The organism is Streptomyces sp. NPDC002734, assembly GCF_040295685.1.
Taxonomy (GTDB): Bacteria; Actinomycetota; Actinomycetes; order Streptomycetales; family Streptomycetaceae; genus Streptomyces.
This window is the reverse complement of record NZ_JBEOVU010000040.1, coordinates 1-57,275: the sequence shown is the minus strand read 5'-3', so window position 1 is coordinate 57,275 and position 57,275 is coordinate 1. Positions and strand designations below refer to the sequence as shown.

At 73.1% G+C, this 57,275-nt stretch carries 47 protein-coding genes; 34 read left to right on the top strand and 13 right to left on the bottom strand.

From position 1 onward, the window contains the following. Positions 1-153 precede the first annotated feature (153 nt). The 7 genes from ABT026_RS28120 (at position 154) to ABT026_RS28090 (ending at position 5,367) form a co-directional block, all read left to right on the top strand. Positions 154-987, top strand: coding sequence for a helix-turn-helix domain-containing protein (locus ABT026_RS28120; RefSeq protein WP_351117975.1), 834 nt, complete (start codon positions 154-156; stop codon positions 985-987). A 100-nt stretch (positions 988-1,087) separates the two neighbouring features. After that, on the top strand, positions 1,088-2,611 hold the full coding sequence (gene rimO / locus ABT026_RS28115; RefSeq protein WP_351117974.1) for a 30S ribosomal protein S12 methylthiotransferase RimO: 1,524 nt from the start codon (positions 1,088-1,090) through the stop codon (positions 2,609-2,611). Next, on the top strand, positions 2,608-3,342 hold the full coding sequence (gene pgsA / locus ABT026_RS28110) for a CDP-diacylglycerol--glycerol-3-phosphate 3-phosphatidyltransferase (protein WP_351117973.1): 735 nt from the start codon (positions 2,608-2,610) through the stop codon (positions 3,340-3,342). Before rimO ends, pgsA begins: the two co-directional genes overlap by 4 nt. After that, entirely contained in the window at positions 3,339-3,908 is a 570-nt protein-coding gene (locus ABT026_RS28105; RefSeq protein ID WP_351117972.1) for a CinA family protein, read from the top strand. The genes pgsA and ABT026_RS28105 overlap by 4 nt, the downstream gene beginning before the upstream one ends. A gap of 109 nt (positions 3,909-4,017) precedes the next feature. Then, positions 4,018-4,398: a helix-turn-helix domain-containing protein gene (locus ABT026_RS28100; protein ID WP_351117971.1), complete on the top strand. Its 381-nt coding sequence runs from the start codon at positions 4,018-4,020 to the stop codon at positions 4,396-4,398. Between the two features lie 151 nt (positions 4,399-4,549). After that, on the top strand, positions 4,550-5,020 hold the full coding sequence (locus ABT026_RS28095) for a Dps family protein (RefSeq protein WP_351117970.1): 471 nt from the start codon (positions 4,550-4,552) through the stop codon (positions 5,018-5,020). Between the two features lie 83 nt (positions 5,021-5,103). After that, the gene (locus ABT026_RS28090; RefSeq protein ID WP_351117969.1) at positions 5,104-5,367 is read left to right on the top strand and encodes a hypothetical protein; all 264 of its coding nucleotides are present in this window, start codon (positions 5,104-5,106) and stop codon (positions 5,365-5,367) included. A gap of 115 nt (positions 5,368-5,482) precedes the next feature. Here the strand turns inward: ABT026_RS28090 and ABT026_RS28085 are convergent, their stop codons facing one another. Together ABT026_RS28085 and ABT026_RS28080 are read right to left on the bottom strand one after the other, a co-directional pair. Then, positions 5,483-6,304 (bottom strand): Fpg/Nei family DNA glycosylase, encoded by an 822-nt coding sequence (locus ABT026_RS28085; RefSeq protein ID WP_351117968.1) that lies wholly within the window; start codon positions 6,302-6,304, stop codon positions 5,483-5,485. 208 nt (positions 6,305-6,512) lie between these two features. Next, positions 6,513-11,330 (bottom strand): ATP-dependent helicase, encoded by a 4,818-nt coding sequence (locus ABT026_RS28080; RefSeq protein ID WP_351117967.1) that lies wholly within the window; start codon positions 11,328-11,330, stop codon positions 6,513-6,515. A 133-nt stretch (positions 11,331-11,463) separates the two neighbouring features. On the opposite strand from ABT026_RS28080, the gene ABT026_RS28075 reads away from it, so the two are divergent. The 7 genes from ABT026_RS28075 (at position 11,464) to ABT026_RS28045 (ending at position 17,279) form a co-directional block, all read left to right on the top strand. Next, positions 11,464-12,336 (top strand): AzlC family ABC transporter permease, encoded by an 873-nt coding sequence (locus ABT026_RS28075; protein ID WP_351117966.1) that lies wholly within the window; start codon positions 11,464-11,466, stop codon positions 12,334-12,336. After that, positions 12,333-12,638 (top strand): AzlD domain-containing protein, encoded by a 306-nt coding sequence (locus tag ABT026_RS28070; RefSeq protein WP_351117965.1) that lies wholly within the window; start codon positions 12,333-12,335, stop codon positions 12,636-12,638. The genes ABT026_RS28075 and ABT026_RS28070 overlap by 4 nt, the downstream gene beginning before the upstream one ends. 24 nt (positions 12,639-12,662) lie before the next feature. Then, positions 12,663-12,857 (top strand): DUF3046 domain-containing protein, encoded by a 195-nt coding sequence (locus tag ABT026_RS28065; RefSeq protein ID WP_351117964.1) that lies wholly within the window; start codon positions 12,663-12,665, stop codon positions 12,855-12,857. 48 nt (positions 12,858-12,905) lie between these two features. Next, positions 12,906-14,258: an AI-2E family transporter gene (locus tag ABT026_RS28060; protein ID WP_502968070.1), complete on the top strand. Its 1,353-nt coding sequence runs from the start codon at positions 12,906-12,908 to the stop codon at positions 14,256-14,258. Between the two features lie 235 nt (positions 14,259-14,493). Next, on the top strand, positions 14,494-15,615 hold the full coding sequence (gene recA, locus ABT026_RS28055; protein WP_351117963.1) for a recombinase RecA: 1,122 nt from the start codon (positions 14,494-14,496) through the stop codon (positions 15,613-15,615). Positions 15,616-15,618: 3 nt separating this feature from the next. After that, positions 15,619-16,287, top strand: coding sequence for a recombination regulator RecX (gene recX, locus ABT026_RS28050; RefSeq protein ID WP_351117962.1), 669 nt, complete (start codon positions 15,619-15,621; stop codon positions 16,285-16,287). A gap of 212 nt (positions 16,288-16,499) precedes the next feature. Further along, on the top strand, positions 16,500-17,279 hold the full coding sequence (locus tag ABT026_RS28045; protein WP_351117961.1) for a hypothetical protein: 780 nt from the start codon (positions 16,500-16,502) through the stop codon (positions 17,277-17,279). 44 nt (positions 17,280-17,323) lie between these two features. Here ABT026_RS28045 and ABT026_RS28040 read toward each other — a convergent pair whose 3' ends face one another. The 5 genes from ABT026_RS28040 to ABT026_RS28020 form a co-directional block, all read right to left on the bottom strand. After that, positions 17,324-18,982: an FAD-dependent monooxygenase gene (locus ABT026_RS28040; RefSeq protein ID WP_351117960.1), complete on the bottom strand. Its 1,659-nt coding sequence runs from the start codon at positions 18,980-18,982 to the stop codon at positions 17,324-17,326. 169 nt (positions 18,983-19,151) lie between these two features. Next, positions 19,152-20,054 (bottom strand): amino acid ABC transporter permease, encoded by a 903-nt coding sequence (locus tag ABT026_RS28035; RefSeq protein WP_351117959.1) that lies wholly within the window; start codon positions 20,052-20,054, stop codon positions 19,152-19,154. Then, a complete protein-coding gene (locus tag ABT026_RS28030) occupies positions 20,051-20,719 on the bottom strand; it encodes an amino acid ABC transporter permease (RefSeq protein ID WP_351117958.1) in 669 nt (222 codons plus the stop codon). Before ABT026_RS28030 ends, ABT026_RS28035 begins: the two co-directional genes overlap by 4 nt. A gap of 102 nt (positions 20,720-20,821) precedes the next feature. Further along, positions 20,822-21,667 carry a glutamate ABC transporter substrate-binding protein gene (locus ABT026_RS28025; protein ID WP_351117957.1) on the bottom strand — a complete coding sequence of 282 codons (846 nt, stop codon included), beginning with the start codon at positions 21,665-21,667 and terminating at the stop codon, positions 20,822-20,824. Positions 21,668-21,780: 113 nt separating this feature from the next. Continuing rightward, the gene (locus ABT026_RS28020) at positions 21,781-22,557 is read right to left on the bottom strand and encodes an amino acid ABC transporter ATP-binding protein (RefSeq protein WP_351117956.1); all 777 of its coding nucleotides are present in this window, start codon (positions 22,555-22,557) and stop codon (positions 21,781-21,783) included. 259 nt (positions 22,558-22,816) lie between these two features. Between ABT026_RS28020 and ABT026_RS28015 the strand changes: the two genes are divergently transcribed. Further along, on the top strand, positions 22,817-23,506 hold the full coding sequence (locus tag ABT026_RS28015) for a response regulator transcription factor (RefSeq protein WP_351117955.1): 690 nt from the start codon (positions 22,817-22,819) through the stop codon (positions 23,504-23,506). A gap of 7 nt (positions 23,507-23,513) precedes the next feature. Then, positions 23,514-24,923 (top strand): sensor histidine kinase, encoded by a 1,410-nt coding sequence (locus ABT026_RS28010; RefSeq protein ID WP_351117954.1) that lies wholly within the window; start codon positions 23,514-23,516, stop codon positions 24,921-24,923. Here ABT026_RS28010 and ABT026_RS28005 read toward each other — a convergent pair. Then, positions 24,913-25,914: a TAXI family TRAP transporter solute-binding subunit gene (locus tag ABT026_RS28005; protein ID WP_351117953.1), complete on the bottom strand. Its 1,002-nt coding sequence runs from the start codon at positions 25,912-25,914 to the stop codon at positions 24,913-24,915. The two genes, ABT026_RS28010 and ABT026_RS28005, sit on opposite strands and share 11 nt — an antisense overlap. Before the next feature lie 174 nt (positions 25,915-26,088). Here ABT026_RS28005 and ABT026_RS28000 point away from each other — a divergent pair, with 174 nt between their 5' ends. The 3 genes from ABT026_RS28000 (at position 26,089) to ABT026_RS27990 (ending at position 29,541) form a co-directional block, all read left to right on the top strand. Next, positions 26,089-27,129, top strand: a complete 1,041-nt coding sequence (locus ABT026_RS28000) for a DUF2804 domain-containing protein (RefSeq protein WP_351117952.1) — start codon at positions 26,089-26,091, stop codon at positions 27,127-27,129. 58 nt (positions 27,130-27,187) lie between these two features. Continuing rightward, a complete protein-coding gene (miaB, locus tag ABT026_RS27995) occupies positions 27,188-28,741 on the top strand; it encodes a tRNA (N6-isopentenyl adenosine(37)-C2)-methylthiotransferase MiaB (protein WP_502968069.1) in 1,554 nt (517 codons plus the stop codon). Positions 28,742-28,818: 77 nt separating this feature from the next. Continuing rightward, the gene (locus ABT026_RS27990) at positions 28,819-29,541 is read left to right on the top strand and encodes a class III extradiol dioxygenase subunit B-like domain-containing protein (RefSeq protein ID WP_351117951.1); all 723 of its coding nucleotides are present in this window, start codon (positions 28,819-28,821) and stop codon (positions 29,539-29,541) included. A 44-nt stretch (positions 29,542-29,585) separates the two neighbouring features. On the opposite strand, the gene ABT026_RS27985 is transcribed toward ABT026_RS27990, so the two are convergent. Beyond that, positions 29,586-29,930 (bottom strand): antitoxin, encoded by a 345-nt coding sequence (locus ABT026_RS27985; protein ID WP_351117950.1) that lies wholly within the window; start codon positions 29,928-29,930, stop codon positions 29,586-29,588. A gap of 142 nt (positions 29,931-30,072) precedes the next feature. On the opposite strand from ABT026_RS27985, the gene miaA reads away from it, so the two are divergent. From miaA to ABT026_RS27965, 4 genes are all read left to right on the top strand, one after another. Further along, a complete protein-coding gene (gene miaA / locus ABT026_RS27980) occupies positions 30,073-31,011 on the top strand; it encodes a tRNA (adenosine(37)-N6)-dimethylallyltransferase MiaA (protein WP_351117949.1) in 939 nt (312 codons plus the stop codon). 101 nt (positions 31,012-31,112) lie between these two features. Continuing rightward, complete coding sequence (locus ABT026_RS27975; RefSeq protein ID WP_502968068.1) at positions 31,113-31,712, top strand: hypothetical protein; 600 nt, start codon at positions 31,113-31,115, stop codon at positions 31,710-31,712. An 83-nt stretch (positions 31,713-31,795) separates the two neighbouring features. Then, positions 31,796-32,692, top strand: a complete 897-nt coding sequence (gene dapF, locus ABT026_RS27970; protein WP_351117948.1) for a diaminopimelate epimerase — start codon at positions 31,796-31,798, stop codon at positions 32,690-32,692. A gap of 249 nt (positions 32,693-32,941) precedes the next feature. Continuing rightward, the gene (locus ABT026_RS27965) at positions 32,942-35,134 is read left to right on the top strand and encodes a RelA/SpoT family protein (protein WP_351117947.1); all 2,193 of its coding nucleotides are present in this window, start codon (positions 32,942-32,944) and stop codon (positions 35,132-35,134) included. A gap of 193 nt (positions 35,135-35,327) precedes the next feature. Here the strand turns inward: ABT026_RS27965 and ABT026_RS27960 are convergent, their stop codons facing one another. Beyond that, entirely contained in the window at positions 35,328-36,131 is an 804-nt protein-coding gene (locus ABT026_RS27960) for a HEAT repeat domain-containing protein (RefSeq protein ID WP_351117946.1), read from the bottom strand. A 209-nt stretch (positions 36,132-36,340) separates the two neighbouring features. Here ABT026_RS27960 and ABT026_RS27955 point away from each other — a divergent pair, with 209 nt between their 5' ends. Further along, positions 36,341-37,948 (top strand): M1 family metallopeptidase, encoded by a 1,608-nt coding sequence (locus ABT026_RS27955; RefSeq protein WP_351117945.1) that lies wholly within the window; start codon positions 36,341-36,343, stop codon positions 37,946-37,948. Between the two features lie 311 nt (positions 37,949-38,259). Further along, entirely contained in the window at positions 38,260-39,738 is a 1,479-nt protein-coding gene (hflX, locus tag ABT026_RS27950) for a GTPase HflX (RefSeq protein ID WP_351117944.1), read from the top strand. 119 nt (positions 39,739-39,857) lie between these two features. Here the strand turns inward: hflX and ABT026_RS27945 are convergent, their stop codons facing one another. Then, positions 39,858-41,084, bottom strand: a complete 1,227-nt coding sequence (locus tag ABT026_RS27945; RefSeq protein WP_351117943.1) for a trypsin-like serine peptidase — start codon at positions 41,082-41,084, stop codon at positions 39,858-39,860. A gap of 230 nt (positions 41,085-41,314) precedes the next feature. On the opposite strand from ABT026_RS27945, the gene ABT026_RS27940 reads away from it, so the two are divergent. The 4 genes from ABT026_RS27940 to ABT026_RS27925 all read left to right on the top strand — a co-directional run bounded on the left by ABT026_RS27940 (position 41,315) and on the right by ABT026_RS27925 (position 47,654). Further along, entirely contained in the window at positions 41,315-42,595 is a 1,281-nt protein-coding gene (locus ABT026_RS27940) for an aminotransferase class III-fold pyridoxal phosphate-dependent enzyme (RefSeq protein ID WP_502968067.1), read from the top strand. 346 nt (positions 42,596-42,941) lie between these two features. Then, positions 42,942-45,014 (top strand): IucA/IucC family protein, encoded by a 2,073-nt coding sequence (locus ABT026_RS27935; RefSeq protein WP_502968071.1) that lies wholly within the window; start codon positions 42,942-42,944, stop codon positions 45,012-45,014. Next, positions 45,011-45,667 carry a GNAT family N-acetyltransferase gene (locus ABT026_RS27930; RefSeq protein WP_351117941.1) on the top strand — a complete coding sequence of 219 codons (657 nt, stop codon included), beginning with the start codon at positions 45,011-45,013 and terminating at the stop codon, positions 45,665-45,667. The genes ABT026_RS27935 and ABT026_RS27930 overlap by 4 nt, the downstream gene beginning before the upstream one ends. 13 nt (positions 45,668-45,680) lie before the next feature. Further along, positions 45,681-47,654 (top strand): ATP-dependent DNA helicase, encoded by a 1,974-nt coding sequence (locus ABT026_RS27925; protein WP_351117940.1) that lies wholly within the window; start codon positions 45,681-45,683, stop codon positions 47,652-47,654. Between the two features lie 376 nt (positions 47,655-48,030). Here the strand turns inward: ABT026_RS27925 and lexA are convergent, their stop codons facing one another. Beyond that, complete coding sequence (gene lexA, locus ABT026_RS27920) at positions 48,031-48,837, bottom strand: transcriptional repressor LexA (protein ID WP_351117939.1); 807 nt, start codon at positions 48,835-48,837, stop codon at positions 48,031-48,033. A 605-nt stretch (positions 48,838-49,442) separates the two neighbouring features. Here lexA and nrdR point away from each other — a divergent pair. Then, positions 49,443-50,030: a transcriptional regulator NrdR gene (gene nrdR, locus ABT026_RS27915; RefSeq protein WP_351117938.1), complete on the top strand. Its 588-nt coding sequence runs from the start codon at positions 49,443-49,445 to the stop codon at positions 50,028-50,030. A 169-nt stretch (positions 50,031-50,199) separates the two neighbouring features. Next, positions 50,200-53,079: a vitamin B12-dependent ribonucleotide reductase gene (locus ABT026_RS27910; protein WP_351117937.1), complete on the top strand. Its 2,880-nt coding sequence runs from the start codon at positions 50,200-50,202 to the stop codon at positions 53,077-53,079. Positions 53,080-53,374: 295 nt separating this feature from the next. On the opposite strand, the gene ABT026_RS27905 is transcribed toward ABT026_RS27910, so the two are convergent. Next, positions 53,375-53,914 carry a TerD family protein gene (locus tag ABT026_RS27905; protein ID WP_351117936.1) on the bottom strand — a complete coding sequence of 180 codons (540 nt, stop codon included), beginning with the start codon at positions 53,912-53,914 and terminating at the stop codon, positions 53,375-53,377. 200 nt (positions 53,915-54,114) lie between these two features. On the opposite strand from ABT026_RS27905, the gene ABT026_RS27900 reads away from it, so the two are divergent. The 3 genes from ABT026_RS27900 to ABT026_RS27890 are packed head-to-tail and all read left to right on the top strand — an operon-like array spanning position 54,115 to position 56,430. Continuing rightward, entirely contained in the window at positions 54,115-54,738 is a 624-nt protein-coding gene (locus ABT026_RS27900) for a YdbC family protein (protein ID WP_351117935.1), read from the top strand. Between the two features lie 50 nt (positions 54,739-54,788). Beyond that, positions 54,789-55,493 (top strand): histidine phosphatase family protein, encoded by a 705-nt coding sequence (locus tag ABT026_RS27895; RefSeq protein ID WP_351117934.1) that lies wholly within the window; start codon positions 54,789-54,791, stop codon positions 55,491-55,493. Beyond that, the gene (locus ABT026_RS27890) at positions 55,474-56,430 is read left to right on the top strand and encodes an ADP-ribosylglycohydrolase family protein (RefSeq protein WP_351117933.1); all 957 of its coding nucleotides are present in this window, start codon (positions 55,474-55,476) and stop codon (positions 56,428-56,430) included. The genes ABT026_RS27895 and ABT026_RS27890 overlap by 20 nt, the downstream gene beginning before the upstream one ends. Positions 56,431-57,275 lie beyond the last annotated feature (845 nt).

Here is a 57,275-nt window from a genome sequence, read left to right as displayed (position 1 = left end):
GGCAACCGTTCCCCGCTCACGCACGTCAAACCGGTCACAGGCGGGAGCCCACCGGCGGCCTACAAACCGTCGTCGCCCGCTTGCCCCACTCTTCGGCACCCCCCCTAGACTGAACCTCCAGCACAGGTGGCCACACCCTCGAAAGGCGCCCCCGTGTCCCTCGGCAACCCCCCAGAAGAAGAGCGTCCGTTCGAGGACGACACCGACAAGGACCGCCACGACCTGCCGTCGATCGGCGACGCCCTCCAGCGGGCGCGCACGGCGGCCGGACTGTCGGTCGAAGACGTCAGCAACGCCACCCGGGTGCGCGTCGGCATCGTGCGGGCCATCGAGGAGGACGACTTCGGCCCCTGCGGCGGCGACGTGTACGCCCGCGGCCATCTCCGCACCCTGGCCCGCGCGGTCGGGCTGGACCCGGAGCCGCTGATCGCCGCCTACGGCAGGAAGCACGGCGGCCGCCCCGCGCCCACACCGGCGGCGCCGGTCTTCGAGGCGGAGCGCATCCGCCCCGAGCGGCGCGGCCCGAACTGGACGGCGGCCATGGTCGCCGCCATCGTCGCCGTGATCGGCTTCGTCGGGTTCACCGCCTTCGGCGGGGACGGCGACGGCGCCGACCGCGCCCAGGTCGCCGAGGGCCCCGAGCCCAGCGTCTCGGTGACCGAGAAGCCCACCCGTGAGCCCGCCGCGCCCGAGCCCACCGAGAGCGCCATCGCCGCCGCGCCGCGCGACAAGGTCGTGGTGAAGGTGAGCGCTCCCGACGGCCGCAGCTGGATCTCCGCGAAGGACCACAACGGGCGCGTCCTGTGGGACGGCGTCCTGGAGCAGGGCGCCTCGCGCACCTTCCAGGACGACACCCGCGTCGACCTGGTCCTCGGCAACGCCGGAGCTCTCGAGCTCCACGTCAACGGCGAGAAGATCGAGGACGACTTCCGGAACGGCCAGGTGGAACGCCTGTCCTACACCAAGGGAGACCCCGCCGCCGGATAGCCGCCGCGCGGAGGACCGAGGGAGTGCGCAGACGGGGTTGGTCCGGCCGGGCCAACCCCGTCGGCGTGGGACGCCGACGGAACGAAGTAGTCTTGAGCCCATGCCTGAACGCCGTACCGTCGCACTCGTCACCCTTGGCTGCGCCCGTAACGAGGTGGACTCGGAGGAGCTCGCAGGCCGCTTGGAGGCGGACGGCTGGGCCCTCGTGGAGAACGCCGAGGACGCGGACGTCGCCGTCGTCAACACCTGCGGTTTCGTGGAAGCCGCCAAGAAGGACTCCGTCGACGCCCTCCTCGAGGCCAACGATCTCAAGGGCCACGGCCGGACCCAGGCGGTCGTCGCCGTGGGCTGCATGGCCGAGCGGTACGGCAAGGAGCTCGCCGAGGCGCTCCCCGAGGCCGACGGCGTCCTCGGCTTCGACGACTACGCCGACATCTCCGACCGGCTGCAGACCATCCTCTCCGGCGGCGTCCACGCCGCCCACACGCCGCGCGACCGGCGCAAGCTGCTGCCGGTCAGCCCCGCCGAGCGCCAGGCGGCCACCGACGTCGCCCTGCCCGGGCACGGCGCGGCCGCCGACGCCGAGCCGGCCCCGGCCGACCTCCCCGAGGGACTGGCCCCGGCTTCCGGCCCCCGCGCCCCGCTGCGCCGACGGCTGGACGGCGCGCCGGTGGCGTCCGTGAAGCTGGCCTCCGGCTGCGACCGGCGCTGCTCCTTCTGCGCCATCCCCTCCTTCCGCGGCTCCTTCATCTCCCGCCGCCCCGGCGACGTCCTGAACGAGACGCGCTGGCTGGCCGAGCAGGGCGTCAAGGAGGTCATGCTGGTCTCCGAGAACAACACCTCCTACGGCAAGGACCTGGGCGACATCCGCCTGCTGGAGACCCTGCTGCTGGAGCTCGCCGAGGTCGAGGGCATCGAGCGGGTGCGCGTCAGCTACCTGCAGCCCGCCGAGATGCGCCCCGGCCTGATCGACGTGCTGACCTCCACCCCGGGCGTCGTGCCGTACTTCGACCTCTCCTTCCAGCACTCGGCGCCCGCCGTGCTGCGCGCCATGCGCCGCTTCGGCGACACCGACCGCTTCCTGGAGCTGCTCGACACCATCCGCGCCAAGGCCCCCGAGGCCGGCGTGCGGTCCAACTTCATCGTGGGCTTCCCCGGCGAGAGCGAGGCGGACCTCGCCGAGCTGGAGCGTTTCCTCACCCACGCCCGGCTCGACGCGATCGGCGTTTTCGGGTACTCGGACGAGGAGGGCACCGAGGCCGCCGGCTACGAGGGCAAGCTCGACGAGGACGTCGTCGCCGAGCGACTCGCCCGGGTCTCCCGGCTGGCCGAGGAACTCGTCTCGCAGCGCGCCGAGGAGCGCGTGGGCGAGACGGTCCGGGTGCTGGTTGAGTCCGTCGACGAGGAGGACGGTGTGTACGGGCGTGCCGCGCATCAGGCGCCGGAGACCGACGGCCAGGTCCGCCTCACCGAGGCCGGCGGCCTGCGGGTCGGAGAGTTCGTCGAGGCGAAGGTGATCGCCACCGAGGGCGCCGACCTGGTCGCCGAGCCGGTGGGCGGCGCGCTACTGGCCGCCGGAGCCTTCCCCGGCGGCCGGGCGGAGCGCGCGGAGGCGACCGGATGAGCGGCGTACCGGCGTCAGCGGCGGGCGCCTCGCCCGAGACAAAGGCCCCGCCCGAGACGGAGGTCCTGATGGACGAGCCCGTCGAGCCCCTGGGCGCCCGGCCGGCCGCCAAGGGCGGCAAGATCGCGGCGGCCGCCGTGAACCAGGCCAGCCTGTGGAACGTGGCCAACCTGCTCACCATGTTCCGGCTGGTGCTGGTGCCCGGGTTCGTGATGCTGATGCTGGCCCACGGCGGGTACGACCCGGCGTGGCGCTCCTTCGCGTGGGCGGCCTTCGCGGTGGCCATGTTCACCGACCTGTTCGACGGCCATCTGGCCCGCACCTACAACCTGGTCACGGACTTCGGCAAGATCGCCGACCCGATCGCCGACAAGGCGATCATGGGTGCGGCGCTGGTCTGCCTGTCCTGGCTGGACGAGCTGCCCTGGTGGGTGACGGCGGTCATCCTGGGCCGGGAGCTCGGCGTCACGGTGATCCGGTTCCTGGTCATCCGGTACGGGGTGATCCCCGCCAGCCGGGGCGGCAAGCTCAAGACGCTCGCCCAGGGCATCGCGGTGGGCATGTACATCCTGGCGCTGACCGGGTGGCTGGCCACCCTGCGCTGGTGGGTGATGGCGGTGGCGGTCGCGCTGACCGTCGTCACCGGTCTGGACTACGTCCGTCAGGCGATCGTGCTGCGCCGGCAGGGAATGGCCGAGCGCAAGGCCGCGTTGAGGGGGAGCAAGGCATGACCTCCGCGGCCGCCGAAGCCGTCCTGATGCTCACCTACCACGGGGAGACCGTCGCTGTCGCCGAGTCCCTCACCGGAGGGCTGGTAGCGGCCGAGCTGACGGAGGTTCCGGGGGCCTCGAAGGCGGTCCTGGGCTCGGTGACGGCGTACGCCACCGAGATCAAGCACCGCATCCTCGGGGTCGACGAGCAGCTGCTCGCCGAGCACGGGGCGGTCGACGCACGGGTCGCGGAGCAGATGGCGCGGGGCGTGCGGAAGGCGCTGCGCGCCGACTGGGGCATCGCCACCACCGGGGTGGCAGGACCCGAGCCCCAGGACGGGCAGCCCGTCGGCACCGTCTACGTCGCTGTCGTGGGCGGTCCGGCCGGCGACGGGGATGCGTCCGCGGGCGGGAAAGTGCGCGCTCTGCGGTTGAACGGCACACGGGCGGAAATTCGTATGGAGAGTGTACGGAGCGTTCTCGCGCTGCTTGTGGAAGAGCTCCTCGAAGCCAAGAGGGCCGAGCAGGCGGGCCAACGGCAAGGAAATGAGCGGACACAGGATACGGAACGGAACGGGGGGATCTGATGTTTGCAGCCCTGAGTGAACACGACATCGCTCCCCGCACGGCCGCGGCGCGAGGCGGTACGGTGGGGCGAGAAGGATGCGGCTACGCGGTCCGAGGAGGGAGCCACCGATGATTCTGCTCCGTCGCCTGCTGGGTGACGTGCTGCGTCGGCAGCGGCAGCGCCAGGGCCGTACTCTGCGCGAGGTCTCTTCTTCCGCCCGGGTCTCGCTCGGTTACCTCTCCGAGGTGGAGCGCGGGCAGAAGGAAGCGTCCTCCGAACTGCTCAGTGCGATCTGCGATGCGCTGGACGTGCGCATGTCCGAACTGATGCGTGAGGTGAGCGACGAGCTCGCTCTCGCCGAACTGGCCCGGTCCGCGGCCGCAACCGACTCCTCCGCCGTACCGGCCCCGGTGCGCCCGATGCTGGGCTCCGTCTCGGTGACGGGCGTCGCCCCGGAGCGGGTCACCATCAAGGCCCCCGCGGAGGCCGTCGACGTGGTCGCGGCCTGAGCCTGGCCCGAGTATGAGCCCGGCCCGAGTCTGAGCCTGGCCCGAGTCACCGGACGGGGCGTACACGCACAAGGTGCGTGTACGCCCCGTTTGCCGTGTCGGCGGGGTGCGGTCATCGTGGAGTGACACGTCGGCTGACGAGGAGCTGCGCATGTATGTCGTGAAGAGCCCTTTGCCGGACGAGGACCTCAAGGTGGTCGGGAGCGCGCTGCAGGGCGCGCTGGTCGACCTGGTGGACCTGTCGCTGGTCGCCAAGCAGGTCCACTGGAACGTCGTGGGCCCCCGCTTCCGTTCGCTGCACCTGCAACTCGACGACGTGGTGACCAGCGCCCGCGCCCACTCCGACTCGGTGGCCGAGCGGGCCTCGGCGCTCGGGGTCTCCCCGGACGGCCGTGCGGCCACGGTGGCCTCCGGGTCGGGCATCTCGACGGTCACGGACGGCTGGATCAAGGACGGCGACGCGGTGCGCGCCCTGGTGGACGCGCTGGGCGCCGTCATCGGGCGCATGCGCTCACGGGTCCAGGAGACGGAGCAGCCCGACCCGATCACGCAGGACCTGCTGATCGGCATCACCGCGGACCTCGAGAAGCACCACTGGATGTTCCAGGCGGAGAACGGGTAGGCCTCCGGTCCGGGCGGCCACGGGGCAGCGGGATCGCCGTGTCGGGGCGTGAGCCGCCGTCCGGGCGGAGCGGGAGGTACCGCATGGGCGTGGCGGTGAGGGTGACGCTGGGGCTGGTGTGGTGGTGGGCCGCCCTGCGGCTGGCCCTCGTCCCGCGGGCCTCCGGAGCGGTGGAGGCGGGCGTGGTGCTGGGCGGGTGGACCGTCAGCCTGCTGCCGGTGCACTGCGTCGCCAAGGAGCGGGCCACGGGTGTGGTCGTCGCCACGGGACGGTGGCTGCGGGCCTGGCGCGGGCGGGCGGCGGGGGAGGGCGACGGCCGGCCGGGGGCGGGCGACGCGGGAGGGTGACGTCGCCGGGGATCGGGGCCGGGAGTCCGGGGCGTCACAGGTCGCGGGCCACGGGCCACGGGCCACGGGCCACGGGCCACGGCTTTGGCCGTGGGCTGAGGCGGTGGGCCTACGGCTACGGTGTCGGGCCGGACTGGCAGCGGGGGCACCAGTAGGTGGGGCGGTCGTCCTGGTCCGCGAGCCGGATCGGCGTGCCGCAGCGCAGGCAGGGGCGCGGTGCGCGGCCGTAGACGTAGAGGTTCTGCCCCGTCTGCCGCCCGGTGGCGGGGACGGCGGAGCGCGACGGCGGCGTCGTGCGCCTCTGGTGACGGTTCCGGTTGGCGACCAGCAGCCGCCGCGCCATCTCCGGCAGCGCCGCCGCTCGGTCGGTCGGCAGCATCCCGTACGGCAGCCACGGCGTCACCCCGAGCAGGAAGCACAGCTCGCACTTGTACACGTTGCCGATGCCGGCGAGGTTGCGCTGGTCCAGCAGCGCCTCGCCCAGCGGGCGGTCCGGCTCACGGGCCAGGTTGGCTAGGGCGACGTCGGGGTCCCAGTCCGGGCCCAGCAGGTCGGGCCCCAGATGGCCGACGACCGTGTCCTCCTCGGTGGTGCGCAACAGCTCCAGCACCGGCAGCCGGTAGCCGACGGCGGTGTTCTCGGCCGTGCCCAGCACCGCCCGGATCTGGTGGTACGGCCCGGGCAGCCGCAGCCGGGGGCCCGCCCCGGGGAGGACCTTCCAGGAACCGTCCATCCGCAGGTGCGAGTGGAGTGTGAGGTCGCCCTCCAGCCGGGTCATCAGGTGCTTGCCGCGGGCGACGACCTCCAGCACGGTCCGCCCGGTCAGGTCCGACGTGGCGAAACGGGGCACCCGCAGGTCGCTGCGGAGCAGCACCCGGCCCGCGAGGGCGTCGTGCAGGTGCTTCGCGGTGAGCCATACGGTGTCGCCTTCGGGCATGCCTCAAGGGTGCCCCAGCGGAGGCCGGTCAAGGGGGCCGACGGGGGCGGAGCGCGGACCGCCCGCGCGCAGCCCGCCTGCGGCGCCTGCGGCCCGTGGTTGCCCCCGGGGGAGACTGCCAGGCCCACGTCCGCGCCCAGGGAACGGTCAGGCCGTGTCCGCTGCCGGGGAAGAGGCAGGCCCGTCTACTCCGCGCCCCCGGACACGGTCAGGCCCGTATCCGCAGGCCCCGGGGCGTGGCGACGAAGCCGGCGCCCTCCAGGACCGTGCCGGGCGGTGCGCTCAGCGCGGGCTCGCCGTTGACGCGCTCCACCGTGACGGTGCCCAGGGAGCCCGCGCGGGCGGCCTCGGCGAGCGCCTCGGCGGCCTCGCGCAGCCGGGTGTCGCGGTCGGCGGGGAGGTCCGGCTCGGCGGGCCAGGCGAGCAGGCTCTTGCCGCCCCGCTCCATGTAGAGCACCAGGTCGCCGTCGACCAGGACCACCAGGGAACCGGCCTTGCGGCCGGGCTTGTGACCCGCGCCGCCCGGCGGCTCGGGCCAGCCGAGGGCGGCGCCGTAGGCGTTGGCGGGGTCGGCGGCGGCCAGCACCACGGCGCGGGAGCCGCCCGCGTCGCGGCGGCCGCCCGGACGGCCGGCGAACCTGCCGGGGCCGCCGGAGGGGTCGGCGATCGGCGCGGGCCCCCACGGCTGCGGGAACCCGTCGTCGCCGCCCCCGTCACCGCCGCCGTCCGTGCCGCCGGGCGCCGTGCCGCCCCACGGGTCGGCGGGCGGGGATGCCTCGCCGCGCTCACGGGCGTTGGCCGTGGCGCGCAGCCGGTCGACGGCGCCCTCCATGGCGAACTGGGCGGCGCCCAGCCCTTCCACCACGTAGCCGCGGCGGGCCTGTCCCACCTCCTCCAGGGCCGCCAGCACCCGGTAGACGGCCGAGAAGCCGCCCTCGACGCCCTCCGCGCCGACCGCGCCCCGCGTCACCACGCCGTGCCGGTCCAGCAACGTGCGGGCGAGGGCCGTGGAGCGGACGGTGGCGTCGCCCTCCCGCTCGGGCAGCAGCGACCAGCGGCCGGCCACCGTGGGCGGACCGGTGCGGGAGGCCGGGCGGTGGGCCGCTGCGGCGAGCGAGCCGTACCGCCCGCGGGGCACCGACCGCCTGGCGCGATGGGCGGTCGACCCGGCCGTTCGCCCCGAGCCCAGCAACGCCCGCATGGGGGCGAGAGTGTCGTTGGTGAGCCGGCCCGACCAGGCGAGGTCCCACAGGGCGTCCGCCAGCTGCGGGTCCGTGACGTCGGGGTGGGTGGTGGCGCGGACATGGTCGCCGATCTGCCGGAAGAACAGGCCGTAGCCGCCGGACAGCGCCGTCAGCACCGACTCGTGAAGGGCGGTCAGCTCCAGCGGATGGGCCGGCGGGAGGAGCAGGGGCGCGGTGTCGGCGAGGTAGAGGGAGACCCAGCCGTCCTTGCCGGGCAGTGAGCCGGCGCCCGCCCAGACCAGCTCGCCGGCCGAGGTCAGCTCGTCGAGCAGCGCCGGGGTGTATCCCGTGACGCGGGAGGGCAGGACCAGCTTCTCCAGCGCGGAGGCGGGGACGGAGGCCCCCTGGAGCTGCTCGACCGCCCGGACCAGGCCGTCGATCCCGCGCAGCGTGTGGCCCCTGCCGATGTGCTGCCACTGGGGGAGGAACTGGGCGAGGGCGGCGGGCGGGGCCGGCTCGAGCTCCTCACGCAGCGCGGCGAGCGAGCGGCGCCGCAGCCGCCGCAGCACCGTGGCGTCGCACCACTCCTGGCCGATGCCCGCCGGATGGAACTCGCCCTCGACGACCCGGCCGCTCGCCGCCAGGCGGCGCAGGGCGCCCTCGGTGACCGCGACGCCCAGCCCGAACCGGGCGGCGGCCGAGGCCGAGGTGAACGGGCCGTGGGTGCGGGCGTAGCGGGCCAGCAGGTCGCCCAGCGGGTCCTTGACCGGTTCGGTGAACGCCTCGGGGACGCCGACCGGCAGGGCGGTGCCCAGGGCGTCGCGCAGCCGGCCCGCGTCCTCCACGGCGGCCCAGTGGTCGGTGCCGGCGATCCGGACCCGGATGGCGCGGCGGGCCGCGGCCAGCTCCTCGGCCCAGCCCGGCTCGGCGCCCCGCTCGGCCAGCTCGGCGGGGGTGAGCGGGCCGAGCAGCCGCAGCAGGTCGGCGACGCCCTCGCCGTCCTTCACCCGCCGGTCCTCGGTGAGCCACTGCAGCTCCCGCTCCAGCTCGGCGAGCACCTCGGCGTCGAGCAGTTCGCGCAGCTCGGCCTGACCGAGGAGCTCGGCCAGCAGCCGCGAGTCCAGGGAGAGCGCTGCGGCCCGCCGCTCGGCGAGCGGCGAGTCGCCCTCGTAGAGGAACTGGGCGACGTAGCCGAAGAGCAGCGAGCGGGCGAACGGCGAGGGCTCGGGGGTGGTGACCTCCACCAGGCGGACCTTGCGGGACTCGATGTCGCCCATCAGCTCGGTCAGGCCGGGCACGTCGAACACGTCCTGCAAGCACTCCCGGATCGCCTCCAGGACGATCGGGAAGGAGCCGAACTCGCTCGCCACCGCGAGCAGCTGGGAGGCCCGCTGACGCTGCTGCCACAGCGGTGTCCGCTTGCCGGGATTGCGGCGGGGCAGCAGCAGGGCGCGGGCCGCGCACTCGCGGAAACGGGAGGCGAACAGGGCGGAGCCGCCGACCTGGTCGGTGACCAGCTGGGAGACGTCGCCCTTGTCGAAGGCGACGTCGGCCGCGCCCACCGGGGCCTTCTCGCCGTCGTACTCCGTGCCCGCCCGCGAAGGCTCCTGGTCCAGGAGGTCCAGGCCCATCAGGTCGGCGTCCGGCAGGCGCAGCACGATGCCGTCGTCGGCGTGCATCACCTGGGCGTCCATCCCGTACCGCTCCGACAGCCGCGCGGACAGGGCCAGTGCCCAGGGGGCGTGGACCTGCGCGCCGAACGGGGAGTGGACGACGACCCGCCAGTCGCCGAGCTCGTCGCGGAAGCGCTCGACCACGATGGTGCGGTCGTCGGGCACGTGGCCGCAGGCCTGACGCTGTTCGGTGAGGTAGGCGATGATGTTGTCGGCCGCCCACGCGTCCAGGCCCGCCGCCAGCAGCCGCAGCCGGGCGTCCTCCTCGGACAGCGCGCCGACCTCGCGCAGGAACGCGCCGACGGCACGCCCGAGCTCCAGCGGGCGGCCGAGCTGGTCGCCCTTCCAGAACGGCAGCCGGCCGGGCACGCCGGGCGCGGGGGAGACCAGCACCCGGTCCCGGGTGATGTCCTCGATGCGCCAGGAACTGGTGCCCAGCGTGAACACGTCGCCCACCCGCGACTCGTAGACCATCTCCTCGTCGAGCTCGCCGACCCGGCCGCCGCCCTTCTTCGGGTCGGAGCCGGCGAGGAACACGCCGAACAGGCCGCGGTCCGGGATGGTGCCGCCCGAGGTGACGGCGAGCCGCTGGGCGCCGGGGCGGCCGGTGACCGTGCCGGTCACCCGGTCCCAGACCAGGCGGGGCCGCAGCTCGGCGAAGGCGTCCGAGGGGTAGCGCCCGGCCAGCATGTCGAGGACGCCGGTGAACGCGGACTCGGGCAGCGAGGCGAACGGCGCGGCCCGGCGGGCCAGGGCCAGCAGGTCGTCGACCTGCCAGCTGTCCACCGAGGTCATCGCGACGATCTGCTGGGCCAGCACGTCCAGCGGATTGGCCGGGACGCGCAGCGACTCGATGGCCCCCGTGCGCATCCGCTCCGTCACCACGGCGGCCTGCACCAGGTCGCCGCGGTACTTGGGGAACACCACGCCGGTGGAGACCGCGCCCACCTGGTGGCCCGCGCGGCCCACGCGCTGCAGGCCGGAGGCGACCGACGGGGGCGACTCGACCTGGACGACCAGGTCGACGGCGCCCATGTCGATGCCCAGCTCCAGGCTGGAGGTGGCGACCACCGCGGGCAGCCGCCCGGCCTTCAGGTCCTCCTCCACCTGGGCGCGCTGCTCCTTGGAGACCGAACCGTGGTGCGCCCGCGCGATCACCGTGGGGGCGCCCTGCGCGGCGCCCGAACCGCCCATCAGCTCGGCGGGGGCGTGCTGCTCCGGGAGCGGCTCGCCGGTGGCGCGCTCGTAGGCGATCTCGTTGAGCCGGTTGCACAGCCGCTCCGCCAGACGGCGGGAGTTGGCGAAGACGATGGTCGAGCGGTGCGACTGGACCAGATCGGCGATGCGCTCCTCCACGGAGGGCCAGATCGACGGCCGCTCGCCGTCCTTGCCGGCGTCCGAGGCCGGGGAGCCGCCCAGCTCGCCCATGTCCTCCACGGGGACGACCACCGAGAGGTCGAACTCCTTGCCGGACGGCGGCTGGACGATCTCCACCCGGCGCTGCGGGGAGAGGTAGCGGGCGACCTCGTCGACCGGGCGGACGGTGGCCGACAGGCCGATCCGCCGGGCCGGGCGCGGCAGCAGCTCGTCCAGCCGCTCCAGGGAGAGCGCCAGGTGGGCGCCGCGCTTGGTGCCGGCCACCGCGTGCACCTCGTCGAGGATCACCGTCTCGACGCCGGTCAGCGCCTCCCGGGTGGCGGAGGTCAGCATGAGGAAGAGGGACTCGGGGGTGGTGATCAGGATGTCCGGCGGCCGGTTGGCCAGCGAGCGGCGCTCGGCGGGCGGGGTGTCGCCGGAGCGGATGCCGACCCGGACCTCGGGCTCGGGCAGACCGAGGCGCACCGCCTCCTGCCGGATGCCGGTCAGCGGACTGCGCAGGTTGCGCTCCACGTCCACCGCGAGGGCCTTCAGCGGGGAGACGTACAGCACCCGGCAGCGCTTCTTCGGCTCGGCCGGCGGCGGGGTGGACGTCAGCTGGTCCAGGGCGGCGAGGAAGGCGGCCAGCGTCTTGCCGGAACCGGTGGGCGCCACCACCAGCACGTCCGACCCCTCGTCGATGGCCTGCCAGGCGCCGGCCTGGGCGGAGGTGGGCGCGGTGAAGGCGCCCGTGAACCAGCCGCGGGTCGCGGGGGAGAAGCCTGCCAGAGCGGGGTGGGGGGTGCCGGCCATGGATCCATCCTGCACCCCGGCACCGACAGTCGCCGCCCGCCTGCCCGGACGACCGCCGGGGTCTACCGTCGGACGCCTGCCCGAATATCGAACACATCAGCCCGCTCGGGGCCCACCTGCCTAGGCTGCGTGCGTGGCACACGAGACAGCACACACGGAACGTCCCGAGCCCGGGGACACCGGCGGCGGCAAGGCCGACGCGGCGGTGGTCCGGGACGCGCTCGGGGTCGGCGTCGCCGTGGGGCTGTCCGGCTTCGCCTTCGGAGTGACCTCCGCGGGCGCCGGACTGACCCTGATGCAGACGTGCATGACGAGCCTGCTCATCTTCACCGGCGCGTCGCAGTTCGCCCTGGTGGGGGCGCTGGCGGCAGGGGGCAACCCCTTCACGGCGGCGGCCGGGGCCTTCTTCCTGGGCGTGCGCAACGCCTTCTACGGGCTGCGCCTGTCGCAGTTGCTGGCGCTGCGGAGGCCGCTGCGGCCCGTCGCGGCCCAGTGGGTGATCGACGAGACGACCGCGGTGGCGCTGGCGCAGCCCGACCGGCGGTCGGCCCGGCTCGGCTTCACGGTCACCGGCGCCACCCTCTACCTGCTGTGGAACGCGACGACGCTGCTCGGCGCGCTGGGCGCGGAGGCCATCGGGGACACCGACGCCTGGGGCCTGGACGCCGCCGGCCCCGCGGTCTTCCTGGCCCTGCTGGCGCCGATGCTGCGCGGCACGGTGGAGCGGGCGGTGGCCGTGGTCGCGGTGGTGCTCGGGCTCGGCCTCCTGCCGGTGCTGCCGGCCGGGGTGCCGGTGCTGGTGGCGGGGCTGGCCGCGCCGCTGGTGCTGTTCGTCCAGGGGCGACGGGGCTCCCGGGACGCGAGGGCCGACGAGGCCGAACGGGCCGACGGGGCCGACGGGGCCGTCGCCGGTACCGCCGACGACTTCGCGGATGCGGATGCGGACGGGGATGCGGGCGCGGATGCGGGCGCGGACGGGCCGGGGCATGGGGAGGAGCGGGAGTGAACGTCTGGATCGCGATCGGGCTGACGGCGGTGGGCTGCTACGCCGTGAAGCTGGCCGGGCTGCTGGTGCCGGCCGCCGTGCTGGAGCGACCGCTGGTGCGTCGCCTCGCGGCGCTGCTCCCGGTGGCCCTGCTGGCGGCGCTCACGGCACAGCAGACGTTCGGCGACGGACGGGAGCTGGTGCTCGACGCCAGGGTGCTGGGTGTGGGCGCGGCGGGCGTGGCGCTGATGCTCCGGGCGCCGTTCCTCGTGGTGGTGGGCGTCGCGGTGGCCGTCACGGCGGGGGTGCGGGCGCTGACGTGACCCCTGGGGGCGGATACTGGAGGCATGCGGTTGACGGTCTTCTGGCAGCGGATGGCGGATCACTTCGGTCCGGGGTACGCCGACTCCTTCGCGCGCGACCATGTGATGGCGGAGCTGGGCGGGCGCACCGTCCACCAGGCTCTGGACGCCGGCTGGGAGGCCAAGGACGTGTGGCGGGCGGTGTGCGCCACGATGGGTGTCCCGCCGGAAAAGCGCTGAATCGCCGAGAAGTGTTCCAACCGCTGCGGGGTGGGCGAGACTTGGGGCGTGACAGGGCCTGAGGGGACGCGGAGCAGCAGGGAGGCGGACGTGACGGCGGCCGCCACGGACGCCGGAGTGCCGCCCCAGCGGCCCGAGGTGCCACCGCCCCCCGCCGCCGACGTGCCGACCGGCGCTGCCCCTGTCGCCGCTCCCCCGGCGCCCTCCCCGGACGCCGCGTCGCCGCCCGCCGGTGAAGATCCGCGTGCGGCGGACGGCACGCGTGCCGCCCGGATGCCCCGGTGGCTGCCGCGGGCCATGGTGCTCGCGCTGTCCCTGGTCGCCGTCTTCCAGCTGGGCAGCTGGGCCTTCCACCGGCTGACCGGCCTGCTGATCAACGTGCTGATCGCCTTCTTCCTTGCGCTCGCCATCGAGCCCGCGGTCAGCTGGATGGCCTCCCGCGGGATCCGGCGGGGCGTGGCGGCCTGCCTGGTCTTCCTCGGCGTGCTGGCCGGTACCGCCGGCTTCGTCACCCTGATGAGCACGATGCTCGCCGACCAGGTCATCCGGATCATCGAGGACTTCCCCGGCTACCTGGACTCGGTGATCAACTGGATCAACGTCCACTTCGACACCGAACTGCGCCGGGTCGACGTCCAGGAGAGCCTGCTCAGCTCGGACCGGCTGCGCAAGTACGTCGAGGACAGCGCCAGTGGGGTGCTGGACGTGTCCGCGCAGGTCCTCGGCGGCCTGTTCCAGCTGCTGACCGTCACCCTCTTCTCCTTCTACTTCGCCGCCGACGGCCCCCGTCTGCGGCGCGCGCTGTGCTCCGTGCTGCCCCCCGCCAAGCAGGCCGAGGTACTGCGCGCCTGGGAGATCGCCGTCGACAAGACCGGCGGCTACATCTACTCGCGGGGCCTGATGGCGCTGATCTCCGGCCTGGCCCACTACGTCCTGCTACAGGCCCTGGAGGTCCCCTACGCGCCGGTGCTGGCGGTGTGGGTGGGGCTGGTGTCGCAGTTCATCCCCACCATCGGCACCTACCTCGCGGGCGCGCTGCCGATGCTGATCGCCTTCACCGTGAACCCCTGGTACGCCCTGTGGGTGCTGGCCTTCGTGGTGGTGTACCAGCAGTTCGAGAACTACCTGCTCCAGCCGAAGCTGACCGCGAGGACCGTGGACATCCACCCGGCGGTCGCCTTCGGGTCGGTGATCGCCGGCACCGCGCTGCTCGGCGCGGTCGGCGCGCTGATCGCGATCCCGGCGGTGGCCACCCTGCAGGCGTTCCTGGGCGCCTACGTGAAGCGGTACGACGTGACGGACGACCCGCGGGTGCGCGACCGTCCGCGCGGCGCGGAGGACGAGGGCCCCCGCGGGCTGTTCCGCCGGGCCCGGGGGCTCCGGCGCGGTTCCCGGGTGTGAAGCCGGCGGGGCCGGGCACGTCCTCGGCATGATTTGACACAAAATTCGAACAGGCATTCTTATGGCACTGCCGGTGGTCCTCGGGCATCCGTCTCGCAACGGTACTTCTGTACGGTTTGAGGTGAGATGTGCCCGAGTTTTCCACAGGGTGGACGGGCGTCGGGGCGCGTTGTCAGTGGCAGGCGTTAGCGTCTTTGACGTGAAGCGATCGACTCAAGCAAACCGGGTGGAACCCATGGCAGGAACCGACCGCGAGAAGGCGCTGGAAACAGCCCTCGCGCAGATTGAACGGCAATTCGGCAAGGGCGCGGTCATGCGTATGGGCGACCGCACCCAGGAGCCCATCGAGGTCATCCCGACCGGCTCGACCGCCCTGGACGTGGCGCTCGGCGTCGGCGGCCTGCCGCGCGGCCGAGTGGTGGAGATCTACGGCCCCGAGTCCTCCGGCAAGACCACGCTGACCCTCCACGCCGTGGCGAACGCGCAGAAGGCCGGCGGCCAGGTGGCGTTCGTCGACGCGGAGCACGCGCTCGACCCCGAGTACGCCCGCAAGCTCGGCGTGGACGTCGACAACCTCATCCTCTCGCAGCCCGACAACGGCGAGCAGGCGCTGGAGATCGTGGACATGCTGGTCCGCTCCGGCGCCCTCGACCTGATCGTCATCGACTCCGTCGCGGCGCTGGTCCCGCGTGCGGAGATCGAGGGCGAGATGGGCGACAGCCACGTGGGTCTGCAGGCCCGTCTGATGAGCCAGGCGCTGCGGAAGATCACCAGCGCGCTCAACCAGTCCAAGACCACGGCGATCTTCATCAACCAGCTCCGCGAGAAGATCGGCGTCATGTTCGGCTCCCCGGAGACCACGACCGGTGGCCGGGCGCTGAAGTTCTACGCCTCGGTGCGTATCGACATCCGCCGCATCGAGACCCTGAAGGACGGCACGGACGCGGTCGGCAACCGCACCCGCTGCAAGGTGGTCAAGAACAAGGTGGCTCCGCCGTTCAAGCAGGCCGAGTTCGACATCCTCTACGGCCAGGGCATCAGCCGCGAGGGCGGCCTGATCGACATGGGCGTCGAGCACGGCTTCGTCCGCAAGGCCGGCGCCTGGTACACGTACGAGGGCGACCAGCTCGGCCAGGGCAAGGAGAACGCCCGCAACTTCCTCAAGGACAACCCCGCCCTGGCGGAGGAGATCGAGCGGAAGATCAAGACCAAGCTCGGCGTCATCAAGCCGACCGAGGAGGAGGCCGCCGCGGCTGCCACCGAGCCGGCCGCCGAGGAGGGTGCGGACGCAGCCAAGGCTGTTCCGGCTCCCGCCACCCGGGCCACCAAGGCCAAGGCCGCGGCGGCCAAGGGCTGATCCGTGACGCGCCGAACCGAATGGGCCGGAGAGACCGGCCCCGACGACGAGGCCGGCCGGTCCGGTCCGGCCCGTCGTCCCGGTCGCGGCAGTCGCAAGGGCCGCGGGACACGCGGCGAGCAGGTCGATCGCATCGCTCACGACGGTGACCGTGGGGATCCGGCCGAGCGGGCGCGGGGCATCTGCCTGCGCCTGCTCACCGGGTCCCCGCGGACCCGCAAGCAGCTCGCCGACGCCCTGCGCAAGCGGGAGATCCCCGACGACGTCGCCGAGGAGGTGCTCACCCGGTTCGAGGAGGTGGGCCTGATCGACGACGGCGCCTTCGCCGGCGCGTGGGTGGAGTCCCGGCACCACGGCCGGGGCCTGGCCCGACGCGCCCTCGCCCGCGAGCTGCGGACCAAGGGCGTGGACTCCTCGCTGATCGACGAGGCGGTCTCCCAGCTCGACAGCGAGCAGGAGGAGGCCACCGCCCGCGACCTCGTCGCCCGGAAGCTGCGCTCCACCCGAGGGCTCGACCGCGACAAGCGGATACGCCGCCTCGCCGGGATGCTCGCCCGCAAGGGCTACCCCGAGGGCCTGGCCCTGCGCGTGGTCCGCGAGGCCCTGGAGGCCGAGGGGGAGGAGCTGGAACCCGACGCGTACTCCGGGATGTCGGGGGACGACGCCTACTGAGCGGGCACCCGACGCCGGCCGAGCCGACGCGAGCCGACTCGGCACCGACCCCGATCCGTTCAGGTCGGCGCCGTCCGGAAGCGGGGAGCGGGGAGTCCGGCTGCCCGGCACCGTCCAGCCGGCCGAGTCGCCGTCGAGCCCGAGTATCCGTGCACGTCGTGTGAGTACGCGTACTCACGCGGGGCGGGAGCGCCCGTCCGCAAACTGTGCGCATGACAAAGATCGCGGGCCTCGCCGAGACCGCTCCCTCCGCCGCCTACGCCTCGACATCCGCCTCCGATTCCACGGCAGCGACCGTCGGTGCCGGCGACACCGGCACCCGGCGCAGGCGCACGAGTGCCATCGGCCGCACGGGCCGACTGCTCACGGCCACGGTCCTCGCCTCCCTGCTCCTCTCCGCCTGTGGCACCGGGCACGGCAGCAACGGCTCACGGCCGGCCGACGGGAGTGCGGCCGACAGGCCTCAGCAGGCCGCTGCCGCAGCGGCCGGTCAGTCCGCCGCCGCGCCGCCCGCCGCGTTCACCCGGATGCTGGACGACGTCGCTCGGGGCTGTCCCTCGGACCCCGCCTCGCGCAAGGGCTCGCTGAAGGACCACGCGCCCGAGCCCGAGGAGACGGTGACCCCGCTGCCCGAGGGCTTCGTCGAGCCTCGTGACGACAGCGGCCAGCCCGGCATCGAGCTGAGCCCGTACGAGTGGTGCGCCGGCCACCGCCACGTCCAGCGTGTCTTCCAGGAGGTGGCGGCGATCGAGGAACCCACTCCGGAGCTGGTCCGGACCGCCCTGAACGACCTCGGCTACGTCGACGAGCGGATCGTCGGCCTCGAGCGGTCCGGCGGGAGAACCCACTTCCTCCTCGACCTGCGCGTCGACGGCGGCGAGCTCTGCCTGTGGGGCGAGACCGGCGGCGCGGAACCGTACGTCGAGCTGTTCGCGGAGACCGACGCCGAGCCGTCGTTCAGCCCGGACCCGCAGTGGGCCCCACAGGACTGACCCGGTCGGGTCCGGTCAGGCCGCACCGGCCCCGCGCCCGCGGCCTAGCGGGCCCCTGCCTGTTCCGTCTCCGGCTCCGGCGTGGCCGGGCCCGGAACCGTCAGGTTCACGCCCGTCGCCGCCTCGGCCGCCGCGCGCAGCTGCTGAGGGCGGACGCCCGACAGCGCGGTGACCAGACGGCCGTCCGGCCGCACCAGCAGGACGGTGTGCGCCGGGGCCCCCGGATACGCCTCGGTGACCAGCAGTTCCGCGGGTGCCGGCAGGGTCCGCACCGCCTCGGCGAGGGCGGGCATGATCCCCGCGCCCGCCCAGTGCCGCCGCTCCCACACTCCGGTACCGGGCGCGACCAGCACCACCGACAGCGTGCCGCGGTCCAGCCGCTCCCACAGCCCGGTGGTGGAGCCGTCCTCCGCGGTGACCCGTGCGTCATGCACCAGTTCGCCGGGCGCCGTGTCCACCACCACGTCCGCGTCCGTCGGCGTGGGCAGCAGCGGTGACGACCCGTAGCGTCCCGGCCCGCCGAGGGCGCCGCGTCCGAGATGACCGTCGACCAGCAGGGCGTCCTGGGCGCGCGCCGTCCCCGGCACGTAGCTGCGCAGCCCGCCGCCGCGCAGTATCGGCAGTGCCTGGTCGGCGGCGCGCAGCCGGGCGGACACCGCCGCCCGCCGCTCGGCCTGGTAGGTGTCCAGCAGTGCCTCGGGCGCCTTGCCCTGCCGCACGAGGGCCAGCTTCCAGGCGAGGTTCTCCGCGTCCCGCAGACCCTCCTCGAGGCCCTGGCCGCCCAGTGAGCCGAGCAGGTGGGCGGCGTCGCCCGCCAGGAAGGCCCGGCCCCGCCGCCACCGCCGGGCGAGCCGGTGGTGGACCGTGTGCACCCCGGTGTCCAGCAGTTCGTAGGGCGGCGGCAGGTCGGAGTCGTCCCAGCCGGCCAGCGTCTCGCGCACCAGCGCCACCAGCACGTCGGCCGTGACCAGGTCGGCTGCCGGGTCCCGGGGCGGCGGCATCAGCCAGTCCAGTCGCCACGCCCCGTCCGGCAGCGGGCGCCCCACCACCTCGCCGGCGAACGGCGCCGAGGACCGCCACGGCGGGGTGCGGTGCAGGATCGCCGTGCCCGGCAGGGGCAGGTCGACACGCAGCGTCGCCACCGCGTGCCGCTCCACCGCGGTACGGCCGGGAAAGCGGATGTCGAGCAGCTTGCGCACCGTGGACCGGGCGCCGTCGCAGCCGACCAGGTGCGTGCCCTGCCACCAGGCGCCGTGCGCCGAGCGGGCCCGGGCGCGGACCCCCGCGGCGTCCTGTTCCATGGCGTCGAGCCGGCTTTCCGGGACCAGGGTGACCAGCGGTTCCCGCACGGCCGCCGCCCGCAGCGCGCCGGTCAGCGCGTGCTGGGGAAGGTGCAGCGGGGCGCCGTCGCCGGGCCGTGCGCCGCCGTCGGCCGTCCCGTGAGGTGCGCCGAAGCTGGTCTCGAAGGCGGTCCGGCGGCCGCGCAGCGCGCGCCAGCCGCTCCAGCGCAGCCCCAGCCGGTCGAGTCCTCCGCCGGTGATACGGGTGATCAGCGCCGCGGTGTCCGGATGCAGCACCACCGTGCGGGCCGGACGCGGCATCGCGCCGCCCTGTCCCTCGTCGAGGACCACCGAGGGGACCCCCTGGCGCGCGAGCGCGAGCGCGAGGGTGAGCCCCACCGGTCCCGCGCCCACGACGAGCACAGGGGCGGAGGGGGGTGGAGCAGAGTGCGCGATCACATGGTTATGCAACCCATTGCGGGTGTCCGCGTCAAGCGACGGAGGCAGTGGCGGGTCCGCCACTGCCTCCGTCGGATGCTTCCCGTGCCACCTGGGCACTTACGGGACTGACGTTGTGTCAGTCCGGCCGCCGTCAGGTGGTCTTCTTCACGTCCTCGTGGCCGCCGGGCGTCGACAGGTCGGCCACCGCGCCGACCGCGACGACCGCGCCGGTGGACTTCTTGCCACGCCGCAGACGCCTCTCCAGCCAGCCGGCGAATGAGGTGAGGGCGAAGTTGACCAGGATGAAGATGATCGCCGCCACCGTGAGGCAGGGAATGATGTTCGCGCCGTAGTAGGAGCTCGCCGTGGTCGCGTTGGACAGCAGCTCCGGGAAGGCCATCATGTAGCCGCCGAGCGCGGTGTCCTTCACGATGACGACGAGCTGGCTGACGATGGCGGGCAGCATCGCGGTGACCGCCTGCGGCAGCAGCACCGTCCGCATGACCTGGTTCTTGCGCAGGCCGATCGCCATGGCGGCCTCGGACTGCCCCTTGGGCAGGGAGAGGATGCCGGCGCGCACGATCTCCGCGAGCACGGAGGCGTTGTAGAGAACCAGACCGGTGACCACCGCGTACATCGGCCGCGAGTCGCTGCTGACCCCTGTGTACAGGTAGTAGAACTGCAGGCAGAAGACCATCAGGATCAGTACCGGGATGGCGCGGAAGAACTCCACGACCACCGTGGCCGGCACTCGCATCCAGGCGTGCTCGGACAGCCGCGCGATGCCGAGCACGGCACCGAGCGGCAGGGCTATCAGCAGGGCCAGTGCTGCGGCCAGCAGAGTGTTCTTCAGGCCTGGCAGAAGGTAGGTCGTCCACGCCTCGGTCCCGAAGAGCGGGGACCACAGGGCCCAATCGAGCTGGCCCTTCTCCTTCAGTGCGCCGTAGACCCACCACAGCAGCAACGCGGCGGCGACCAGGAAGACGGCCGTGTAGACGATGTTGCGGGCCTTGGCACGGGGGCCCTGGGCTTCGTAGAGAACCGACGCGCTCATCGCTTCACCGCCACCTTCTTGCCCAGCAGGCCCATCAGCAGGCCGGTGGGCAGCGTGAGGCACACGAAACCGAACGCGAAGACCGCGCCGATCAGCACCAACTGCGCCTCGTTCTCGATCATTTCCTTCATCCGTAGCGAAGCTTCGGCCACGCCGATGACCGCTGCCACCGTCGTGTTCTTCGTCAGCGCGATCAGTACGTTGGCCAGAGGGCCGACCGCCGAGCGGAAGGCCTGCGGCAGCACGATCGACCGCAGCACCTGGCCGAAGTTCAGGCCCAGCGCCCGTGCCGCCTCCGCCTGTCCGAGCGGCACGGTGTTGATGCCGGAGCGGATGGCCTCGCAGACGAACGCCGAGGTGTAGACGATCAGACCGAGCACCGCCAGGCGGAAGGTGAAGACGGCTACGATCCCGTCGCCTCCGAGTTCCACCCCCAGCGTGTCGTGCAGGCCCAGCGAGCTGAAGAGGATGATCACGGTGAGCGGGATGTTGCGCACGAAGTTCACGTACGCGGTGCCAAAGGCGCGCATCAGCGGCACCGGGCCGACTCGCATGCCGGCCAGCAGGGTTCCCCATATCAGGGAGCCGATCGCCGAGTAGACGGTGAGTTGCACCGTTACCCAGAAGGCCCCCAGCAGGTCGTAACCTTCAAGAAAGTCGAACACGATCTCCCGCGCTTCCGCGTGTCGGTTGGCTCAAGGGCGGCGGCCCCTGTCCGCCCGGCCGGGGGCCGGGCGGACAGGACGCCGTGACGAGGCCGCTGGACGTTACTTCTTGATATCGCCGATCGCCGGCGCGGGCTCGTTCTTGTAGTTGGCCGGGCCGAAGTGGGTGTCGACCGCCTTCTGCCACGACTGGTCGGAGACCATCTTCTCGAGAGCCTTGTTGATCTTCGCCTTGAGGTCGCTGCCCTCCTTGACGCCGATGCCGTAGTTCTCGTTCGACAGCTTCAGGCCGGCGAGCTTGAACTTGCCCTTGTGGGCGTCCTGCGCGGCGTAACCGGCGAGGATCGAGTCGTCCGTGGTCAGCGCGTCTACGGCGCCGTTCTGCAGACCCGTGAGGCAGGCGGAGTAGGTCGGGTACTCCTGCAGCTGGGCCTTCGGGGCCAGCTTCTGCTTCACGTTCTGCGCGGAGGTCGAACCGGTCACCGAGCACAGCTTCTTGCTGTTCAGGTCCTTGGCCGACTTGATGGAGTCGTCGTCGGCGCGGACCAGCAGGTCCTGGTGGGCCAGCAGGTACGGGCCGGCGAAGTCGACCTTCTGCTCACGCTCGTCGTTGATCGAGTAGGTGGCGGCGATGAAGTCGACGTCGCCGCGGTCCAGCATGTTCTCGCGGTCGGCGCTCTTCGACTCCTTCCACTCGATCTGGTTCTCGGAGTAGCCGAGCTCCTTGGCGACGTACTTCGCGACGTCCACGTCGAAACCGGCGTAGCCCTGCGGCGTCTTCTGGCCGAGACCGGGCTGGTCGAACTTGATGCCGATCGTGATCTTGCCCTTGCCGCCCTCACCGCCGCCCTTGCCGTCCTTCTCGGCGGCGCCCTCGCCGCAGGCGGTGGCGGTCAGGGCCAGGGCGACGACGGCCGCGGAAGCGGCGGTGATCTTGCGAAGCTGCATGGTGAACATCCTTTGCGTGATGAGGAGATACGACCCGTCCCCGGACGTGTCCGGCGGCGGGAGGGGGCGCGGGCGCCTCGAAGTCTTCCCGGCGGTGACGCCGGCGGGTGGTCTCAGTGATGCAGGATCTTGGACAGGAAGTCCTTGGCCCGGTCGCTGCGGGGGTTGCTGAAGAACTGGTCCGGAGTCGCCTCTTCGACGATCCGGCCGTCCGCCATGAACACGACCCGGTTCGCGGCCGAGCGGGCGAAGCCCATCTCGTGCGTGACGACGATCATGGTCATGCCGTCGCGGGCGAGCTGCTGCATGACCTCCAGCACCTCGTTGATCATCTCCGGGTCCAGCGCCGAGGTGGGCTCGTCGAAGAGCATCACCTTCGGCTCCATGGCGAGCGCCCGCGCGATGGCGACGCGCTGCTGCTGGCCGCCGGAGAGCTGGGCCGGGAACTTGTCCGCCTGCGCGCCGACGCCGACCCGGTCGAGCAGGGCCCGCGCCTTCTCCTCGGCCACCTTCTTGTCGGTCTTGCGGACCTTGACCTGACCCAGCATGACGTTCTCGAGGATCGTCTTGTGGGCGAACAGGTTGAACGACTGGAAGACCATGCCGACGTCGGCGCGCAGCCGTGCCAGCTCCTTGCCCTCCGCAGGCAGGGGCCGGCCGTCGATCGTGATCTCGCCGGAGTCGATGGTCTCCAGGCGGTTGATGGTGCGGCACAGAGTGGACTTGCCGGACCCGGAGGGTCCGATGACCACGACAACCTCACCGCGGGCGATGGTCAGATCGATGTCCTGGAGCACGTGCAGAGCGCCGAAGTGCTTGTTGACGTTCTTCAGGACCACGAGATCGCCGACCGGGGCCGCATCTTCCTTGGCCACCGTTACATCGGTCATCGTTTGCTGGCTCCGTCCTCCTCGGTTTCGGAGGACCTTAATAACCCGGTCCTACCAGCGCATTACTTCTGAGCGGAAATTGAGCATCACGATCGGATAGCAATCGGACACAAGCCGTAGTTGGGACGTCCTGCTCCGTACCGGGTGGGTAACGAAACCCTTCGCGGCGCTCCTAAACCTGTCGGCGGGGTGGTACCCGGTAGGAGTTCCGGTCGCGAAGCGGCGCCGGACAGGACGGCCGAAGGGAGGGCCGGACATCATGAGACTGCTCCTTGTCGAGGACGACAACCACGTGGCGGCGGCCCTGACCGCGGTGCTCGCCCGGCACGGGTTCAGCGTCACCCATGCCCGCAACGGCGAGGAGGCGCTGCGCGCGCTGGTGCCCGGCGGTCCCGCCTTCGCCGTCGTCCTCCTCGACCTCGGCCTTCCCGACCAGGACGGCTTCGAGGTCTGCGGACGCATACGCAAGCGGACCAGCACCCCGGTGATCATGGTCACCGCGCGGGCCGACGTCCGCTCCCGCATCCACGGCCTGAACCTGGGGGCCGACGACTACGTCGTGAAGCCGTACGACACCGGTGAGCTGCTCGCCCGCATCCACGCGGTCGCCCGCCGTCACGCCCCCGAGGACACCACCGGCGGCGCCGACGCCACCGTGCTCGACCTGGGAACCGTGCGGATCGAGCTGTCCACCCGGCAGGTCACCGTCGACGGCGCGCAGGTGGCACTCACCCGCAAGGAGTTCGACCTGCTCGCGCTGCTCGCGCAGAGACCGGGCGTGGTCTTCCGGCGCGAGCAGATCATCAGCGAGGTCTGGCGCACCAGCTGGGAGGGCACCGGGCGTACTCTCGAGGTGCACGTCGCCTCGCTCCGCTCCAAGTTGCGCCGGCCGACGCTGATAGAGACCGTTCGCGGCGTCGGGTACCGACTCGTCGCCCCGGCCGCCTAGGGGACGGGTGCGCACCAGGCTTCTTCCGCTGCTGATCGTTCTGATGGCGGCCGTGCTGCTCGCGCTGGGCGTGCCCCTGGCCGTGAGCGTGGCGGCCGCCGAACAGCAGCGCGTCGTGGTCGACCGGATCGACGACACCGCCCGCTTCGCCGCCCTGGCCCAGTTCGTCCGCGCCCTGGCCCCCGGTGACGTGAAGGACGGGGCGGCCGGCGAGCGCGCCGAGAGCCTCACCCGCGAGCTGCGGACCTACCACGACGTCTACGGCATCCGGGCCGGCGTCTTCAAGCGCAGCGGCGACCTGCTGACCTCCGCCCCCGACGACTGGAAGCTGCCGCGCGGAAGCGAGGTGCGCACCGCGTTCGAGGAGGCGCGGCTGAGCCGTCGCAGCCACGACCCGGCGCAGGTGTGGCCCTGGCAGAACCGGCGGCTGGTCGTCGCCTCCCCGGTGATCCGCGACGGCGACGTGGTCGCGGTGGTGGTCACCGACTCGCCCACCGACGGCATGCGTGACCGCACCCTGCGCGGCTGGCTGCTGATCGCCGCCGGGGAACTGGCGGCGATGCTGGTCGCCGTCGGCGCCGCGCTGCGCCTCACCCACTGGGTGCTCAGGCCGGTCCGGGTGCTGGACGCCACCACCCACGACATCGCCACCGGCCGCCTCAAGTCCCGGGTCGCCGCGGCCGGCGGGCCGCCCGAGCTGCAGCGGCTGGCGGACTCGTTCAACGAGATGGCGGACCACGTGGAGCAGGTGCTCGAGCAGCAGCGGGCGTTCGTGGCCGACGCCTCGCACCAGCTGCGCAACCCGCTGTCCGCCCTGCTGCTGCGGATCGAGCTGCTGGCGCTGGAACTTCCCGAGGACAACGAGGAGATCGCCTCGGTGCGCGTCGAGGGCAAGCGGCTCACGCAGGTCCTCGACGACCTGCTGGACCTGGCGCTCGCCGAGCACGCCGAACCCGAACTGGGCCTCGCCGACATCGGCGCCCTCGCCGACGAACGCGTCGCCGCCTGGGCGCCGGCCGCCGAGGCCAAGGGCGTCACCCTGACCGGCAGCTGTCCCCCCACCACCGCCTGGGCCGACCCGGTCACCCTCTCCAGCGCGCTGGACGCCGTGATCGACAACGCGGTGAAGTTCACCCCCGAGGGCGGCGAGGTGCACGTCTCGGTGGCCGCGAACGGCCTCACCGCGAGGGTGGTCGTGGTCGACGAGGGGCCGGGCCTCACCGACGAGGAACTCCAGCGCGTGGGGGACCGGTTCTGGCGCAGCGGCCGCCACCAGAACGTCAACGGGTCCGGGCTGGGCCTGTCGATCTCCAAGGCCCTGCTGGCCGCGGCGGGCGGCTCGCTGGAGTTCGGGCACCACGCGCCGCACGGCCTCAGGGCGACGGTGACGCTGCCCCGCACCGGGCCTAGGGCTTGACCGAGCGGTAGTAGTTCAGCGCGCCCTCGTGGAGCGGCAGCGGGTGGGTGTCGACCGCGGTGCGCACGTCCACCACCTGGGCGGCGTGGACCTCCTTGCCGATGTCGTCCCGGCTGCGGATCACCGTGCGGGTGAACCATTCGATGAGCTCCGGGTCCACGTCCTTGCGCGTGATCAGCAGGTTGGACACGGCCAGGGTCTCCACCGGCTCGCCGTTCATCGCCCGCGGATACGCGGACTCCGGCATGGTGGCGGGGCGGTAGTGGTGCCCGACCATGTCGTCCTGCCGGTGCAGGGCGGTGACCAGGTGGCTCTCGATGGGCACGAAGCGGAAGTCGAACCTCTCGGAGAGGTCCACCAGCCCGCGGGTGGGCAGGCCGCCCGACCAGAAGAAGGCGTCGATCTCGCCCCGCTCCAGCTTGCCCGGCCCGGTGTCGATGCCGTCGCGGTGCGGCACCACGTCCTCGGCCGGGTCCAGCCCCGCGGCCCGCAGGACGCCGTTGGCGATCAGCTGCACGCCGGAGTGGTCCGGGCCGATCCCCACCCGCAGCCCCTTCAGGTCGTCGACGTGCTGGACCTTCGAGCCGACGGGCACGATCAGCTGGAGGTAGTCGTCGTACAGCCGCGCCACACCGCGCAGGTCCCGCGCCCCCGGCTTCCCGTCGTTGCGGTAGTTCTCCACGGCGTCCGCGGCGGCGATGGCGAACTGTGCGTCCCCCAGGGCCACCATCGCCACGTTCTGCTGGGAGCCCAGCGAGGTCTTCAGCTCCACCGACAGGTCCGGCATGTCCACCGCCAGCTCGCCGCGCAGCTTCTCGCCGTACAGCTGGTACACGCCCGCCTTGGTGCCGGTGCCGAAGACCACCTCCCCGCTCGGCGGGGTCCTGCTGAAGGGCTGCAGCCACCACACCAGGACGGCCAGCACGACGAGCGCGACGGCCGACCCGGTCAGGGCCCGCCGTCTGCCGATTCGGGTCGCAGCCGGGAACATGCCTGCGATCCTGCCAGCGGTCGTGGCCCGCCGGTAGGCCGGAGGTCACCTCGGCGCCCGCCCTCCGTGTGCGACGCGTCACCGTCGTGCGCCGCGTCCCGCGCCGCCGTCCCGCGCCGCCCGGGGAGCGCGGACCGTTGACCGGCCCCCGAGGGGATGGTTGGCTCCGGCCTTGTGCCCGCCTCTCACCAGCCTGCCGCCGCCGAACTCCCCCTCCTGGTCGAGGGCGGTGTCCGCCGCTACGGCCGGCTTCCCTCGCGCCCGGCCCGCGTCAATCCGCTCGACGAGTTCACCGGGGTCCCCCGCCTGATGCGGCGGCCCCGGCTGAAGGAATGGGCCGGGTTCACGCTGCTCCACCCGGACGTCTGGTCGTCCCTGATCGTCCAGGACGCCCAGTACCTGGCCTCCTGCGAGATGTACGCCCACGACCGGCGCACCGGCGTCCTCCACCAGCACGCGGCCAACGCCCGTGGCCGCTCCGCCGTGCTGCCCGCCACCCTGCTGGACGGCGGGCACTGCTCCTTCGACCGGCCGGGCCACCGGATCGTCTACGACTTCGACGCCACAGCCGGACGCCACACGATCCACGTCGACATCGCCGCCACCGAGGCCGCACCGGCCTTCGGCGCCGAACTGACCCTGCACGCCCGCGCGGCGAGCGCGCCCCTGTCGGTGAGCTCCCGGCTGCCGGGCGGCGGCCGGATGTACACCCACAAGGCCGCCTTCCCCGTGGAGGGCGTACTCCGGGCCGGCTCCGCCGAGTACGTCTTCGACGCCGGACGCGACCTCGCCGTCCTGGACGAGCACCGCTCCTTCCTGGCCTACCGCACCCGCTGGCTGTGGGGCACCTTCGCGCTGCCCACCGCCGACGGGGTGATCGGCGCCAACTTCGCCGACCGCCCCGAGCTGCCGGGCGAGCCCGAGGAGTCGGCGATCTGGGGCCCGGGCGTCTGCGAGCCGCTGGGTGAGATCTCCTTCACCCCCGAGCGCCCGGACGACCCCGCGGCGCCCTGGCGGATTGCCTCCCGGGACGGGCGGCTGGACGTCGTCTTCGAGCCGGAGGGCCGCAAGGAGGTCCGCCACCAGCTCGGACTCCTCGCCATCGACTACTTCCAGATGTACGGCCGTTACCGGGGGGTGCTCGCCGCGGGCGGCGCCGAGCACCGGATCGACGGGGTGCACGGCGTCTGCGAGTCGATGCGCGCCCGCCTGTGACCGCGGGTCCCCGGGACGCGTGCGGGGCGGGTCCGGCGCCCCCTTACCCTTGTGTCCTATGAGCAGCATGGACCGGAGCGACGCGGTGAGCGGGGCAGTGGACGAGGCCGTCGTGGACACGGCGGTGGGTCTCAAGACCTACGAGGTACGCACCTACGGGTGCCAGATGAACGTCCACGACTCCGAGCGGCTCTCCGGGCTGCTGGAGGGCGCCGGCTACGTCCGCGCCCCCGAGGGGTCCGACGGCGACGCGGACGTCGTCGTCTTCAACACCTGCGCCGTCCGTGAGAACGCCGACAACCGCCTCTACGGCAACCTCGGCCGCCTCGCCCCCCGGAAGGCCTCGCGCCCCGGCATGCAGATCGCCGTCGGCGGCTGCCTCGCCCAGAAGGACCGCGACACCATCGTCAAGAAGGCGCCCTGGGTGGACGTCGTCTTCGGCACGCACAACATCGGCAAGCTGCCCGTCCTGCTGGAGCGCGCCCGCGTCCAGGAGGAGGCGCAGGTCGAGATCGCCGAGTCGCTCGAGGCGTTCCCCTCCACGCTGCCGACCCGCCGCGAGAGCGCCTACGCGGCCTGGGTGTCGATCTCCGTCGGCTGCAACAACACCTGCACCTTCTGCATCGTCCCCGCGCTGCGCGGCAAGGAGAAGGACCGCCGCACCGGCGACATCCTCGCCGAGATCGAGGCGCTGGTCGCCGAGGGCGTCTCCGAGATCACCCTGCTCGGCCAGAACGTCAACGCCTACGGCTCCGACATCGGCGACCGCGAGGCGTTCAGCAAGCTGCTGCGCGCCTGCGGGAAGATCGAGGGCCTGGAGCGGGTCCGCTTCACCTCGCCGCACCCGCGGGACTTCACCGACGACGTGATCGCCGCGATGGCCGAGACGCCGAACGTGATGCCGCAGCTGCACATGCCGCTGCAGTCCGGCTCCGACACCGTCCTCAAGGCCATGCGCCGCTCCTACCGGCAGGAGCGGTACCTGGGGATCATCGAGAAGGTGCGGGCCGCCATCCCGCACGCGGCGATCACCACCGACATCATCGTGGGCTTCCCCGGCGAGACCGAGGAGGACTTCGAGCAGACCTTGCACGTGGTCCGCGAGGCGCGCTTCGCGCAGGCCTTCACCTTCCAGTACTCCAAGCGCCCCGGCACCCCCGCGGCCACCATGGAGGACCAGATCCCCAAGGAGGTCGTCCAGGCGCGCTACGAGCGGCTGGTCGCCCTCCAGGAGGAGATCTCCTGGGACGAGAACAAGAAGCAGGTCGGCCGGACGCTGGAGCTCATGGTCGCCGAGGGCGAGGGCCGCAAGGACGGCGCGACGCGGCGGCTGTCCGGCCGCGCGCCCGACAACCGGCTCGTCCACTTCACCAAGCCCGACCAGGAGGTGCGGCCGGGTGACGTGGTGACCGTCGAGGTCACGTACGCGGCGCCGCACCACCTGCTGGCCGAGGGACCCGTGCTGGAGGTCCGCCGGACGCGGGCGGGCGACGCGTGGGAGAAGCGGAACGCGGCCGAGGCCGCGAAGCCGGCGGGCGTCATGCTCGGCCTCCCCGGCATCGGCGCCCCGGCCCCCAGCCCGGCCCCGGCGTCCGCCTGCGGCTGCGACTGACCCCCTGCGGCCACGAGCGACCCGTGGGGTGCGGGGAGGCCGCGGCGCGGGCCGAGGGCGGCGGTTACGCTGCGATCATGCTTGTCGCCGCCGCCGTGTGCCCCTGCCCCCCGCTGCTCGTGCCCGAGGTCGCCCAGGGCGCCGCGCCCGAACTGGAGCCGCTGCGCGCCGCCTGCGACGAGGCGGTGCGCGCGCTGGCCGAGGCGAAGCCCGACCTGGTCGTCGTGGTGGGCCCCGGTGAGCGCGACGCCGTGCACGAGGCCGGCGCCACCGGCTCCTTCCGCGGTCACGGCGTCCCGCTGGACGTCACGCTGGGGGAGCCGGACCCGCGGGGCGGTGGGGCGCACACCTCGCTGCCGCTGTCACTCGCCGTCGGCGCCTGGCTGCTGGCCCGTTCCCCCTGGGGCGGCCCCGTCCGCGCGTTCGAGGCCGCCACGACGGGCGACTCCGCGACCCGCCGCGCCCACGGCGCGGAGGTCGCCGGCTGGGCCGACCGCGTCGCCCTGCTGGTCATGGGCGACGGCAGCGCGCGCCGGGACCTCAAGGCCCCCGGCTACCTGGACGAGCGCGCCGCGCCGCTGGACGCCCGGATCTCCGCCGCGCTGGCCTCGGGCGACAGGGAGGGCTTCCTCGCCGGGCTCGACGAGGAGACCGCCCGCGACCTGATGGTCTCCGGCCGCCCCGCCTGGCAGGTGCTCACCGGGGCGAACGCGAGCACGGGCGACGGCCCGGTGCGCCACCGCCTGCTGCACGACGACGCCCCGTACGGGGTGGGCTACTTCGTGGCGTCCTGGACCTGACCGGTCCCTGGACCTGACCGGTCCACCGGCCCGGTCCCGGCCGGTCAGCGCCCCGGCGGCGGCGAGGACGGCGGCGTCGTGCCCCCTTCGCCGCTCTCCGGACGCCGCACCGGACCCGGGCCCTCCTCGCCTGTCATCCCGGTGGCGTGCCCGGTGCCGTGCCCGTGCTGTCCCGGCCTCGGCTCCGCCATGCGGGCCGCCGTCTCCTTGGCCTTGCCGCTGCCCCGCTCGATCTTGTCCGCGTACTTGCCCTTGGTGCGCTCGTCGACCTTCCGCGCGGCCTTGTCGATGCCGTCCTGGATCTTGTCCTGGTTCCGCGAGGCGAGGTCGTTGACCTTCTCCTTCGCGGGACCGAGCTTGTTCTTCAGGTTGTCGAGAAAACCGCTCATGGTCCGCCTGCCCGCCTTCCGTGGGTCGGTACACACCTGTCCGTTTCACACCGTACGTATGCGTTCCGGAACCGGCCGGATGCGCGCGTCCGACCGAGGCACCCCGGTCCCGGCCGCCGCCGCGGTTTGGGAGACTGGGGCGGTGAGCAGTACTCGTCCCACTCCGCGCGTCATCGCCGTCGTCGGTCCCACCGCCGCCGGCAAGTCCGACCTGGGCGTCTTCCTCGCCCAGCGGCTCGGCGGCGAGGTGATCAACGCCGACTCGATGCAGCTCTACCGGGGCATGGACATCGGCACCGCCAAGCTGACCCCTGAGGAACGCGGCGGGATCCCCCACCACCTGCTGGACATCTGGGACGTCACGGTCGCCGCCAGCGTGGCCGAGTACCAGAGGCTGGCCCGCGCGCGCATCGACGCGCTGCTCGCCGAGGGCCGCTGGCCCGTCCTGGTCGGCGGCTCCGGGCTGTACGTGCGCGGCGCGGTCGACCGCATGGAGTTCCCCGGCACCGACCCGGAGGTCCGGGCCCGTCTCGAGGAGGAACTCGAGCAGCACGGCCCCGGCCCGCTGCACGCCCGGCTGGCCGCCGCCGACCCCGACGCCGCGGCCGTGATCCTGCCCTCCAACGGCCGCCGGATCGTCCGCGCGCTCGAGGTCGTCGAGATCACCGGGAAGCCGTTCACCGCCAACCTGCCCGGCCACGAGTCGGTCTACGACACCGTGCAGATCGGCGTGGACGTGTCCCGGCCGGAGCTGGACGAGCGGATCGCCCGCCGCGTGGACCGCATGTGGGACGCCGGACTGGTCGCGGAGGTGGAGGCGCTGGAGGCACAGGGGTTGCGCGAGGGGCGCACGGCGTCCCGGGCGCTCGGCTACCAGCAGATCCTCACGGCGCTGGCGGGGGAGTGCACCGAGGACGAGGCGCGCGCCGAGACCGTCCGCGCGACCAAACGCTTCGCGCGCCGCCAGGATTCGTGGTTCAGGCGCGACCCGCGGGTGCATTGGCTCAGTGGGGCCGCCGCCGACGCCGCCGAGTTGCCCGGACGTGCGCTCGCCCTGCTCGAACGGCCGGTCACAGCCTGATCACGTGATGGCATCGGGTAGCTCCGGGCGTCATCGGGGCCCCGGGCGGCGTGCCATCATCGTGATCCGATCGACCAGTGGAGTCCCAGTCAGGAGGGCGCGTGGCGATGGAGGCCGGCCCTCGCGACACCGCACACGGGAGACAGGTCGCCGAAGGTGACCGGGGGCGCGACGACGCCCCGGAGACCGGTGCGACGGACCTGCCCGGTGCGCCGTCCGCGCACACCCCGGAGGACCTGTTCCCCGCCCAGGGGCTCGGCGAGTCCACGGTCCCTGACGCCGACGACGTCGTGGGTGACGGCGTGGGCGACGAGGACGGCGTGAGCGACGACGGACCGACGCCGGAGGAGATGTTCTCCGGCCCCGAGGTCGAGATCGAACTCCGCCCGCGCCGGCGGCTGAGCGCCTGGCACCTGGCCCCCGTGGTGGGGCTGGCGGCCGCGGGCTCCCTGATGTTCGCCTTCCCGCTCGCCTTCGACTTCGGCGACAGCGGCGCCGTGATCGCCATGCTGGGCGTCCTGATCTGCTCGTGCGCGGCCGGCTGGGGCCTGGTGGCCGCCCGCAGGGTCGGACAGAACTGGCCCGGCCTGCCGCCGCGGGGCTCCGGCCGCCGTCCCGACTGGCGGATCACGCTGGCCTACGCGGTCACCGTGGCCGCCGTCGTCCTCCTCGCGGTCTGGCGCGTCGCCCGCCTGCGATGAGCGCACCCGCCGGCCGGACCCGCACGCCCGGCGGGCCGGACCGTCAGGCGTCACCGGCCGCGGCCAGGCCGTACGATCGAAGGATGAGCACGCGGATCGCCTTCCTCAAGGCGCACGGCACCGAGAACGACTTCGTGGTCGTGCCGGACCCCGAGAACTCCGTGGACCTGCCTCCCGCCGCCGTCGCCGCGCTGTGCGACCGCCGGGCGGGGATCGGCGGGGACGGGCTGCTGCACGTGGTGCGTTCGGCCGCCCACCCGGAGGCCCGGGAGATGGCCGGCGAGGCCGAATGGTTCATGGACTACCGCAACGGCGACGGCTCGGTCGCCGAGATGTGCGGCAACGGCGTCCGCGCCTTCGCCCGCTACCTCCAGCACGCCGGGCACGTCACCGCGGGCGAGCTGGCCGTGGCCACCCGCGGCGGGGTGAAGACCGTGCACCTGGCCAAGGACGGCGACGTCACCGTGCGCATGGGCCGCGCGGTGCTCCCCGAGGGTGAGGTGACGGTCTCGGTCGACGGCCGCAGCTGGCCCGCCCGGAACGTCAACATGGGCAACCCGCACGCGGTCGCCTTCGTGGAGGACCTCGCGCACGCCGGGAACCTGTTCTCCGCGCCGCCGTTCGCCCCGGCCTCCGCCTATCCCGATGGCGTCAACGTCGAGTTCGTCGTCGACCGCGGACCGCGCCACGTCGCGATGCGGGTGCACGAGCGCGGCTCCGGCGAGACCCGCTCCTGCGGGACCGGCGCCTGCGCCGTCGCCGTCGCGACGGCCCGCCGGGACGGCGCGGACCCGGCCGTCACCGGCACGCCCGTCACGTACACGGTGGACCTGCCCGGCGGGCGCCTGGTGATCACCGAGCATCCGGACGGCGAGATCGAGATGACCGGCCCGGCGGAGATCGTCGCCGAGGGGCAGATCGACCCCGAGTGGCTCGAGCGGGCCACCGCCGCGAAGGCGCCAGAGGTCCGGAACGTATGAAACCGGGCGGAAGGGGACAGGCGGAGGCGGTGAGGGTGTTCTCGGCCCGCACAGGGCGCCACCACGCCGCAGAGGCGGTCTCCTTCCCTCGAACGGGTGATCCCGTTCACGCTGGGCGAGAGGCGGTGAACGGCACGTGGTGGGCTCGATAGCATCAAGCACCGGTCCGGACGGGGGATCGACACCGCACCCCTGGCCGTGTCGCCTCTCGGGCTTCCCGTCCGCCGGTCGACGCAGCCGGAGGTGCCGATGAGCGCGGAGGCCACGAACGCCGCCACCCCAGGGGCCGTGACGCCCGTACCGCAGAGCCCGCCGGCTCCCCGCCGGCGCTCCAGGTCCAGAATCGACCTGAGACGGCTCGGGCGGGCCGCCCTGCTCGGGCCCAACGGCCGTGACCGGCTGCCCGACGCCATCAGCCACGTCGCCGAGGCCCACCGGGCGCACTTCCCCGAGGCCGACCTCGAGCCGCTGCGCCGCGCCTACGTGCTGGCCGAGTCCTCGCACCGCGGCCAGATGCGCAAGAGCGGCGAGCCGTACATCACGCACCCTCTCGCGGTGACCCTGATCCTCGCCGAACTCGGCGCGGAGACCACCACGTTGACCGCCTCGCTGCTGCACGACACGGTGGAGGACACCGCCGTCACCCTGGAGCAGGTGCGCGCCGAGTTCGGCGAGGAGGTCTCCTACCTGGTCGACGGCGTCACCAAGCTGGAGAAGGTCGACTACGGCGCGGCCGCCGAGCCCGAGACCTTCCGCAAGATGCTCGTCGCCACTGGCAACGACGTCCGCGTGATGTCGATCAAACTCGCCGACCGGCTGCACAACATGCGCACCCTCGGCGTGATGCGGCGCGAGAAGCAGGAGCGCATCGCCAAGGTCACCCACGAGGTACTCATCCCGCTCGCCGAACGACTCGGCGTGCAGGTGCTCAAGACGGAGCTGGAGGACCTGGTCTTCGCGGTCCTGCGCCCCGAGGAGCACGAGCGCACCCGGGAGCTGATCGACGGCAACGCGGCCGCGGCGGAGGACCCGTTGGCCGAGATGGCCGAGTCGGTGCGCGCGGTGCTGCGTGAGGCCGACATCCCCGCCGAGGTCGTCATCCGGCCGCGGCACGCCGTCTCGGTGCACCGGGTGTCCGTCAAGCGCGGGCAGTTGAGGGGCACCGACTTCGGGCGGCTGCTGGTCCTGGTGAACGAGGACGCCGACTGCTACGGAGTGCTCGGCGAGCTCCACACCTGCTTCACCCCGGTCGTCTCGGAGTTCAAGGACTTCATCGCGGTCCCCAAGTTCAACCTCTACCAGTCGCTGCACACCGCGGTCGCCCGGGAGGACGGCCAGGTCGCCGAAGTCCTCATCCGCACGCACCGGATGCACCAGTTCGCCGAAGCCGGCGTCATCGCGCTGGGCAACCCCCATGTGGCGCCCCCCGGTTCGGACGAGCAGGGCGAGGGCGGCGAGCGCGACCGGGGGGACGCGGGTCCGGACGGCGAGCGGGCGGATCCGACGCGTCCGGGCTGGCTGTCACGGCTGCTGGCCTGGCAGGCCGCCGCCCCCGACACCGACATCTTCTGGTCCACGCTGCGCCAGGACCTCGCCCAGGACCGGGAGATCACCGTCTTCCGCGCCGACGGCGGCGCCCTGGGCCTGCCCGAGGGCTCGACCTGCGTGGACGCGGCCTACGCCCAGTACGGCGAGGACGCCCACTCCTGTATCGGTGCCCGCGTCAACGGACGCCTCGCCGCCCTCGGGACGGTGCTGCGCGACGGTGACCGGGTGCAGCTGCTGATGGGCCAGGACCCTGCCTCCGAGCCCTCCCGCGAGTGGCTCGACCACGCCCACACGCCGACCGCGCGCATCGCCATCCAGCGCCGCCTGGCCGCCCGCGCCGCCGAGGCGCCCGCCGGCGAGACGCCTGCCGAGGGCCGTGCGGACGAGGCGATCCGGGAGGTCCCGCCCGCCCCGGAGCCCTCCGTGGAGCCGGACGTGTCCTTCCGCGGCACCGGCGTCCTCAGCGACCGGCCGGGCCTCGCCGTCCGGCTGGCCGGCTGCTGCACGCCCGTGCCCGGCGACGACATCGTCGGCTTCACCGTGCGCGGCGGCGCGGTCGCCGCCCACCGGGTGGACTGCGCCACCGCGGTGCGGATGCTCGGCACCGGCCGCGAGCAGGTCCCCGTCCACTGGGGCGAGACCACCGCCTGCCGGGTCACCCTGGTCGCCGAGTCCTTCGGCCGGCCCCACCTGCTGGCCGACCTCACCGAGGCGATCGCCGCCGAGGGTGTGGACATCGTCTCCGCCACCGTGGAGCCGCCGGTCCGCCAGCGGGTCCGCCACACCTACACGCTGCACCTGCCCGACGCGGGCCACCTGTCCGCGCTGATGCGGGCCATGCGGGACGTGCCCGGCGTCTTCGACGTCAGCCGCGCCGCCTCCGCCGCGCAGTGAGCCCGCGGGGCCGGCCTCCCGAGGACCCGGAGGGCCCGCGCCGCCGGCGTGTGACGGAGTGTTGCGCGGCGCGTGCGTGACGGAACGTGCTCGCGGTGCGTGCGTGACGGGGTGCCGAAGGCTCGTGCGGTGCGGAAGGCCCGCCCTCGTGTCTGGCGGGGGTGCCAGATGATTGATCCCAGGCGGTCGGTGGTCACTGTGAAGCGCGGACCGCTTCCACCGCCTCCCGGACATCCGAGTGCGGGTCGTCGGCGAGGTCGTCCAGCAGTGCGGTGACCCCAGGAGTGGACCAGCGGGCCACCGCCCACACCAGTTCCTCCCGCACCCCGGGGTCGGGGTGGGTGGCGAGGCGGCCCAACTGGGCGAGCGGGCCCCGCCGGCGCATTCCGAACCAATGCAGTGCCTCCCGCAGCGCGGCTGGGTCCCCTGGGTCACCGGCTGCGGCGACCCTGGCGAGCAGCACCCTGGCCGGTGGCGGCGGACCGTCCAGCGGATGCGGCAACCGCTCACGCAGGCGCCGCGCTCCGTACCCGCCGCGCACCCGGCACCCGAAACAGGTGCAGGGGCGCGCACCGTGCGCGTCCGGCTGGTACCGCCAGCCCACCACCTGCGGCGCAGCGCGGACCCGGTGCACTTCACGTGGCCGGATCGCCCGGGGTACGAACACCTCCCACCCGCGCGGATCCTCCAGTGCCGCGATCCGCCGCACCGCCTCTGCCGCAGAAACGGTGGCCTGGGCGTCCCGCGCCCGGTCGGTATAGCGTCCGACCAGCACCTGCTGGGCGTCGTCCAGCCGTACGTGGACGGCCACAATCCCGCCCCGGCTGCCGAAACGGGCCAGCTCGCGCAGCCATTGGTGGGTGAGGGTGTACGACGGCAGCACCGGGAAGCAGTAGACCCCGCGTGCGCTGCCCTGTCCGTGGCCGGCCGCCCGGATCCCGGACCGTCGGATGCGCGGAGCGTTCGCCGCTGAGGTCAAGTGCACGAAAATCGGCATGCCATGGGATGTTAGGAGATTGATTCCACATTGGCTGCGTGCAGTCGTCGCCCGCGTCATGCAGCGCATCCTCGCGCTGACCGCGGCGATCTGGCACAACGACCACACCGGACAGCCCGCCCTACGTGCGTGACGCGGCCGGAACCCGTTCGGGTGGGAAGGACGCGAGTCGTCCCCGCGGCGGGGGCCGGTCCTGGTAGCCGTGGGGGATGCTCACGCACCGCCCCCGCCGCGCAGCCCGCGCCGCCCTGCTCGCCTCGGCCGTCTCCGTCTGCCTGGTGGCGGCCGCCGCACCCGACCCCACCCCCGCCGAGCCCCTCGGCGTCGGCGACCGGCTCTTCCCCCAGCTGGGCAACCCGGGATACGACGTCCGCTCCTACGACCTGCGCTTCGCTTACCCGGGCTCCAACAGCCGGCCGATGAAGGCGGTCACCACCATCGAGGCCGAGGTGACCCACCGCCTGGAGCGGATCAACCTCGACTTCGCGCACGGCGTGGTCTCCTCGGTGACGGTGGACGGCGAGAAGGCCGCCTTCGCCACCGCCGGCGAGGACCTGGTGATCACGCCCCGCCGGACGCCGGAGCCCGGCGACACCACCCGCATCGTCGTCCGGCACACCAGCGACCCACGGCCGCCGAAGGACCAGCAGCACGGCTGGGTGGTGACCAAGGACGGCCTCGCCATGGCCAACCAGGCCGACGCCGCCCACCTGGTCTTCCCCTGCAACGACCACCCCTCCGACAAGGCGCTCTACACGATCCACGTCACCGCCCCCGCCGCGCTGACGGCCGTGGCGAACGGCCTGCCGGACAAGCGCCCGCAGAACGCCGACCGGGACGCCGGGAGCCGCACCTGGACCTACCGGAGCAAGCACCCGATGGCCACCGAACTGGTCCAGGTCTCGGTGGGCCGCTCCGCCGTGGTCGGCCGCAAGGGGCCGCACGGGCTGCCGCTGCGGGACGTCGTCCCCGCCGCCGACCGCGCGAAGCTGGAGCCGTGGCTGGCGAAGACACCCGGCCAGATCGCGTGGATGGAGAACAAGGTCGGCCCCTACCCGTTCGAGACGTACGGGGTGCTGATCGCCGACACCGCCACCGGGTTCGAGCTGGAGACCCAGACGCTCTCCCTCTTCGAGCGCTTCCTCTTCACCGAGCCCGCGATCCCCGCCTGGCTGGTCGAGTCGATCATGGTGCACGAGCTCGCCCACCAGTGGTTCGGCGACAGCGTCACCCCGGCCACCTGGTCCGACGTCTGGCTCAACGAGGGCCACGCCACCTGGTACGAGGCGCTGTACGGCGAGGAGACCGGGCACCGCACGCTGGAGGAGCGGATGAAGGCCGCCTACGCCTCCTCCGACAAGTGGCGTGCCGCCGGGGGACCGCCGGCCGCCCCCAAGGCGCCCAGGGACGGGCAGAAGATCGGCATCTTCCGGCCGGTGATCTACGACGGGGCCGCGCTGGTGCTGTACGCCCTGCGGCAGGAGATCGGACGGCACGCCTTCGAGCAGGTCGAGCGGGCCTGGGTGCACCGCCACCAGGACGCCACCGCGACCACCGCGGACTTCGTGCGGCTCGCCTCCGAGGTCGCCGGGCGCGACCTGGACGGCTTCTTCCGTGCCTGGCTCCAGGACACCCGGACCCCGCCGATGCCGGGGCACCCGGACTGGAAGGCGGAGGCTCCCACGGCCGAGGGCAAGCCGGCCCAGGGCCGCACGGTGATCCCCGCCCCCGGCCTGGGGCACGGGCACGTGGGGCACGAGCCCATGGGGCACGGCCATGTGGGGCACCGGCACACGGAGCTCGGCCACACGCAGTGACGGGGCGGGGCGGTGGAACGTGGAGTCCGGTCACGTGGGGCTCGCGCATGCAGGGCTCGGGCAGGTGCTGCCCGCCCAGCTCTCTCACGTGGGGCGCGGCCAGGCGCACCCGGGCCCGTACCCGCACGCGGGTGACCGCCGCGCGGGTGCACCGTCGTCGCGGCGGCACATAACCCGGTGACGGGGCGGCGGCGCCGTGGGACCATCGTGGGGCACGGGCGGGTTGCCCGGGAATCTCCCGGGGCACCCGGACGTTGTGACCAGTGACGGACCGCACGGCCCGCCATCACACCCTTCGACGTAAGGACCCAATGACCTCCTCTTCATCCACTTCCCAGGACTCTCAGCGCGCCGCGCACGCCCTTCGGGCCGATGCCCTGATGGAAGAGGACGTCGCCTGGAGCCACGAGATCGACGGCGAGCGGGACGGCGAGCAGTACGACCGCTCCGAGCGGGCGGCCCTGCGCCGCGTCGCGGGCCTCTCCACCGAACTCGAGGACGTCACCGAGGTCGAGTACCGGCAGCTCCGCCTGGAGCGGGTCGTGCTCGTCGGGGTGTGGACCTCAGGTACGGCGCGGGACGCGGAGAACTCGCTGGCCGAGCTCGCCGCCCTCGCCGAGACGGCGGGCGCGCTGGTGCTCGACGGCCTGGTCCAGCGGCGTGACAAGCCTGACGCGGCCACCTACATCGGCTCCGGCAAGGCCAACGAGCTGCGCGACATCGTGATCGAGTCGGGCGCGGACACCGTCATCTGCGACGGTGAGCTGAGCCCTGGCCAGCTGATCCACCTCGAGGACGTCGTCAAGGTCAAGGTCATCGACCGGACCGCGCTGATCCTCGACATCTTCGCCCAGCACGCCAAGTCCCGAGAGGGCAAGGCGCAGGTCGCGCTGGCGCAGATGCAGTACATGCTCCCGCGACTGCGCGGCTGGGGTCAGTCCCTGTCCCGTCAGATGGGCGGCGGCAAGGGCGGCGGCCTCGCCACCCGTGGTCCCGGTGAGACCAAGATCGAGACGGACCGGCGCAGGATCCGCGAGAAGATGGCGAAGATGCGCCGGGAGATCGCGGAGATGAAGACCGGCCGTGACGTGAAGCGTCAGGAACGGCGCCGCAACAAGGTGCCCTCGGTCGCCATCGCCGGATACACCAACGCCGGCAAGTCGTCCCTGCTCAACCGCCTCACCGGCGCGGGCGTCCTGGTCGAGAACGCGCTGTTCGCGACCCTGGACCCGACCGTGCGCCGGGCCGAGACGCCCAGCGGGCGGGTGTACACCCTGGCCGACACCGTCGGCTTCGTGCGCCACCTGCCGCACCACCTGGTCGAGGCGTTCCGCTCCACCATGGAGGAGGTCGGCGAGTCCGACCTGATCCTGCACGTGGTGGACGGCTCGCACCCGAACCCGGAGGAGCAGCTGGCCGCGGTCCGCGAGGTGATCCGTGACGTCGGCGCCACCGGCGTGCCGGAGATCGTCGTGATCAACAAGGCGGACGCCGCGGACCCGCTGGAACTCCAGCGGCTGATGCGGGTCGAGAAGCGCTCCATCGCGGTGTCGGCCCGTACGGGGCTGGGCATCGACGAGCTGCTGGAGCTGATCGACGCCGAGCTGCCCCGCCCGGCCGTCGAGGTCGAGGCGCTCGTCCCGTACACCCACGGCAAGCTGGTGGCGCGGGCGCACACCGAGGGCGAGGTGATCTCCGAGGAGCACACCGCGGAGGGCACCCTTCTCAAGGTGCGGGTGCACGAGGAGCTGGCGTCGGACCTCGCCCCGTTCACGCCGGCCACCGCCTGACCTGTCGGGCCGTGACCCCCTTCGGGTCACGGAGCCCGTAGGGCCGAGTACGCACGAGGGCCCGCCTTCCCGGTTCGACCGGGAAGGCGGGCCCTCGTGCTGCTCGGGGCCGGAGCCCGTTACTCCGCGCTGACCTTCTTGTAGAGCTTCTCGGCCTGGGCGTCGAGGCGCGGACCGGCCAGCCAGCCCGCCGAGATCGGGCCGATGGAGGTGTTGGAGACCAACGCCTGCTTGCCGTCCGAGCCCTTGGCGACCCAGCCGCCGCCGGAGGAGCCGGCCGTCATCGAGCAGCCGATCCGGTACATGGTCGGGTCGCTGGCCACCACCGACAGGCGGCCCGGCTCGTCCTGGCACCGGAACATCCGCTCACCGTCGTAGGGGGCGGCGGCCGGGTAACCGGTGGCGGTGATGCTGTCGACGTCCGGCACGGCCGGGGCGTCGAACTCGACGGGCAGCGCCGTGCCCACCGTCTCCTCCAGCGACTTGCCGCCGCCGTTCTCCGGGGTCACCTTCAGCACCGCGTAGTCGAACGGCGCTCCGTTGCCGCCGGTCTGGCCGCCCTGCGCGATCCACTGGTCCGAGGTCATCGCGACCTGGGCCCACCACAGGCCGTGCGGAGCGAGCTGCTCGGGCGCGGCGTCGGCCAGCTTCTGGCCGCTGAGGCCCTTGTCGTTGTAGGCGGGGACGAAGGCGATGTTGCGGTACCAGCCGCCCTTCTCACCGGCGTGCACGCAGTGGCCCGCCGTCCACACCAGGTTCGACTTCCCCGGGTTGGCCGGGTCCTTCACCACCGTCGCCGAGCAGACCATGGTGCCCTGCGGTCCGTCGAAGAAGAGCTTGCCCGCGGCGGGCGCGGACCTGCTGTACGGCGTCGCCACCGCTGCGGCCTCCACCACCTGGGGCGTCGGGTCGGTCACGCCCTGGTCGCCGGAGAGGTCGTTCTCGTCGACCGTGTTCGCCGGGTCCTCGGCCTCCCGCATGCGGTCGGAGTTCCAGAGGTCCTCGATGATCGGGTTGATGAACTGGTCGGCCTCGCGCAGCCAGTCGTCCCGGTCCCAGTTCTTCCAGGCGCCGCCCCGCCACTCGTCGAGGTCGATCCCGTGCTCCTTGAGCTTGTCGGTCAGCTCCTGGGGGATCTTGATCTTTCCGTCGCCGACGTCCGGCACGGACACCTTCGGCTTGTCGGCGCCGGTGACGTCCTCCGGGCCGCAGGCGCCCGCGGTCAGCGCCAGGGCTGAGGCGAGGACGACGGCGGCGAGAGGGCGGAAGCCGCCACGGCGGGCACGGGAGGACCCTCCCCCGGTCGTTCCCCGGCCGTGCGGAAAGGGCGGGCGTATGGGTCGCATTGCAGAACTCCCCCTGGCGTGAGTGCGCTTGGACGTGATGGGACCGGTCACCCACGGTGCCCGATCAGCCACCGCCACCCTAGGCGGTGGCTGTGGGTGACTGCCGACGGATCGGCAACGGTTCCGTCACGAGGGGGAGTCGGCTCACCCTGCGGCTTTCCCGGAACTCGGGTTTCACCCGTGTCCCTCGCGAAGCGCCGGCAGTTGTAGCGGTGAGGGGACGGCTGTCCATGCCCGGCCCCGACGACGTGGGGCGGCGGGAGGACCAGAGGGTGGCCTTGACCGAATCCGTGCGCAGGCAGCCGCTGCGGGAGGCGTCGGCGCGGACGTACGCGCGCGCCCTGCCGATCGTGCCGGTGCGCGCCCGGGGCATGACCGTCGAGGGCGCCGACGGCCGCCGCTACCTGGACTGTCTGTCGGGTGACGGGGCGCTGGCGCTGGGGCACAATCACCCGGTGGTGCTGGCGGCGGTGCGGGAGGTGCTCGACTCGGGCGCGCCCATCGGCGTGCTGGACCTGAGCACACCGGTCGAGGAGCGGTTCGTCGCCGAACTGCTCGCCACGCTGCCGCCCGGGCAGGCGCGGGGGGCGCGGGTCCGCTTCTGCGGGCCCGCCGCGGCGGACGCCCTGGCCGTGGCCTCCCGCCTGGTCCAGGACGCCACCGGGTCCGCCGGGCCCCCGGTGCCGGCCGACCGGCCGGGGGAGGGGCACGCGAGCGTGGAGGCGCTGCTCGAAGGGTGCGCCGCGGGGGCTCCGCGGCCCGCCGGAGTGGTCGCCGAACCTCTGGACGACGGACGGCTGCGCGCTGTGCGGAAGGCGACGCGGGCGCTCGGGGTGCCGCTGATCGTCGACGAGACGGTGACCGGGGTCGGGCGGACCGGCGCGTTCTGGGCCGTGGAGCACAGCGAGGTGGTGCCGGACGTGATGGTGCTGGCCAAGGCGATCGGCGGCAGCCTGCCGCTGGCGGTGGTGGTGCACCGGGAGGACCTGGAGGCCACCGCCTCCGCCCCAGCCGCCGAGGGCCGTGCGGCCGTCTCGGCGGTCCGGGCCGCGTCGGCCGACGAGGCGCGGGGCAACCAGCTCGCCATGGCGGCGGGCGCGGCGACCCTCGCCCATGTCCGCGAGCACCGGCTGGCCGAGCGGGCCGCGGTGGTGGGGGAGCGCATGCTGGCCCGACTGCGCGAACTGGCGGCCCGTTTCCCGTCCGTCGCGGGCGTCCGCGGACGCGGGCTGATGCTGGGCCTGGAGTTCACGGCCCCTGACCCGGCCGCGGTCACGGTCACGGCCGCGGCCGCGGACCCGGTCACCGGGGCTCCGTGCGGCGTGTCCGGGCAGGCGGCGGCGGTGCGCCGGGAGTGCCTGCGGCGGGGGCTGATCGTCGGCCTCGGGGGTCCGCGTGCCGAAGTGGTGCGCCTGCTGCCGCCGTTGACGGTCAGCGACGAACAGGCGGACGCCGTGCTGGAGCGGCTGGCCGACGCGGTGAGGGCCGCGGCGGACACCGCACGGCCCTGAGCCGTCCACGGGGCCGGGCCCGCCCCCCGGCCGACACCGCGCGGGTCCCGCACGCCCCCGGGCCCCGCACCTCCGCGGCCGAACATCGCGCGGGTCGCTCACGCCCGCGACCCCTGCACATCCGTGGCCGAACATCGCGCGGGTCGCTCACGCCCGCGACCCCTGCACATCCGTGGCCGAACATCGCGCGGTCCCGCGAACCTGCGGGCCTCGTATGTCCGCGACCGAACATCGCGCGCGTGCCCGGAAGTCCGCGGCCCGACGGCGGGTGGTTCCGCGCGGCGTGCGACCGCCACCGGCACGCTTCCGGCCGCCTGCCGTCCGGACGTCTCCACCGTCCCGCCGCCTGCGGGCCGCGGCGTGCGGCGCGGCGCCTCCGGGCCGTGCCCGCCGTCACGGTCCGCCCGCGAGCCCGTCCCGCCTTCAGCCTGTGTCGCCCGTACTTCTGCACCATCCCTGCTGTGAGGACCAGTTGAACGTCACCCCGCCCACCGAGCCGACCCTCCTGCCCCGCGCCAGGGCCACCGGCGACGACGCCGAGGTGGACGGCGGCGCCGTCGCCGACCCGCTGGAGGGCGCGGACCCCCTGGCCGTCGCCGACGCCGCCACCGTGGAGAACCTGCTGCGCTGCTGGGTGCGGGAGCGGAACCTGCCCGCGCCGCCGCTGGGTCTGCCGTTGCGGGTGCCGCTGCCCGCGTGCGGCGCCGAGCTGGTCGTGCCGGTCCGGTACTGGTCGCCCACCGGCTTGCACCGCTTCGGCGCGGCCCGGCCCGCCACCGCGCCCGCCTCCACACCCCCGGTGGACGCGGCGCTGCTCGCCGCGCTGCTGGCGCGGGAGACGGCGGCCCACGCGGAGACGGCAGCGCACCAGAGGGCTCCGCACGAGATGGCTCCGCACGAGAGGGCTCCGTACGGGGGGACCACCACGGCGCCCGTCGGACCGGGAGCGGCACCCGGCGACGGCCCCGGCCCGGTGGCCCGGGTGATCGACTCTGCCCGCCGCACCGCCGTGTTCCTGACCGAACGCTTCCACGGCAGGGGCCTCGGTCCGGCTCCGGTCCCCGACCTCTTCCTCGGCGCCGAGCAGGCCCTCCTCCTCGGGCACCCCTTCCACCCGGCCCCCAAGAGCCGGGAAGGACTGACCGACGAAGAGCTCGTGCGGTACTCCCCGGAAACCCGCGGGGCCTTCCCCCTGCACTGGGTCGCGGTCGCCCCCGGCGCCCTGGCCGCGGATTCGGCCTGGACCGAGGACGGCAGGACCGTGCCCGCCCAGGACCTCGTCGCCCGGCTGCACGGCCCGGCCCCTGACGCCCCGCCTGGGCACGCCCTGCTTCCCGTGCATCCCTGGCAGTGGCGACGGCTGCGGGACGACGGCCGGGTGACGGCGCTGCTGGACGCCGGCCTCCTCACCGACCTCGGCGTCCGGGGTGAGCCCTGGAGCCCCACCTCCTCCGTCCGCACCCTGTACCGCACCGGCGCCCCCGTGATGCTCAAGCTGTCGCTGGGCCTGCGCGTCACCAACTCGCTCCGGGAGAACCTCCGCAAGGAACTCCACCGAGGCGTCGAGGTCCACCGGCTGCTGCGCGGTGATCTCGGCGCCCGGCTGCGTGCCGCGCATCCCGGCTTCGACATCGTCCGGGACCCGGCCTGGCTGGCCGTGGACGCGCCGGACGGCAGCCCGGTGCGCGGACTCGACGCGGTGCTGCGGCACAACCCGTTCGGGCCGGCCGACGACGTGCTGTGCGTCGCCGCGCTCTGCGCCCCCCGCCCGGCCTGCGCGCGGCGGCCCGGCCGGCCGGTCTCCCGGCTCGCCGGTCTGGTCACCGGCCTCTCCGAACGCACCGGACGGCCCCTGGACGCCGTCTGCGCCGAGTGGCTCCTGCGCTACCTGCACGCCGTCGTCCGTCCGGTGCTGGATCTGGACGGGGAGGCGGGCGTCGCCCTGGAGGCCCACCAGCAGAACACCCTCGTCGTCCTGGACGCGGACGGCTGGCCGGCCGGCGGCCGCTACCGGGACAACCAGGGGTACTACTTCCGCGAGTCGCGCCGGGCCGAGCTGGAGGCCCTGCTGCCCGGCGTCGGCCGCCGCAGCGACACCTTCGTCGCCGACGCCGTCACCGACGAACGCTTCGCCTACTACCTCGGCGTCAACAACGTCCTCGGCCTGATCGGCGCGTTCGGCTCGCAGCGGCTCGCCGACGAGCGTCTGCTGCTCGCCGCGTTCCGCCGCTTCCTGTCCGACATGTCCACCGGCCCCGGCCGCACCCGCTCCCCGCTGCCCGCCCGGCTCCTCGACGAACCGCTGCTGCGGTGCAAGGCCAACCTGCTCACCCGGCTGCACGGCCTCGACGAACTCGTCGGTCCGGTCGACACGCAGTCGGTGTACGTCACCGTCGCCAACCCGGTGTACGCCGGATGACCGCCGCCGCGCCCGCCCGGGCCGTCCAGGCCGGTCCGGCCCGGTACGGGTCCCACCGCCCGGGTCGGGCCGGCGACCGGGCATCGGTCGCCACCCCTGCCGGGGAGTTCCGGCTGCTGCCCGTGCGCGTCGCCGAACACCTCGGTCTCGTGCACCGGTGGATGAACGACCCCGTGGTGGCGGCCTTCTGGGAGCTCGCCGGGCCGCCCCGGCGGACCGAGGAACACCTGCGCGCCCAGCACGGCGGTGACGGAGGCAGCGGTGGCGTCGGCGGTGGAGGCCGGAGCCTGCCCTGCCTCGGGCTGCTCGACGGGCGCGCCATGAGCTACTGGGAGATCTACCGCGCCGACCTGGACCCGCTCGCGGACCACTACCCCGCGCGCCCCCACGACACCGGTGTGCACCTGCTGATCGGCGAGGCCGCCGACCGCGGCCGCGGTCTGGGCGCCCTGCTGCTGGACGCCGTCGTCCGGCTGGTGTTCGAACGGCGTCCGGCCTGCCCACGGGTCGTCGCCGAGCCCGACGTCCGTAACCACGCCTCCATCGGCGCCTTCCGGAGGGCCGGGTTCCGCCGGGCCGCCGAGCTGGCGCTGCCCGGCAAACGCGCTGCCCTGCTGATCCGCGGGCGGGGCGTTGTCGGAGGGACGCACTAGGGTTGGTGGCGCTATGACGAAGCCCTCTCTCCCCGAACTCCTGCACGCCGCGGTCGCGGCCGTCGGCGGCACGGAGCGTCCCGGTCAGGTGACCATGGCCGAAGCCGTCGCGGAGGCCATCGACGACGGAACGCACCTGCTGGTCCAGGCCGGCACCGGCACCGGAAAGTCGCTCGGCTACCTGGTGCCCGCCCTCGCGCACGGGGAGCGCGTGGTCGTCGCCACGGCCACCCTGGCCCTGCAGCGCCAGCTGATCGAGCGCGACCTGCCCCGCACGGTGGAGTCGCTGCACCCGCTGCTGCGGCGCCGTCCCGAGTACGCGATCCTCAAGGGCCGCTCCAACTACCTGTGCCTGCACCGGCTGCACGAGGGTGTGCCGCAGGAGGAGGACGAGGGCCTCTTCGACCAGTTCGAGGCCGCCGCCCCCACCAGCAAGCTCGGCCAGGACCTGCTCCGGCTGCGCGACTGGGCCGACGAGACCGAGAACGGCGACCGGGACGACCTCACCCCGGGCGTCTCCGACAAGGCCTGGCAGCAGGTGTCGGTGTCCTCCCGTGAATGCCTGGGCGCCACCAAGTGCGCCTACGGCGCCGAGTGCTTCGCCGAGGCCGCCCGCGAGCGGGCCAAGCTCGCCGACGTGATCGTCACCAACCACGCGCTGCTGGCCATCGACGCCATCGAGGGCGCTCCCGTGGTCCCGCAGCACGAGGTGCTGATCGTCGACGAGGCGCACGAGCTGGTCTCCCGGGTCACCGGCGTCGCCACCGGGGAGCTCACGCCCGGCCAGGTCGGCCGGGCGGTACGCCGCGCCGCCAAGCTGGTCGACGAGAAGTACGCCGACCAGCTGCAGACCGCCTCCGAGGGCTTCGAGCGGGTCATGGAGCTGGCGCTGCCGGGCCGCCTGGAGGAGATCCCCGAGAACCTGTCCTACGCCCTCACCGCGCTGCGGGACGCCTGCCGGTCGGTGATCACCGCCATCGGCAACACGCGGGACAAGTCCGTCCAGGACGAGGACGCCGTCCGCAAACAGGCGCTGGCCTCCGTCGAGAACGTGCACGCCGTCGCCGAGCGGATCACCCATCACAACGAGTGGGACGTCGTCTGGTACGAGCGGCACGACCGGTTCGGGGCCTCGCTGCGGGTGGCGCCGCTGTCGGTGGCCGGGCTGATGCGGGAGAAGCTGTTCGCCGACCGCAGCGTCGTCCTGGCCTCCGCCACGCTCAAGCTGGGCGGGGACTTCAACGGCGTGGCCGCGTCGCTGGGGCTCGGCCGTGAGGGAGTCGAGGGCGAGGACCTCCCGCAGTGGAAGGGCGTCGACGTCGGCTCGCCGTTCGACTACCCCAAGCAGGGCATCCTGTACGTCGCCAAGCACCTGGCCAGGCCGGCCCGGGACGGCGACCGGGCGGACATGCTGGACGAGCTCACCGAGCTGATCCAGGCCGCCGGCGGGCGCACCCTCGGCCTGTTCTCCTCGATGCGGGCCGCGCAGCTCGCGGCCGTGGAGCTGCGCGAGCGGATCCCGGAGTTCCCCGTCCTGCTGCAGGGCGAGGAGACCCTCGGCGAGCTGATCAAGAACTTCGCCGCCGACCCGCGGACCTGCCTGTTCGGCACGCTCTCCCTCTGGCAGGGCGTGGACGTGCCGGGGCCCAGCTGCCAGCTGGTGGTCATGGACAAGATCCCGTTCCCCCGGCCCGACGACCCCCTCATGAGCGCGCGGCAGAAGGCCGTGGAGGAGGGCGGCGGCAACGGCTTCATGGCGGTCGCCGCGACCCACGCGGCACTGCTGATGGCGCAGGGGGCCGGCCGCCTGGTCCGGGCCACCGGTGACCGCGGCGTGGTCGCCGTCCTCGACCAGCGGCTGGCCACCGCCCGGTACGGCAGCTTCCTCAAGGCGGGGATGCCGGACTTCTGGTACACGACCGACCCGAACCAGGTCCGCCGCTCGCTGGCCGCCATCGACGCGAAGGCGCGGGAGGAAGGGCTCTAGAGGCGCCGCCCGGCCGGCGAACGGTCGGCGACAGGCACGCCGGCCGCAGCAGCCGCCGTGCCTGCCGCCCACCCTGCCCTTGGCCGTCCCTGGCCTCTGGCCGCACCTCGTCGGCTCCGGGACCGCCTGATGCCCGGCCACGGCCCCTGCGGTGGCCTGGTGGGCCTGGCGGCCGGGGCGGCGACGGCTCGGGCACCTCGGGCAGCGCTGCACCCGCACCCGGACCTGCCAGGGCGTGCCCCGTGCCCACCGGGCGGCCCTGCGGTGCCCACCGGTACCCCGCTCGGGGCCCGGCACCGCATACGGACACGGCAGGGCCCCGGAACCGGCGCAGGGGTTCCGGGGCCCGGTCTAACGCGGCCGACGGCCGCCTGCCTCAGACGCGGCGCAGGACCGCGACCACCTTGCCCAGGATGGTGGCGTCGTCGCCCGGGATGGGCTCGTAGGCGGCGTTGTGCGGCAGCAGCCACACATGGCCGTCCTCGCGCTTGAAGCGCTTCACCGTGGCCTCGCCGTCGAGCATCGCGGCGACGATGTCGCCGTTCTCCGCGACGGGCTGGCGGCGCACCGTGACCCAGTCGCCGTCGCAGATCGCGGCCTCGATCATGGAGTCGCCGACGACCTTCAGCACGAACAGCTCGCCGTCGCCCACCAGCTGGCGGGGGAGCGGGAACACGTCCTCGACCGACTCCTCGGCCAGGATCGGCCCACCGGCGGCGATACGGCCCACCAGGGGCACGTAGGACGCGGCCGGCTTGCCCGCGGTGTCGGTGGGCTGGACGGGAGCCGCCTGGTCCGACGCGCGGACCTCGTAGGCGCGCGGCCGGTGCGGGTCGCGGCGCAGGAATCCCTTGCGCTCGAGCGCCATCAGCTGGTGCGCCACGGAGGAGGTGCTGGAGAGGCCGACGGCCTGCCCGATCTCCCGCATGGACGGCGGGTACCCCCGGCGCTGCACCGAGTCACGGATCACCTCGATGACGCGCCGCTGGCGGTCGGTGAGGCCCGAGCTGTCCGCCCGGATGCCGGGAGGTCGGCCCGGCAGGGACCGCTTTGGCCCCTCGGGGTGCGTGGCTTCGTTCATCGCGGTGTTGATCCCGGCGTTGTTCACCGCGTGTTGCGGCTCGATACGCCCCTGGGAGCGGTCCTGGGCGGTGATGGTGGCGCTGTCTGCGGTGGTGGTCACGTCGGCCCCTCTCGATGGTCTCCCTGCTGCACAACGGTAGAGGCTTTCGAAAGGTTGCGCCAAACACACGTTCGAGTGAAAAATGCCGTTCCCTCTGACACGCGTCCGTGTTCGGGTGTAAGGCCGCACACCACCCCGTCCCGGGGCGAAAGAGGGCATCGGTATACGCTTCACACCGGTCCGCGGCCGCCCCGGACGACCCACAGTCTGCCATCCGGTACCCCGGCGGGCCGACCTCATGGCACCCTCCGGCCCGGCATCCTCGCAGGAGTCGCGCGCCGTGTCCGCCGGGTGCTCACGCTACCTTCCCAACCGGTCGCCGGCGGCCCCCGCGGGCGTGCTCCCGGCCCCGTTGTCACGGCCCGGCGCGGCCCGTTTCCCGGGTCCGGCGCGGCCCGCCGGACGGGACACGCGTGTCTGAGGTGCGCGTTCCGCCATTTCCCACCGCGGCCCCACATGTAGTGGTTGTATTTCCAGCGCCACCCAGAAGTTGTGGTGGGGGTGGTCTGCGAGCCCCAGGGCATCGCCTATGCTGGTGCTCGCTTCGAGGGGCCCACGGGGTCCCTGAGGCCGTTGTTTCTGCTTGCGAGGAGGGTTGGAGAACCATGCACTGCCCCTTCTGCAGGCACCCCGACAGCCGGGTCGTCGACAGCCGTACGACCGACGACGGCACGTCGATCCGCAGGCGCCGGCAGTGCCCCGAGTGCACCCGGCGGTTCACCACCGTCGAGACGTGCTCACTCATGGTGATCAAGCGCTCCGGGGTCACCGAACCGTTCAGCCGCAGCAAGGTCATCAACGGCGTCCGCAAGGCCTGTCAGGGCAGGCCGGTGACCGAGGACGCTCTGGCCAAGCTGGGGCAGCGGGTCGAGGAGGCGCTGCGCGCCACCGGCAGCGCCGAGCTCACCACGCACGACGTGGGGCTGGCCATACTCGGCCCGCTCCAGGAGCTCGACCTGGTGGCCTACCTGCGCTTCGCGTCCGTCTACCGGGCCTTCGAGTCCCTGGAGGACTTCGAGGGCGCGATCGTGGAGCTGAGGGAGGCAAGGCGTCCCGCCTCCGGCGAGGAGGCGCAGGACGCTTCGGGTGACGACGCTTCGGGCGAGGACGCTTCGGGCGCGCGGGCCCGGGAAGACGACCGCGGGCAGGTGGAGCCGGTGAACGCTCCCGCGCCCGTGAGCGCCGCCGACTGAGCGGGCGGACCGGCGCCGGGGCAGCGGCCCGGGCCGGACCGGACGGCGGTGGAAGAAGGACCGGTCGTGGGCGACGGCGCGAGGGCGTCCCACGGCTTACAGGACAGATACGTGCCCCATGGGAAGAACGGGGCACTTCAGGGCGTTTTGCCCGATACAGGGAGGCGGCATGACAGAGACGGCGAGCGGTCCGGCACGAGGTTCCCGGGCCAAGGGTTCCAAGGCTGCTGCGGCCCGGCAGGGACTGCGCATCGAGCGTGTCCACACGACCCCCGGCGTGCACCCGTACGACGAGGTGGTCTGGGAGCGCCGTGACGTCGTCATGACCAACTGGCGCGACGGCTCGATCAACTTCGAGCAGCGTGGCGTCGAGTTCCCCGACTTCTGGTCGGTGAACGCGGTCAACATCGTCACCAGCAAGTACTTCCGCGGCGCGGTCGGCACGCCGCAGCGCGAGACCGGCCTTCGGCAGCTGATCGACCGGATCGTGAAGACGTACCGCAAGGCCGGCGAGGACAACAAGTACTTCGCCTCGCCCGCGGACGCCGAGATCTTCGAGCACGAGCTGGCCTACGCCCTGCTGCACCAGATCTTCAGCTTCAACAGCCCGGTCTGGTTCAACGTCGGCACGCCGCAGCCGCAGCAGGTCTCCGCCTGCTTCATCCTCTCCGTCGACGACTCCATGGAATCGATCCTGGAGTGGTACAAGGAAGAGGGCATGATCTTCAAGGGCGGTTCGGGCGCGGGCCTGAACCTGTCCCGCATCCGCTCCTCCAAGGAGCTCCTCTCCTCCGGCGGCAACGCCTCCGGTCCGGTCTCCTTCATGCGCGGCGCCGACGCCTCCGCGGGAACCATCAAGTCCGGCGGCGCCACGCGCCGCGCGGCCAAGATGGTCATCCTCGACGTCGATCACCCCGACGTGGAGAACTTCATCGTGACCAAGGTGAAGGAGGAGGAGAAGATCCGCGCCCTGCGTGACGCGGGCTTCGACATGGACCTGGGCGGCGACGACATCACGTCCGTCCAGTACCAGAACGCCAACAACTCGGTCCGCGTGAACGACGAGTTCATGAAGGCCGTCGAGACCGGCTCCAAGTTCGGCCTGCGTGCCCGCATGACCGGCGAGGTCATCGAGGAGATCGACGCCAAGGACCTGTTCCGCAAGATGGCCGAGGCGGCCTGGGCCTGCGCCGACCCCGGCATCCAGTACGACGACGTCATCAACCACTGGCACACGTGCCCGGAGTCCGGCCGGATCAACGGCTCGAACCCGTGCAGCGAGTACATGCACCTGGACAACACGTCCTGCAACCTCGCCTCGCTGAACCTGATGAAGTTCCTGAAGGACGACGGCAAGGGCAAGCAGTCCTTCGACGTCGAGCGCTTCCAGAAGGTCGTCGAGCTGGTCATCACCGCGATGGACATCTCGATCTGCTTCGCGGACTTCCCCACCGAGAAGATCGGTGAGAACACCCGCGCCTTCCGCGAGCTGGGCATCGGCTACGCCAACCTCGGCGCCCTGCTGATGGCCACCGGTCACGCCTACGACTCGGACGGCGGCCGTTCCCTCGCCGGCTCCATCACCTCCCTGATGACCGGCACCGCCTACCGCCGCTCCGCCGAGCTGGCCGCCGTCGTCGGTCCGTACGACGGCTACGCCCGCAACGCCGAGCCGCACCAGCGCGTGATGAAGCAGCACTCCGACGCCAACGCCGTGGCCGTCCGCATGGACGACCTGGACTCCCCGGTGTGGGCCGCCGCGACCGAGGCCTGGCAGGACGTCCTGCGCCTCGGTGCGCAGAACGGCTTCCGCAACTCCCAGGCGTCCGTCCTGGCCCCGACCGGCACCATCGGTCTGGCCATGGGCTGCGACACCACGGGCGTCGAGCCGGACCTGGCCTTGGTCAAGTTCAAGAAGCTCGTCGGCGGCGGCTCGATGCAGATCGTCAACGGCACCGTGCCGCAGGCCCTGCGCCGCCTGGGCTACCAGGAGGAGCAGATCGAGGCGATCGTCGCCCACATCGCCGAGAACGGCAACGTGATCGACGCGCCGAGCCTCAAGCCGGAGCACTACGAGGTCTTCGACTGCGCCATGGGCGAGCGCGCCATCTCCCCGATGGGCCACGTCCGCATGATGGCCGCGATCCAGCCGTGGATCTCGGGCGCCATCTCCAAGACGGTCAACATGCCGGAGACGGCGACCGTCGAGGAGGTCGAGGAGATCTACTTCGAGGCGTGGAAGCTGGGCGTCAAGGCGCTCGCCATCTACCGCGACAACTGCAAGGTCGGCCAGCCCCTCTCCGCCAAGAAGAAGGAGGAGGAGAAGAAGGCAGAGCCGGTTGCCGAGGCCCCGGCCAAGGTCGAGAAGGTCGTCGAGTACCGCCCGGTGCGCAAGCGCCTGCCGAAGGGACGGCCCGGGATCACCACCTCCTTCACCGTCGGCGGCGCCGAGGGTTACATGACCGCCAACTCCTACCCGGACGACGGTCTCGGTGAGGTCTTCCTGAAGATGTCGAAGCAGGGCTCGACCCTCGCCGGCATGATGGACGCCTTCTCCATCGCCGTCTCGGTGGGCCTGCAGTACGGCGTGCCGCTGGAGACCTACGTCTCGAAGTTCACCAACATGCGCTTCGAGCCGGCCGGCATGACGGACGACCCGGACGTGCGGATGGCGCAGTCGATCGTCGACTACATCTTCCGCCGCCTGGCGCTGGACTTCCTGCCCTTCGAGACGCGGTCCGCGCTCGGCATCCACACCGCCGAGGAGCGTCAGCGCCACCTGGAGACCGGTTCCTACGAGCCGATCTTCGAGGAGGACGACATGGACACCGAGACCCTCGCCCAGTCGGCGCCCGTGGTGACGCCGAAGGCCGAGGCCCCGGTCGCCAAGCCGGCGCCGCGTGAGTCGCACACCAACGCGGAGCTGGTCGAGATGCAGCTGGGCATCCAGGCCGACGCCCCGCTGTGCTTCTCCTGCGGCACCAAGATGCAGCGGGCCGGTTCCTGCTACGTCTGCGAGGGCTGCGGCTCGACCAGCGGTTGCAGCTGACCGCGGGCGGTGTCGCGTGACCCCCGCGGGTGACGCGACCCGTTGAGAACGCCGACGGCGGGAGGAGCTCCACGCTCCTCCCGCCGTCGCGTGCGTCCGTGCCTTGATCGTCGGAACGGCTCTGCCCGCCGCGGTGGGCGCCGCCGAGGCCGCTTGCCGGGCGGTGCCGAGGCGTTGCTGTGGCCGACGGACCGCACGACGCCCTGGCGGCCGGTGACGGCCGGATGGTCCGCTTCACGCACGGCGGGGGCCCGTGTCCGGGCCCCCGCCGGGATGTGTTGAGGCGCGGGACGGGTCAGCCGCCGCTCGCCGCCCCCATGGCCTGAGGGAAACGCTCCGCGTCGTCGAAGCCCCGGACCGCGGAGCGGAAGCGCCAGCGGCCGCCCTCGTGGAGGAACTCGGCCAGCGTGGCCGCACGGGCGCCGGGGACCGCCGCGAAGTCGTCCTCGGCCAGCGCCGTGTATCCCTCGGCCACCCGGTAGCGGGCCTGGGGGACCTGGGAGAAGGCCCGCTCCCCGTTGCTCTGCTGTATCACCACGCCGACCACCACGCGGCCGAACTCCTCGGCGAGGCGGCCGAGTTCGAGGGTCATCACCTCGTCCCAGCCGAAACCCTTGCCGTCCCGGCTGTCCCGGCTCAGAGTGATCGTGCCGTCGGGCGAGCGGCTGTCGAAGTGCACCACGTACGCGGGCGTACCGTGCGGGTCGGCGTGCCGGTAGACCCCCGCCACCAGGTCGAGGTCGATCGCCGGTTGCCCCATCGGGCTGGGGTCCCACTTCAGTGACACCTCGACCTTGGCGATTCCCTTGCCGATGCCGGAAACGCTGCCGGACATTGTCTCCCCTTCCCTGGGCCTGAGTCCGTGCGGCCCTCCGACGCCCGTGACGCGGCGGCGTGTTGCTCGCCCCACCGGTCCAACCGGACCGCGCGGAAGGCCGGTTGTCCATCCTGCCACGCGTGTGCGAGCCATCACCGGTGAGTGCGCCGGTAGTTCGCGCCCTCCTTCGCCGCTCTTCGTGGCCGTACGATGGCGCGGTGCTGGTCAAGTGGATTCGCTGCACGGTCACGGACCCCCGGGGGTTCGAGCAGGGGCAGCGAAAATGGGCGGGTCTGCGCGGCGAGTCCGGCTTCCATGGGCAGGGTGGTGGATGGAGCCGGATGCGGCCGGGCGTCGTGCACCTCTTCTCCTTCTGGGAGAGCCGGGTGCTCTACGACTCGTTCATGGCGCTCTCCCACGACCGGCTGGCCACCGCCCAGGCCGGGACCTTCCGCGACCCCCGGGTCCGGCTCTTCACCCACCGGTTCGACGTGAAGACCGGCTTCCTGCCGCGCTTCGCCGAGGCCGACCGGGTCCGGGTGGCCCACTGCCGGGTGCACGAGGAGCGCGCCGAGCACTTCGCGCTCATGCAGGAGAAGGTGTGGAACCCCGCGATGGCGGGGTCCCCCGGCATGGTGCGCGGGCTGTTCGCCGAGGCGCCGGGGCCCGAGTTCATGATCCTCTCCATGTGGCAGTCGACCGCCGAGCGGGCCAAGTACCGCACCGAGCGCATCGAGCGGCTCGCCCTGCGCGCCCAGCTCGAGGCGGACGTGGCGGACCTCGACGGCGACATAGTGGATCTGGAGCCCACGTGGACGGTGATTCCGGCGGAACGTCCCTGAGAAGCAGGGAGGCCGTCGCGGGCGCCGGCACCCGATCTAGGGTTGCCGGTATGCCCCGACCCCGTCGCATCGTCCTCGTCCGGCACGGCGAGTCCTCCGGCAACGCCGACGACTCCGTCTACGAGCAGACCCCGGACCACGCCCTCCCCCTCACCGCCCAGGGCTGGAGGCAGGCCGAGGAGACCGGCCGCCGGCTCCGTGACGTGTTCGGCGACGACCGGGTGAGCGTCTACGTCTCGCCCTACCGCCGGACCCACGAGACCTTCCAGGGGCTGGGGCTCGACCCTGCCCGGGTGCGGGTCCGCGAGGAGCCCCGGCTGCGCGAGCAGGACTGGGGCAACCTTCAGGACCCCGACGACGTGGCGCGCCAGAAGGAGAACCGGGACGCCTACGGTCACTTCTTCTACCGCTTCGCCCAGGGGGAGTCCGGCGCCGACGTCTACGACCGGGTCGGCGGCTTCCTGGAGAGCCTGTTCCGCAGCTTCGAGCACCCCGACCACCCGCCGAACGTCCTGCTGGTCACCCACGGCCTGGCGATGCGGCTCTTCTGCATGCGCTGGTTCCACTGGACGGTCGACGAGTTCGAGTCGCTCTCCAACCCCGGGAACGGCGAGACCCGCATGCTCGTTCTCGGGGAGAACGGCAAATACACCCTGGACCGGCCCTTCGACCGCTGGCGCGAGCCCGTGCCGAAAGCCCCTGGCCGGAGGCGGGGGCGACCGGCAGGATGGCAGCGTGACGACCCCGACCACTGACCCCTCTTCCCACCCGAGGGCACGCCTGGACCGTGCCCTCGCCTCCCTGACCGGCCTCACCGTGGGCGACGCCCTCGGCTCCCAGTTCTTCGTCCCCGCCAACGGGCCGCTGCTGCGCGGCGGCGACCTCCCGCCCGGCACCTGGGGATGGACCGACGACACCGAGATGGCCTGCTCGGTGGTGGCCGTCCTCGCCGCGCGCGGCGGCGTCGACCAGGACGAACTGGCCGCCGCCTTCGCCCGGCACCACGACTTCGACCGCGGCTACGGCCCGGCGGTCAACCGGATGCTCCGCCTGGTCCGCGAGGGCGGCGACTGGCGTGAGCTGTCCGCCGCGCTGTTCGAGGGCCAGGGGTCCTGGGGCAACGGCGCCGCCATGCGGATCGCCCCGCTCGGCGCCTGGTTCGCCGACGACCCGGAGCGCGCGGTCCGCGAGGCCACCCTGTCGGCCGTCACCACCCACCGTCACCCCGAGGGGGTGGCCGGGGCGCAGGCGGTCGCCGCGGCCGCGGCCCTCGCCGCACGGTCCGCGGGGGCGTACCGCCCGGAGGAGCTGATCGACGGGGTGCTGGCCCTGCTGCCGGCCAGGAGCATGGTCGGCCTCGGCCTGGAGCGGGTGCGCACGCTGCTCGACTACGAGGACTCCGCCACCGTGGCCGCGGTGGTCGGCTGCGGGCGGCGCAGCACCGCGCAGGACACGGTTCCGTTCGCCCTCTGGTCCGCTGCGCGGGCGGGGAACGACTTCCGGAAGGCCTTCTGGACCACCGCCCGGGCCGGCGGGGACGTGGACACCACCTGCGCGGTGGTGGGAGGCGTCGTCGCGGCGGCCGGCCCGGCCGGAGCGCCGCCCGCGGAATGGACCGGGCGCACCGAGCCGTTGCCCGCGTGGGTCCCGGAGACGGTGGGATCCGGGGCGGCGGGATCCCCCGGGGTGTGATCCCCCGGGGGTGGGATCCGCGAACGCGGGGTCCGAGCACGTGAGGTCTGCGCACGCGGGGTCCGAGCACGTGAGGTCTGCGCACGCGGGGGCCGAGCCGGCGGGGCCCCGGGAGGAGGTCGGGCCGGTTGTCGGGTGTCGGTTGCCGGCTGTCGGGTGGCGCTTGCCGGTTGTCGGGGTGACGGTCGCCGGTCGTCGGGGGAACGGTGCCGCGACGACTGCGTCCCGGTGGTGCCTCGGTCGGCTGCCGTGGCTGTGCGTCCATCGGCGGGCGCCCTGGCGGTCGTGCGGAGCTGCCCCTCGGTGGCCATCCGCCCGCCCAGGGCTGCCTTCGCGGGCATGCACGCCGCCGGACGCCTCTCGGTGCCCGGCCGTCGGCCGTTGCGGGCCGTCTCCCCTGGGGCCGCAGAGGCCCGTGTGTCACAGACATGCCACAGGGTTGCCACAGACTCCTCCGTTCCGGGCCTCTCCCGACGGGCGGTACTAGCGTGAGCCGCCGCTGCCTGGTGATCACGCGGCGCTCATCACGACACACCGCACCGGGACCGGCCCCGTTCCGCCCCGCGCCGCACCGGCGTGTGTTCCGGCAGGACCGTCGGGCCTCGTCCGCCGTGCGGTGGGGGAGGGGTCCCGGTTGTCCGACATACCACCTCAGGAGCCTCAGGGCGGGTCCGGCGAGAAGCGGGAGGGCGTGACGCAGGGCGGTGACGGCCCGGAGACGCCTCACCCCGACCCGGCCCGGCGTCACCGGCAGGGGCTGCTGTCCGTAGTGGTTGGAGAGGGTCACCCGGGCGGCGGTACCGCCGGCGCTGGTGTGGATGACGTTGCGGATGGAGCGTCCGGCG

Coding starts and splice junctions, on each gene's coding strand:
- rimO (WP_351117974.1), top strand. CDS start 1,088: ATGCCTGAACGCCGTACCGTCGCACTCGTCACCCTTGGCTGCGCCCGT.
- pgsA (WP_351117973.1), top strand. CDS start 2,608: ATGAGCGGCGTACCGGCGTCAGCGGCGGGCGCCTCGCCCGAGACAAAG.
- ABT026_RS28105 (WP_351117972.1), top strand. CDS start 3,339: ATGACCTCCGCGGCCGCCGAAGCCGTCCTGATGCTCACCTACCACGGG.
- ABT026_RS28100 (WP_351117971.1), top strand. CDS start 4,018: ATGATTCTGCTCCGTCGCCTGCTGGGTGACGTGCTGCGTCGGCAGCGG.
- ABT026_RS28095 (WP_351117970.1), top strand. CDS start 4,550: ATGTATGTCGTGAAGAGCCCTTTGCCGGACGAGGACCTCAAGGTGGTC.
- ABT026_RS28090 (WP_351117969.1), top strand. CDS start 5,104: ATGGGCGTGGCGGTGAGGGTGACGCTGGGGCTGGTGTGGTGGTGGGCC.
- ABT026_RS28085 (WP_351117968.1), bottom strand. CDS start 6,304: ATGCCCGAAGGCGACACCGTATGGCTCACCGCGAAGCACCTGCACGAC.
- ABT026_RS28080 (WP_351117967.1), bottom strand. CDS start 11,330: ATGGCCGGCACCCCCCACCCCGCTCTGGCAGGCTTCTCCCCCGCGACC.
- ABT026_RS28065 (WP_351117964.1), top strand. CDS start 12,663: ATGCGGTTGACGGTCTTCTGGCAGCGGATGGCGGATCACTTCGGTCCG.
- recA (WP_351117963.1), top strand. CDS start 14,494: ATGGCAGGAACCGACCGCGAGAAGGCGCTGGAAACAGCCCTCGCGCAG.
- ABT026_RS28045 (WP_351117961.1), top strand. CDS start 16,500: ATGACAAAGATCGCGGGCCTCGCCGAGACCGCTCCCTCCGCCGCCTAC.
- ABT026_RS28035 (WP_351117959.1), bottom strand. CDS start 20,054: ATGAGCGCGTCGGTTCTCTACGAAGCCCAGGGCCCCCGTGCCAAGGCC.
- ABT026_RS28025 (WP_351117957.1), bottom strand. CDS start 21,667: ATGCAGCTTCGCAAGATCACCGCCGCTTCCGCGGCCGTCGTCGCCCTG.
- ABT026_RS28020 (WP_351117956.1), bottom strand. CDS start 22,557: ATGACCGATGTAACGGTGGCCAAGGAAGATGCGGCCCCGGTCGGCGAT.
- ABT026_RS28015 (WP_351117955.1), top strand. CDS start 22,817: ATGAGACTGCTCCTTGTCGAGGACGACAACCACGTGGCGGCGGCCCTG.
- ABT026_RS28005 (WP_351117953.1), bottom strand. CDS start 25,914: ATGTTCCCGGCTGCGACCCGAATCGGCAGACGGCGGGCCCTGACCGGG.
- miaB (WP_502968069.1), top strand. CDS start 27,188: ATGAGCAGCATGGACCGGAGCGACGCGGTGAGCGGGGCAGTGGACGAG.
- ABT026_RS27990 (WP_351117951.1), top strand. CDS start 28,819: ATGCTTGTCGCCGCCGCCGTGTGCCCCTGCCCCCCGCTGCTCGTGCCC.
- ABT026_RS27985 (WP_351117950.1), bottom strand. CDS start 29,930: ATGAGCGGTTTTCTCGACAACCTGAAGAACAAGCTCGGTCCCGCGAAG.
- dapF (WP_351117948.1), top strand. CDS start 31,796: ATGAGCACGCGGATCGCCTTCCTCAAGGCGCACGGCACCGAGAACGAC.
- ABT026_RS27965 (WP_351117947.1), top strand. CDS start 32,942: ATGAGCGCGGAGGCCACGAACGCCGCCACCCCAGGGGCCGTGACGCCC.
- ABT026_RS27960 (WP_351117946.1), bottom strand. CDS start 36,131: ATGCCGATTTTCGTGCACTTGACCTCAGCGGCGAACGCTCCGCGCATC.
- ABT026_RS27955 (WP_351117945.1), top strand. CDS start 36,341: ATGCTCACGCACCGCCCCCGCCGCGCAGCCCGCGCCGCCCTGCTCGCC.
- hflX (WP_351117944.1), top strand. CDS start 38,260: ATGACCTCCTCTTCATCCACTTCCCAGGACTCTCAGCGCGCCGCGCAC.
- ABT026_RS27945 (WP_351117943.1), bottom strand. CDS start 41,084: ATGCGACCCATACGCCCGCCCTTTCCGCACGGCCGGGGAACGACCGGG.
- ABT026_RS27940 (WP_502968067.1), top strand. CDS start 41,315: ATGCCCGGCCCCGACGACGTGGGGCGGCGGGAGGACCAGAGGGTGGCC.
- ABT026_RS27930 (WP_351117941.1), top strand. CDS start 45,011: ATGACCGCCGCCGCGCCCGCCCGGGCCGTCCAGGCCGGTCCGGCCCGG.
- ABT026_RS27925 (WP_351117940.1), top strand. CDS start 45,681: ATGACGAAGCCCTCTCTCCCCGAACTCCTGCACGCCGCGGTCGCGGCC.
- nrdR (WP_351117938.1), top strand. CDS start 49,443: ATGCACTGCCCCTTCTGCAGGCACCCCGACAGCCGGGTCGTCGACAGC.
- ABT026_RS27910 (WP_351117937.1), top strand. CDS start 50,200: ATGACAGAGACGGCGAGCGGTCCGGCACGAGGTTCCCGGGCCAAGGGT.
- ABT026_RS27905 (WP_351117936.1), bottom strand. CDS start 53,914: ATGTCCGGCAGCGTTTCCGGCATCGGCAAGGGAATCGCCAAGGTCGAG.
- ABT026_RS27895 (WP_351117934.1), top strand. CDS start 54,789: ATGCCCCGACCCCGTCGCATCGTCCTCGTCCGGCACGGCGAGTCCTCC.